At 40.5% G+C, this 57,671-nt stretch carries 44 protein-coding genes and 4 tRNA genes (1 of these 48 running past the window's edge); 35 read left to right on the forward strand and 13 right to left on the reverse strand.

What is annotated here, in order from left to right:
• The first annotated feature begins 70 nt into the window (after positions 1-70).
• Positions 71-1,048, forward strand: coding sequence for an AI-2E family transporter (locus tag ABD985_RS01525; RefSeq protein ID WP_345368654.1), 978 nt, complete (start codon positions 71-73; stop codon positions 1,046-1,048).
• 175 nt (positions 1,049-1,223) lie between these two features.
• Here the strand turns inward: ABD985_RS01525 and ABD985_RS01530 are convergent, their stop codons facing one another.
• Entirely contained in the window at positions 1,224-1,679 is a 456-nt protein-coding gene (locus ABD985_RS01530; protein WP_345368655.1) for a DUF4199 domain-containing protein, read from the reverse strand.
• 149 nt (positions 1,680-1,828) lie between these two features.
• On the opposite strand from ABD985_RS01530, the gene ABD985_RS01535 reads away from it, so the two are divergent.
• From ABD985_RS01535 to ABD985_RS01545, 3 genes are all read left to right on the forward strand, one after another.
• A complete protein-coding gene (locus tag ABD985_RS01535; RefSeq protein WP_345368656.1) occupies positions 1,829-2,293 on the forward strand; it encodes an MFS transporter in 465 nt (154 codons plus the stop codon).
• A complete protein-coding gene (locus ABD985_RS01540) occupies positions 2,230-3,102 on the forward strand; it encodes an MFS transporter (RefSeq protein ID WP_345368657.1) in 873 nt (290 codons plus the stop codon). Before ABD985_RS01535 ends, ABD985_RS01540 begins: the two co-directional genes overlap by 64 nt.
• A gap of 149 nt (positions 3,103-3,251) precedes the next feature.
• Positions 3,252-4,307, forward strand: coding sequence for an alkane 1-monooxygenase (locus tag ABD985_RS01545; protein WP_345368658.1), 1,056 nt, complete (start codon positions 3,252-3,254; stop codon positions 4,305-4,307).
• Positions 4,308-4,549: 242 nt separating this feature from the next.
• On the opposite strand, the gene ABD985_RS01550 is transcribed toward ABD985_RS01545, so the two are convergent.
• Complete coding sequence (locus ABD985_RS01550; RefSeq protein WP_345368659.1) at positions 4,550-5,947, reverse strand: OmpA family protein; 1,398 nt, start codon at positions 5,945-5,947, stop codon at positions 4,550-4,552.
• Positions 5,948-6,343: 396 nt separating this feature from the next.
• Between ABD985_RS01550 and ABD985_RS01555 the strand changes: the two genes are divergently transcribed.
• The 9 genes from ABD985_RS01555 (at position 6,344) to ABD985_RS01595 (ending at position 21,370) form a co-directional block, all read left to right on the forward strand.
• The gene (locus tag ABD985_RS01555) at positions 6,344-10,201 is read left to right on the forward strand and encodes a DUF4961 domain-containing protein (RefSeq protein ID WP_345368660.1); all 3,858 of its coding nucleotides are present in this window, start codon (positions 6,344-6,346) and stop codon (positions 10,199-10,201) included.
• A gap of 403 nt (positions 10,202-10,604) precedes the next feature.
• Positions 10,605-11,720, forward strand: coding sequence for a cytochrome-c peroxidase (locus ABD985_RS01560; RefSeq protein WP_345368661.1), 1,116 nt, complete (start codon positions 10,605-10,607; stop codon positions 11,718-11,720).
• Positions 11,717-12,460, forward strand: coding sequence for an MbnP family protein (locus ABD985_RS01565; RefSeq protein ID WP_345368662.1), 744 nt, complete (start codon positions 11,717-11,719; stop codon positions 12,458-12,460). Before ABD985_RS01560 ends, ABD985_RS01565 begins: the two co-directional genes overlap by 4 nt.
• Positions 12,461-12,656: 196 nt before the next feature.
• Positions 12,657-13,598 carry a cytochrome-c peroxidase gene (locus tag ABD985_RS01570; protein WP_345368663.1) on the forward strand — a complete coding sequence of 314 codons (942 nt, stop codon included), beginning with the start codon at positions 12,657-12,659 and terminating at the stop codon, positions 13,596-13,598.
• Positions 13,599-14,257: 659 nt separating this feature from the next.
• Complete coding sequence (locus ABD985_RS01575) at positions 14,258-15,379, forward strand: BamA/TamA family outer membrane protein (RefSeq protein ID WP_345368664.1); 1,122 nt, start codon at positions 14,258-14,260, stop codon at positions 15,377-15,379.
• A 189-nt stretch (positions 15,380-15,568) separates the two neighbouring features.
• Complete coding sequence (locus ABD985_RS01580) at positions 15,569-16,363, forward strand: M57 family metalloprotease (RefSeq protein WP_345368665.1); 795 nt, start codon at positions 15,569-15,571, stop codon at positions 16,361-16,363.
• A gap of 244 nt (positions 16,364-16,607) precedes the next feature.
• Positions 16,608-17,333 (forward strand): head GIN domain-containing protein, encoded by a 726-nt coding sequence (locus tag ABD985_RS01585; protein WP_345368666.1) that lies wholly within the window; start codon positions 16,608-16,610, stop codon positions 17,331-17,333.
• 216 nt (positions 17,334-17,549) lie between these two features.
• The gene (gene leuS, locus ABD985_RS01590; RefSeq protein ID WP_345368667.1) at positions 17,550-20,327 is read left to right on the forward strand and encodes a leucine--tRNA ligase; all 2,778 of its coding nucleotides are present in this window, start codon (positions 17,550-17,552) and stop codon (positions 20,325-20,327) included.
• Between the two features lie 701 nt (positions 20,328-21,028).
• A complete protein-coding gene (locus ABD985_RS01595) occupies positions 21,029-21,370 on the forward strand; it encodes a hypothetical protein (protein WP_345368668.1) in 342 nt (113 codons plus the stop codon).
• Here the strand turns inward: ABD985_RS01595 and ABD985_RS01600 are convergent.
• Positions 21,354-22,298: an RluA family pseudouridine synthase gene (locus ABD985_RS01600; RefSeq protein ID WP_345368669.1), complete on the reverse strand. Its 945-nt coding sequence runs from the start codon at positions 22,296-22,298 to the stop codon at positions 21,354-21,356. The genes ABD985_RS01595 and ABD985_RS01600 overlap by 17 nt on opposite strands.
• A gap of 166 nt (positions 22,299-22,464) precedes the next feature.
• Entirely contained in the window at positions 22,465-23,115 is a 651-nt protein-coding gene (gene nth / locus ABD985_RS01605) for an endonuclease III (RefSeq protein ID WP_345368670.1), read from the reverse strand.
• A 232-nt stretch (positions 23,116-23,347) separates the two neighbouring features.
• On the opposite strand from nth, the gene ABD985_RS01610 reads away from it, so the two are divergent.
• Together ABD985_RS01610 and ABD985_RS01615 are read left to right on the forward strand one after the other, a co-directional pair.
• Complete coding sequence (locus ABD985_RS01610; protein ID WP_345368671.1) at positions 23,348-24,007, forward strand: RNA polymerase sigma-70 factor; 660 nt, start codon at positions 23,348-23,350, stop codon at positions 24,005-24,007.
• Between the two features lie 73 nt (positions 24,008-24,080).
• Entirely contained in the window at positions 24,081-25,328 is a 1,248-nt protein-coding gene (locus ABD985_RS01615) for a FecR family protein (RefSeq protein ID WP_345368673.1), read from the forward strand.
• A gap of 236 nt (positions 25,329-25,564) precedes the next feature.
• On the opposite strand, the gene ABD985_RS01620 is transcribed toward ABD985_RS01615, so the two are convergent.
• Both ABD985_RS01620 and ABD985_RS01625 read right to left on the reverse strand, forming a co-directional pair.
• Positions 25,565-27,766: a 7TM diverse intracellular signaling domain-containing protein gene (locus ABD985_RS01620; protein ID WP_345368674.1), complete on the reverse strand. Its 2,202-nt coding sequence runs from the start codon at positions 27,764-27,766 to the stop codon at positions 25,565-25,567.
• Between the two features lie 138 nt (positions 27,767-27,904).
• Positions 27,905-28,816, reverse strand: coding sequence for a glutamate--tRNA ligase family protein (locus ABD985_RS01625; RefSeq protein ID WP_345368675.1), 912 nt, complete (start codon positions 28,814-28,816; stop codon positions 27,905-27,907).
• Between the two features lie 181 nt (positions 28,817-28,997).
• On the opposite strand from ABD985_RS01625, the gene ABD985_RS01630 reads away from it, so the two are divergent.
• Positions 28,998-29,543 (forward strand): DUF4178 domain-containing protein, encoded by a 546-nt coding sequence (locus ABD985_RS01630; protein WP_345368676.1) that lies wholly within the window; start codon positions 28,998-29,000, stop codon positions 29,541-29,543.
• Between the two features lie 47 nt (positions 29,544-29,590).
• Positions 29,591-30,454 (forward strand): hypothetical protein, encoded by an 864-nt coding sequence (locus ABD985_RS01635; protein WP_345368677.1) that lies wholly within the window; start codon positions 29,591-29,593, stop codon positions 30,452-30,454.
• Between the two features lie 83 nt (positions 30,455-30,537).
• Here the strand turns inward: ABD985_RS01635 and ABD985_RS21270 are convergent, their stop codons facing one another.
• The gene (locus ABD985_RS21270; RefSeq protein WP_425550429.1) at positions 30,538-30,966 is read right to left on the reverse strand and encodes a DUF3592 domain-containing protein; all 429 of its coding nucleotides are present in this window, start codon (positions 30,964-30,966) and stop codon (positions 30,538-30,540) included.
• Positions 30,967-31,164: 198 nt separating this feature from the next.
• On the opposite strand from ABD985_RS21270, the gene ABD985_RS01640 reads away from it, so the two are divergent.
• The 6 genes from ABD985_RS01640 to ABD985_RS01665 all read left to right on the forward strand — a co-directional run bounded on the left by ABD985_RS01640 (position 31,165) and on the right by ABD985_RS01665 (position 41,146).
• Positions 31,165-31,956, forward strand: coding sequence for an alpha/beta hydrolase (locus tag ABD985_RS01640; protein ID WP_345368678.1), 792 nt, complete (start codon positions 31,165-31,167; stop codon positions 31,954-31,956).
• Between the two features lie 134 nt (positions 31,957-32,090).
• Positions 32,091-33,671 carry a polyamine aminopropyltransferase gene (locus ABD985_RS01645; protein WP_345368679.1) on the forward strand — a complete coding sequence of 527 codons (1,581 nt, stop codon included), beginning with the start codon at positions 32,091-32,093 and terminating at the stop codon, positions 33,669-33,671.
• A 271-nt stretch (positions 33,672-33,942) separates the two neighbouring features.
• On the forward strand, positions 33,943-35,547 hold the full coding sequence (locus tag ABD985_RS01650) for a SulP family inorganic anion transporter (RefSeq protein WP_345368680.1): 1,605 nt from the start codon (positions 33,943-33,945) through the stop codon (positions 35,545-35,547).
• 179 nt (positions 35,548-35,726) lie between these two features.
• Positions 35,727-36,353: a peroxiredoxin-like family protein gene (locus ABD985_RS01655; protein WP_345368681.1), complete on the forward strand. Its 627-nt coding sequence runs from the start codon at positions 35,727-35,729 to the stop codon at positions 36,351-36,353.
• A gap of 452 nt (positions 36,354-36,805) precedes the next feature.
• The gene (locus ABD985_RS01660) at positions 36,806-38,977 is read left to right on the forward strand and encodes a PP2C family protein-serine/threonine phosphatase (RefSeq protein ID WP_345368682.1); all 2,172 of its coding nucleotides are present in this window, start codon (positions 36,806-36,808) and stop codon (positions 38,975-38,977) included.
• A 51-nt stretch (positions 38,978-39,028) separates the two neighbouring features.
• Positions 39,029-41,146 (forward strand): 7TM diverse intracellular signaling domain-containing protein, encoded by a 2,118-nt coding sequence (locus ABD985_RS01665; RefSeq protein ID WP_345368683.1) that lies wholly within the window; start codon positions 39,029-39,031, stop codon positions 41,144-41,146.
• Between the two features lie 263 nt (positions 41,147-41,409).
• On the opposite strand, the gene ABD985_RS01670 is transcribed toward ABD985_RS01665, so the two are convergent.
• On the reverse strand, positions 41,410-42,081 hold the full coding sequence (locus ABD985_RS01670) for a hypothetical protein (protein WP_345368684.1): 672 nt from the start codon (positions 42,079-42,081) through the stop codon (positions 41,410-41,412).
• Positions 42,082-42,614: 533 nt separating this feature from the next.
• Here ABD985_RS01670 and ABD985_RS01675 point away from each other — a divergent pair.
• The 4 genes from ABD985_RS01675 to ABD985_RS01690 all read left to right on the forward strand — a co-directional run bounded on the left by ABD985_RS01675 (position 42,615) and on the right by ABD985_RS01690 (position 42,993).
• Positions 42,615-42,688, forward strand: a tRNA-His gene (locus ABD985_RS01675).
• Between the two features lie 27 nt (positions 42,689-42,715).
• Positions 42,716-42,789, forward strand: a tRNA-His gene (locus tag ABD985_RS01680).
• A 28-nt stretch (positions 42,790-42,817) separates the two neighbouring features.
• Positions 42,818-42,891, forward strand: a tRNA-His gene (locus ABD985_RS01685).
• Positions 42,892-42,919: 28 nt separating this feature from the next.
• Positions 42,920-42,993 (forward strand) — tRNA-His (locus ABD985_RS01690).
• Positions 42,994-43,059: 66 nt separating this feature from the next.
• Here ABD985_RS01690 and ABD985_RS01695 read toward each other — a convergent pair.
• Positions 43,060-43,968 carry an alpha/beta fold hydrolase gene (locus ABD985_RS01695; protein WP_345368685.1) on the reverse strand — a complete coding sequence of 303 codons (909 nt, stop codon included), beginning with the start codon at positions 43,966-43,968 and terminating at the stop codon, positions 43,060-43,062.
• 148 nt (positions 43,969-44,116) lie between these two features.
• The gene (locus tag ABD985_RS01700) at positions 44,117-44,515 is read right to left on the reverse strand and encodes a (deoxy)nucleoside triphosphate pyrophosphohydrolase (RefSeq protein ID WP_345368686.1); all 399 of its coding nucleotides are present in this window, start codon (positions 44,513-44,515) and stop codon (positions 44,117-44,119) included.
• 550 nt (positions 44,516-45,065) lie between these two features.
• Between ABD985_RS01700 and ABD985_RS01705 the strand changes: the two genes are divergently transcribed.
• Positions 45,066-47,576 (forward strand): DUF5686 and carboxypeptidase-like regulatory domain-containing protein, encoded by a 2,511-nt coding sequence (locus ABD985_RS01705; protein ID WP_345368687.1) that lies wholly within the window; start codon positions 45,066-45,068, stop codon positions 47,574-47,576.
• Between the two features lie 219 nt (positions 47,577-47,795).
• Here the strand turns inward: ABD985_RS01705 and ABD985_RS01710 are convergent, their stop codons facing one another.
• Entirely contained in the window at positions 47,796-48,161 is a 366-nt protein-coding gene (locus ABD985_RS01710; protein ID WP_345368688.1) for a hypothetical protein, read from the reverse strand.
• A 244-nt stretch (positions 48,162-48,405) separates the two neighbouring features.
• On the opposite strand from ABD985_RS01710, the gene ABD985_RS01715 reads away from it, so the two are divergent.
• Complete coding sequence (locus ABD985_RS01715) at positions 48,406-50,295, forward strand: glycoside hydrolase family 13 protein (protein WP_345368689.1); 1,890 nt, start codon at positions 48,406-48,408, stop codon at positions 50,293-50,295.
• A gap of 184 nt (positions 50,296-50,479) precedes the next feature.
• Here ABD985_RS01715 and ABD985_RS01720 read toward each other — a convergent pair whose 3' ends face one another.
• Complete coding sequence (locus ABD985_RS01720) at positions 50,480-50,917, reverse strand: NUDIX hydrolase (protein ID WP_345368690.1); 438 nt, start codon at positions 50,915-50,917, stop codon at positions 50,480-50,482.
• A gap of 162 nt (positions 50,918-51,079) precedes the next feature.
• Entirely contained in the window at positions 51,080-51,895 is an 816-nt protein-coding gene (locus ABD985_RS01725) for an MOSC domain-containing protein (protein WP_345368691.1), read from the reverse strand.
• 522 nt (positions 51,896-52,417) lie between these two features.
• Between ABD985_RS01725 and ABD985_RS01730 the strand changes: the two genes are divergently transcribed.
• The 6 genes from ABD985_RS01730 to ABD985_RS01755 form a co-directional block, all read left to right on the forward strand.
• Positions 52,418-53,215, forward strand: coding sequence for a sulfite exporter TauE/SafE family protein (locus ABD985_RS01730; protein ID WP_345368692.1), 798 nt, complete (start codon positions 52,418-52,420; stop codon positions 53,213-53,215).
• A 128-nt stretch (positions 53,216-53,343) separates the two neighbouring features.
• Positions 53,344-54,750, forward strand: coding sequence for an MBL fold metallo-hydrolase (locus ABD985_RS01735; RefSeq protein WP_345368693.1), 1,407 nt, complete (start codon positions 53,344-53,346; stop codon positions 54,748-54,750).
• A gap of 228 nt (positions 54,751-54,978) precedes the next feature.
• Positions 54,979-55,542, forward strand: coding sequence for a YeeE/YedE family protein (locus ABD985_RS01740; protein ID WP_345368694.1), 564 nt, complete (start codon positions 54,979-54,981; stop codon positions 55,540-55,542).
• A 4-nt stretch (positions 55,543-55,546) separates the two neighbouring features.
• Positions 55,547-56,953, forward strand: a complete 1,407-nt coding sequence (locus ABD985_RS01745) for an OprD family outer membrane porin (protein ID WP_345368695.1) — start codon at positions 55,547-55,549, stop codon at positions 56,951-56,953.
• A complete protein-coding gene (locus ABD985_RS01750; RefSeq protein WP_345368696.1) occupies positions 56,953-57,375 on the forward strand; it encodes a DUF6691 family protein in 423 nt (140 codons plus the stop codon). The genes ABD985_RS01745 and ABD985_RS01750 overlap by 1 nt, the downstream gene beginning before the upstream one ends.
• 161 nt (positions 57,376-57,536) lie before the next feature.
• On the forward strand, positions 57,537-57,671 hold the beginning of the coding sequence (locus ABD985_RS01755; protein WP_345368697.1) for a rhodanese-like domain-containing protein. 291 nt of this gene lie beyond the right edge of the window; 135 of the gene's 426 nt are visible here — the first part of the coding sequence; its start codon is at positions 57,537-57,539; its stop codon lies off the right edge, out of view.

The following is a 57,671-nucleotide window of genomic DNA, read 5'->3' on the forward strand; positions in this document are numbered from 1 at the left end:
TTTATTGATTGCATCTTCATTGCAATAGTAAAAACTGTAGCTCAGCAAAACGTTATAATCAGGTATTTTATTGTTTAGGCCATTTATGATCCCCATGCTGTGGGGTGGGATCATTGCCATAGCATTATATCCTTTATTTGATCAGTTAAGAAATAAACTGGGAGGGAGTGTCAAGTGGGCGACAGTTTTATGGGCAGTATTGTTATTGATGCTTTTTATATTTCCTTCTACTTTTTTTGTGGAATCTATGATGGCTTCTGGGAAAGTTATTGCGGAAGAAATCAGAAAAGATGCGATTGCATTACCTCCCCCTCCTCAAGAAGCGAAGGAAATTCCTTTGGTAGGAGGAATCATCTATGACTTATGGAAAGAGGCCTCGGGGAATCTAGTGAGAACCTTAAACAAGTTTCCGGAGCAGGTGAAGCAAGCTAGTACTTGGTTGTTAAAAATTACTGCATCTATTGTGGTGACAGCCTTTCAGACATTATTGGCAATTATTATTTCTATAGTTTTTATGGTTTATGCGGCACAGATTTATAGCTTATCCATTAAGGCATTACAAAAAATTATAGGAACCAAGGGAGTGGAGTTTGTACATACCGTAAGAAATATTGTGCGAAGTGTTGCTCAGGGAGTGATATTAGTGGCCTTAACTCAAGGACTTATGGCGGGTATAGGTTTTTGGTTGGTTGGGTTACCTGCAGCGGGTTTATGGACGTTATTAGTTGTCATGCTATCGATCATGCAGCTGCCTACAGTTTTGGTGATTTTACCGATTATTATTTATGTGAGCTCTCATGAGCCGACAGCTGTAGCGATAATTTTTACGATATGGGAAGTATTGGTGACCTTAGTGGACAATGTGTTACGACCTATGCTTATTGGAAAAGGGGCTAATATCCCTATCCTGATTATTTTTATTGGAGCCGTAGGAGGAATGGCTTTGATGGGAGTGATAGGATTGTTCACAGGGCCTGTGATCTTGGTGTTGGGATATAAGCTGTTCTTTATGTGGGTAGCGGAAGGAGGGGTAGCTAATGAAGAATGAGGAATGAAGAATGAGGAATGAAGAATGAGGAATGAAGAATGAAAAAGTATTTTGTGGGAAACTAGACAATAGGAAAAAGTAAAAATAATAGGAGAAAGGTATAAGGGAGTGTAATTTTTCTCCTTTCTCCTTTCTCCTTTCTCCTTTCTCCTTTCTCCTTTCTCCTTTCTCCTTCTTAGGAGTGATTTTCATGCTGGTGATAGCCAATATGTGCCTTGATGTATTGCATAATGGTATAGGTAGCGAGCAAGCCAGAGGCTGTGCCCTCTATAAAGATAACAAATGCAGCATTGAAGGAAGTGAGGTAATGTCCCATAATCTCCTGTTCTCTGATTTGCTGCATAAAGGCAGGGTCAATAAACTCTAAATAGATAAAGATAAATAGAGCGAAAGGAATTACTCCCATAAGTCCTGCTCCAGCTCCTGAAATAAGGCCGTCAAAGTAATTGAAACCTTTGCCCCAATGCTTTTGCTCCCATTTAATGGCAAATAATATTCCTCCAATAAGGAAAAGTAAGTTGAGTGCCCTTAGCTCAACAACATGGATTAATCCAAGCGATTTCATCAGAAAAAAATACAGTACTAATCCGACAAAGGCGACCAGACCTCCTAATAATGAACTCTGTCTCATAATATTTTATCGTGGGTTTTAAGTGAATGTCCTAGAAGCAAGAGTGTTAACTCTCGTAAATTATTTAAACTATATAAAACTGTAACAACTCCTTGAAGGCGAATGTTCGCTTTGAGGAAATTGGATTTTTATCGGAAATACAAAATAACATGAATCAACAAGTACAATCTTCCCCATCGAAAAGCATAAAGCCCCTTATTGGTATGTTATTACTGATTATGACAGGGGAAGGAATTTTTTTCCTTCCCTTCGTAATGGTACGCATATTTCGTTCCACAATTTTGGACTTATTTCAGCTGAGTAATTTTCAACTAGGGACGGCTTTCTCTATCTATGGTGTCACGGCTATGCTATCCTATTTTTTTGGAGGATTATTGGCTGACCGTTATGCTCCTCGTCGTTTAATCTCCATAGCATTGATTATGACGGCCGTTGGAGGTATTGTCATGTCTTATTATCCCTCTTTTCAAGTGATCTGCTTAGTATATGGTTTTTGGGGAATTACAACGATATTGTTGTTTTGGGCAGCCCTGATTCGTGCCACTCGACAATGGGGAGATACGGATGCTCAAGGAAAGGCTTTTGGCTTTTTGGATGGGGGAGAGGACTGGTAGCTGCCCTGATGAGTACAGGAGGGGTCTTCTTATTTTCATTTTTACTCCCAGTAGAAACATCAGAGGCAACATTGGAAGTAAGGCAACAGGCATTTAGAATGGTGATCTTGGGAGCAGTAGCGATTGTTGCTTTATTAGGCATACTGTCTTGGTGGGTATTGCCTAATACAAAAGAAAGTACGTTATCCTCCTCAACCACTGAGGAATGGAAAGGGGTACGGACATTATTACAATTGCCTCAGGTATGGTTATTAGCCATTATTATTGTCTGTGCTTATGTGGGGTATAAGGTCACTGATGACTTCTCATTATTTGCTAGAGAGGTATTAGATTTCAATGAAATTAATTCAGCGTATATAGGAACTATGACCATGTGGGTAAGGCCAATCGTGGCAATACTGACGGGAATCTTGGCAGACCGGTTACGTCCATCTCGCTTGATCCTTTGGGGCTTTTTGTTACTTTCTATTGTTGGAGGGAGTATAGGTACAGGTGTCATTCCATTAACTTGGGAGTATACTTATTTACTCCTATTATTATTGGGGGCAATGGGAGTATATGCCTTGAGGAGTATTTATTTTTCTGTGATGGAGGAGGCTAAGATTCCTTTAGCCTTTACAGGGGCTGCTGTAGGCTTAATGTCTGTGATAGGCTATACGCCTGATATTTTTATGGGACCTTTAATGGGGTATTATCTAGATCATTACCCAGAGGAGAAAGGCCACCAATATGTATTTCTAATCTTGATGGGATTTAGTATAGTTGGGTTAATTGCTACTTTTTTATTAAAAAGAATAAAAACACCATAAAATAAGCGCTAAGGAATACCCCTGAGCAGTTTACGTAAAAAAGGCCCCCTCCAACTTCCTTAAGTTTTTCGTATATTTATAGTCGAGTGATAGTATTCAAATGACTTTCAATAACACTTCTACGGTATTAACACATAACCTTAAACTAAATGGCAACAAGAGACTTTAAATACCTGATCGCTTATTTGCTTCCTATTTCTGCTTTGACAGGGTTATACCTTCAGGGATATTGGGTGTGGCTCAATCCTATATTGGTCTTTATACTGGTTCCTTTATTGGAAAGTATACTACCCGTAGATCAAAAAAATGTTAGCCCTGAAAAAGCCAAAGAAAAATCAGGAGTGAAATTCTTTGATTTCTTACTGTATTTGAATGTAGTGTTGGTTTATGCCACTGTATTTTTATTGCTACAGCAATTGGTCTCTCAGGAGTTGTCAACTGCTGAGCTTGTAGGGAGTATTCTTTCGACCGGAATAGTTTTAGGAGCCTCGGGTATCAATGTAGCACATGAGTTGGGACATCGCTCAGGCACCTTTGATTATATTATGGCACAGTTGCTATTAATACCTTCCCTTTACAGCCATTTTACATTAGAACACAATCGTGGACACCATAAAAATGTAGCTACTCCACTGGATCCGGCAACTTCCCGCAAAGGAGAATGGGTATATGGGTTTTGGGTAAGGTCGGTAGTGCTTTCTTACCTGTCGGCTTGGAGAATTCAATTGAACTTATTATCAACACACCAACGGTCTTTTTGGAGTTTTCACAATCGTTTATTGTGGGGGCAGTTGTCACAGTTAGCGCTCTTTGGAGGGGTTGGATATTATTACGGCCTTATGCCTTTACTATGGTTGCTTTGTGGAAGTATTATTGGATTTCTACTATTGGAAACCATCAATTATATAGAGCATTATGGACTAATGAGAACGCTAAATAAACAAGGAAGGTATGAACGGGTGATGCCACATCACTCTTGGAATGCTAACTATGAAGTAGGACGTATCTTACTCTATGAGCTTACCCGACATTCAGATCATCATTACTTGGCTAGTAAGAAATATCAGGTTTTGGACCATCACGAAGAAGCTCCTTTGCTTCCTTTTGGATATCCTACGGCTATCTTGATTGCCTTGTTTCCTCCTTTGTGGTTTGCCATCATGGATAAGCGTTTACCTAATACGACTTATGTTCATAATGTTTAATTGAGCTTCGCTCGTTCATAGTGTTTAGTTGAGTATTAGATTTTATTATGGTCAATTGTTTATCAGCAGGGAAAATGAGTGAATTGCTTCAAGGTGTAAAGATTTCAAGTACCAAAATCAAACAACTAAACATCATGAACGAGCGAAGCTCAATTAAACATCATGAACAAAAGAAAGTGGAAGTACAATGGTACTCCCACTTTCACTTTTCACACACAAAAACACAAGATTAAACAGTGTCTTTATTCACCTAAAGCGGTGTCGATCACAATGTCAATGCGACGATTGTCTTGACGACCTTCTTCTGTTTCATTACTAGATATTGGCTTACTTTCTCCGTATCCTTTAGCCTCTATATTCATACCGCCATTGGTCATATTGGCTTGTAAGTATTGTTTTACAGCCTCTGCACGTTTTTCAGAAAGCTCCTGATTGAGTTCCTCCCCACCTGTTGCATCAGTATGTCCCTCTACAATAATCTTTTCATTTGGGAAGATATTAACGGCTTCCTGTACTTGTGTCAGTAACTCGTAATTGTCAGTACCGATTTCGGCACTACCTACATCAAAGTTGAACCCTTTCATACGGAGAATGAACTTTCCTTTTTGCTCGAATACCTCTACCTTATCTTCATCAAACATATTGAAGATTTGATTAAGTTTAGCTTTGGTCTCTTCGATACGAGCTCTCATGGCGGCTTCACTATCTGCGGAAGCAGCATTCATAGATTCTATTTCTCCTCTTAAGGAAGTGACCTCACCTTGTACCAGCGTGATCTCATCTTTTAGCTGCTGTAAGGCAGCTTCTCGACCATTATCAAATTTTAGTTCTGTGCCTAGAACATCAGCGATAGATTGTAAATCTTCCTCTTCCTTGAGCAATATGTCTTCATAAGACATCTTTTCTTCCTCAATTTGATTAATACTGTTGGTCAAAGCGATGGCATGGTTCGCTTGATAGGCGGCATCTTCTGCGAGTTGTTGTGCTTTTTGATTATCGTAACGCTCATTACTGAGCGACTCTAATCCTTCTTCTACTTTGTTCTCTGCATCTTCATAGGTTTTCTCCGCTTTTTTATCGGCTTTCATGTCATCACCTTCTTCCAAGGTTTGTTGTATGTCGCCGTAGGTGTTGTTACAGATGGCTTCCAGCTCGGCTTCACGGTACTGTTCAGTAGCTTTTTCGGCTTGTCTTTTCGCTTTTTCAGACTTACCTTTTTCTAGCCTTTTACCGGCATCTTGCATGTCGTCTTCGGCATCTTGCCAGAGGTCTTCTGCGGCAGTTGCTGCACCTGCACTGCTGGCATCTGTACGGGCTTCCAAGGCCTCTTCAAACATTACGTCTGCAACTCTGGAGGTCTCAATACATTCATTGAAGGCTTCTTCAGCTTTAGCCAACTCACTTTTGATCTTGGAGATTTCTCCTCCTTTGTCGTAAACTTTTTCCGCTTTTTCCAAGTGTTTTACTCCATCTTCAAAAGTCTTAGGAGATACGACATCCCCTTTCTGGGCCTTGGCCTCTGCTTCCAGTGATTTTACTTGTTGGAATACATCGGCTCGAGTCTGCTGTGCCCAAGCCTCTGGTGGAGAGATGATAAAGAACATCCCCACCGCGAGCAATAATGAGAATAATTTATTCATAGCGTTTTCCGGTTAGTTTTATGTAGTAACACTAAAAAGTACAATAAAGATTGTCTATAAAAAGTGATATTATTCATCAGGGATAATTGAACTTTTCCGTGGTAAATTCTCACATAATCAAGAAGTAAGGAATCTTTGTCCTTAAGGATTTTTTTATTGTACTATTTAAAGAATTTTCATTATTCAGTGATGAAATAGAAGGACTTATGCAATCGGTTGAAAGGAAGGAAGAGGGAAGAAAAATAAAAAAAAGTAGAAAAACTCTTGGGATCTATTAATTGTATCCCTGACAATTATTATTGAAAAAGTCATAATCTATCTGCTATTTATACCGTAAGTAAACTTACTAAAGGCAGATTTTAATCTAGTTTTACACGATTTAAAAAGATGAGATATATGCACCGTAAAATCTACTATTTATTCTTATTGATTCCATTACTCGCCTTTGTGCTGCCCGGAGTGCAGGCACAAACACTAACAACAGATCCAGCAACTTTTGGTCCAAATGACGAAGTAACGTTTACATTTGATGTTTCCGGTAATTCAACACTGGAAGGGCTTTCGGAAGCATGGGTATGGGTATGGAAGGAAGCTCCTGCGACTCCAGAAGCCACAGTTCCAACGAATGTGAATCCCGCCGATGCCAATGCTGATGGCGCCAAGTTGACCAAAGGAGATAACAATACTTGGACAATTACATTTACTCCTGCTGAGTTTATGACTATCCCGGACGGTAAGCTGGATAAAATGGGAATCCTAATGAAAGGAAAGGATTGGTCCAATGGACAAACCAGTGACTTTATTTTAGAAGTGGTACAGGAAGGACAGCTTTCTGTGAGTATTACCGCTCCTGTAGAGGGAAGTATTCTGGAAGAAGGAGAGCAAATCACAATCGAAGCAACGTCTTCTCTTGAAGCGGACCTGTCCTTGTGGGTCAATGATGCAGAAGTCAAGCAGAGCCAAGCTACTACAACGATTAGCTATACCCATACAGTAACTTCTTCGGGTACGGTAAAGGTAGAAGTAAAGGCTGTTGCAGGAGAGCAGAGTGTTGTAGATCAAAAGGTATATACAGTAAAGCCTACGGTAGAGGTTGCTGCACGACCTGCAGGGTTGCACCTAGGAGTAAACTACGATGCACAAGATCCAACCAAAGCTACATTAGTCTTACAAGATCCTGTCAAGAAAAAAGAGTTCGTTTACTTGATTGGCGACTTTAATGACTGGGAAGCATCAGAGGAGTATGTGATGAAGAAATCAGAGGAAGCGGATGCTAACTACTTTTGGTTGGAGATCACAGGACTAGAGTCTGGGAAAGAATACATTTACCAATACCTTATAGATGGTAATATCCGTATTGCCGATCCTTATACTGAGAAAGTATCGGACCCATTTGATGATAAGTATATCAATAGTGGTATCATTCGATATCCGAACCTTATTGCTTATCCGGAAGGAAAAACAACTTATAGAGCATCAGTTCTACAAACTAATCAGGAAGCATACACTTGGCAGGTCACTGACTTTGTGCGTCCAGCGAAAGAGGAGCTGGTAGTTTATGAAATGCATATCCGTGATTTTACGGATGAGGATACTTATAAGGCGGCAATGGCTAGGCTGGATCATATTGATGAGCTAGGAGCCAACGCTATTCACCTGATGCCTATCAATGAGTTTGAAGGAAACGATAGCTGGGGATATAACCCGAACTTCTACTTTGCTCCAGATAAGTATTATGGTACAAAGAATGACCTGAAAGCCTTTATCGATGAGTGCCATAGCCGAGGAATTGCTGTCGTGATAGATATGGTACTGAATCATTCTTACCATTCTTCACCTTTCAACAGGATGTATAATGATGGAGACTTTGGAGATCCTACGGCAGACAACCCATGGTATAATACAACTTCTCCAAATACCGTATTCTCTTGGGGAGTAGACTTTGACCATGAGAGTGTGTATACACAAGCTTTGTTAGACTCTGTGAATGCGCACTGGGTAAAGGAATACCATATCGACGGATACCGTTTTGACTTCACCAAAGGTTTTACCAATACGCCTGGGGATGGAGGGGCTTATGATGCCAAGCGTATTGAGCTGTTGAAGCGTATGGCTGATGAACTATGGAAAGTTGACCAGGAGTCTTATGTCATTCTAGAGCACTTTGCACCATTGGAGGAAGAAGAGGAACTGACAGACCATGGCATGATGGTATGGGGAAATATCAATCATGATTTCCGTGATACCGGAAAAGGAGGATCTGCAAGCTTGGATTGGCAGTATTATGCGAATCGTGGCATGAACGAAAAAGGCTTAATGTCTTATATGGAGAGCCATGATGAGGAGCGTATGATGTATGATGCCTTGAACTATGGATTGCAGCAGGGAACGTATGATGTGCAAGAGAAAGTAACAGCGCTGGAACGCATGAAATTGAATGCCGCTTTCTTCTTCCCGATTCCTGGACCGAAGATGATCTGGCAGTTTGGTGAGCTGGGGTATGACGTATCCATTAATCAGGTAGCATTGGGAGGAACGGTTGATGAAGGAAACAGAACAGGACGTAAGCCTGTGCTTTGGGAGTATAAGGACGATGCCGATCGCTTAAAATTATATCAAGTATACCAGGCATTGATTGGTCTTAGAGCTGAGAAAGGATTATCAGACTTGGCCCCTGAGGATGTAACCCTCGATATGGGAGCAGGAAAGTCTATTAAAACCTATGCCCTGGATAATGGAGATTTCGGCATGAGAACCATTGGTAACTTTGGCCTTTCTCCTATGAGTGTTGCTTATGACTATAGTGGCAAGTCTGCCGTTTGGTATAATTTCTTTGATGGAGGAAATGAGGTGGAAGCTAAGGGGTCTTTGATATTGGGTCCTGGAGAGTTTGTGGTATTGGTAAACCAGCAGGTGGCATTCCCTCAGGCAGGGCTTACAGCTCAGCAGGGAGCAGCAGTTGCTGTAGAGCCTGCTCGCTTTAAGAAAGAGACACCAATCAAAGTGGTATTTGACGCGAACTTTGGAGATGCTACGTTGGCAGACGCTTCAGAGATATATATGGTTGCAGGTGTAGTCACTGAGGCTCCAGATAGCGAGACCTTGGTAAGCATCGTGGATGATAATACTAAAGGGAAAATGACCAAGAATGCGGATGGGCTTTGGGAATTGTCCTTAACGCCTTCTGAGTATTTCGCACTGGATGCCAACGTATTCCCATTCCGTATGGGCGTAACGTTCCGTAATGCTGACGGTAGTGTGACAGTGAATGATCAAGGTAAGCCATTCTTCTTTGCAGTAGAGAGCTTCCCAGAGGAGCTATACTTGGTAGGTTCTATGGTGGATTGGGATTTGGCTCAGGCACTTCCAATGACCAATGTATCTCCAGGTATTTATGAAGTAGAAGTAAGTATCACTACCACCGACGACTTCAAGTTGATTGATGCATTGTCATGGGATGTAGGGAACGAATATGGTTCGGAAGATGGGACTAATATTATTGAAGCGGATGGCTTCGGGGGAGAAATTAGCTTGCCTGCAGGACTATCTAGTGGACGTTATAAGTTAACCGCAGACTTCTTGACATTAACATTGTCTTATCAGCTACTAGGAGAAATAGACATTACGTTACCAGAAGAACTGACATTCAATCCAGAAAACTGGGCTGCAGACAAGACGTTGACGATTACCTTTGATGCGACAGGAACTCCGGTAGAGGGAGTAAGTGATCTATACCTATGGTCATGGGTTGATGACGGATCAGAGGAACAGCCTGGAGATCAGAATAACGGGGAGTGGGCGGCTTCATCGGATGCTGCTAAATGGACCAACAATAATGACGGAACATACTCTATTACGATGGTGCCAACGGAGTACTATGCGACGACCAAAGAGGTGATTGATACTTATGGAATCAGCTTCTTGTTGAAGTCCAAAGATGGTAGTAGTAAAACATCGGATTATGGTCCATTTAAGCCAAATACGATTTCTTCGGTAGCTCCTGAGTTTAAGACTGTGCCGTTGCGTCTGGCACCTAACCCAGCTTCTACCCAAGTGAATGTATTGACGGATAATCACGTACAAATTGAGCGTATTAGCATTATTAGCTTGAGTGGAGCGGAGATCAAACGTTATACTCCTCAAACCAAAGGAAAGGCAACCGTTGATGCATCCTTATTGAAAGATGGACTCTACATTATGCAGGTAGAGACCAATGAGGGGATCAGGGCTTTGAGGTTGTTTATTAGACACTAAAGAAAATTAATGAGAGTTTTATAGTATATGGAGAGAGGTCGTTTGATAAATGGCCTCTCTTTTTTAGTGAGCAGTGAGCAGTGAGCAGTGAGCAGTGAGCAGTGAGCAGTGAGCATACCTGACTTATTCTTTAATTTTTTTATAAACAGACCTTCTTACAAGTAGTTAAATAGCTACGAATATTTTATCAAAAGTATATGGGAATGAATAACGATTAACCTCTATATTATTTCGTATATTTTGACCAAAAGTAATTTTCTATTGTCTTTATGATAATGGTTTTTTATTTACTGTCTTGATATTGAGTTGTTTAATTATTTGAGAGAATTGTCGAAGAACTAAAGGTATCTCTTAGCTTCCCAATAAATGGATGACGTGATGCTCAACTATGATAAACTAGCCAATGAAACACTTCGCCCCTTTTAGCCTATTCTTTTCTATAATCCTCCTATGGAGTTGTGACCCAGATGAGCCTTCACCTGTCAATAGCCCCTATGAGTTAAGTATTCCCCCTCACTTCAGTCAGCAATATATATTGCCAGAAAATAATTCTTTGACGACAGAGGGAGTGAAGTTGGGAAGAATGCTTTTTTATGAGAAGGGATTATCAAGAGATGGATCACAATCCTGCGCGAGTTGCCATCAGCAGGAGTTTGGTTTCTCAGATCCTCGTCCGCTCAGTATAGGAGTACGGGGATTGACAGGAAGACGCCATGCGATGGCCCTTTCCAATTTGATGTGGGAGCGACGGTTCTTTTGGGATGGAAGAGCTGAGACGCTGGAAGCGCAGGCGCTTTTACCTATTCAAGACCCTTTGGAGATGGACCATACGTTGGAGGGAGCAGTGGCTTTTTTACAGGGTGAAGAGAAGTATACCAAGCAATTTGAAAAAGCCTTTGGAACGGCAGGAGTGACCTCAGAGCGTATTGCCTTCGCTTTGGCGCAATTTCAACGTACCTTAATATCAGATAATTCTCCTTACGATCGCTACCTGAGAGGGGAGTACGAACCCACTGACTTGGAGCTGAAAGGTATAGCGTTATTTGAGACACATCCTATACCGGGTGTGGTGAGAGGTGGGAATTGTGGGGACTGTCATTTGGGAACTTTGAAAAATGGGGATCCGATAGGATGGAAAGCTTTTCGGAATAATGGTCTGGATACCGATGCCAACCGTACGGATGACGGTTTGATGGAAGTGACCGGCAATGATTTTGACCGAGGCAAGTTCAAGGTGCCTTCCTTACGAAACATTGCAGTAACTGCTCCTTATATGCATGATGGTCGTTTTCAAACGTTGGAAGAAGTATTGGACCATTACAATGAACATATACAGTACAGTCAAACGTTAGATCCCCTGATATTAGAGGCGAGCAATCAGCCTATTTTCTCGGAGGATACCACGATTCAGTTGTATCTTAGAGAAGACGAAAAACAAGCGATTCTGGCATTCCTTCATATGTTAACGGATACCACATTCTTAACGAATCCTTCATTTACTAACCCCCATACCCCATGAAAAAATATTGGCTATTGTTATTACTTCCTTTTGTTGGCTTCTCTTGTGACCAGGAAGTAAAGGAAACGGTTCCTATGACGCTCAATTTTGAGTTTCTGTATGATAATGAACCTTTGGTGCTGGAAGCACAAACTTATACCAACGCATTGGGGCAATCCATCACGATCAGCGATTTTCGCTTTTATCTCTCTAACTTAAGGTTGGAGGGGGAAGAGATGTTCACAGAAAAAGAGAGTTATCACCTTCTAGCTTATGATTTAAGTGCTGAGGATTCTATTGTGATAGAAGCGGTTCCTAAAGAGCGTTATACCCAATTGACTTTTGCCGTAGGGATTGACCCTGAACGCAACTTATCGACTGATAATGTAGGTGATCTGGACCCTAACAATGGGATGGCCTGGGACTGGAATACTGGTTATAAATTTCTTCTGTTAGAAGGAAGATATCTAAAGGAAGGCACACAAGAGGAGGGAATGAACTACCATATTGGAGGAAATGATAACTACAGAGTCGTCACTTTACCTATTACGTTGGAAGAGGCAGATACTTACCAATTGAAGGTCAAGGTGCATGTTGATAAAATCTTTGGTGATAAAGCAGAGGTGGGGGTAACGGAAGCAGAACGACAGACCTTCTTTATAGACTTTGAACGGAATTCTCCTGAGGATACCATGTTTGGTCCTTATAGCCAGAACGTGGCGAATAATTATGCCTTGATGTTTTCAGTGGTTAATGATTAATTATCACGGTTTACTTCTTAGGAGTAGAAAATACATTCCTTGTGGGCCGTAGGTGTAGAGGTGTAGAAGCGTAGAAGTGTAAAGTTTCAGGCTTTACACTTTTACACCTCTACACTTCTACACTCTGAATCAGTTCAGTGCTTTTCCTTCTTGTAAATAATTCACTGTGATAAATTCTATTGAAAATTAAAAACTCATGCGTTTCATTCTTTATGCGATCTTCGCTGTGATATGTATCGCCTGTACAAATGGCAACTTTTCCAATAATCAAGAGAGAAAGGAGCATAATCCTAGCACGTTAGCAGGGGAGCAATTGGGGGCGCGTTTGTTCTTTGACCCAGCCTTGTCTGTTAATGGGAAGGTATCTTGTGCGAGTTGTCACCAGCCCCAACATGGGTTTGCCGATACTGTGGCTTTTTCCAAAGGGGTAACGGGAAAGTCTTTATTAAGGCATACTCCTTCCTTGTGGAATGCAAAAAAGCAGCAAGCCTTGTTTTGGGATGGTGGGGCAAGAAACTTGGAATCGGCGGCTTTTGGTCCTTTACGACATGTAGATGAGATGGGGAATCAGGATTTGAACCTTTTGTTGTCACGCTTAAAAAATAAAGGCGATTATCCGGTACTGTTTAAGGAAGCCTTTGGCAGTGATACCATTACGTCGGCAGCTCTTGTAAGGGCATTGGCACAATATCAACGAATAATTTTACCTCCCAAGAGTCGCTATGATAGTGTTCTGCAGGGTACCCTTGTGTTTTCTGAAGTAGAAACCAAAGGGAAAAAGCTTTTTGAAAGATATTGCACTTCTTGTCATACGACTCCTGATTTCACAGATTATGCTTACCATAATAATGGTTTAGACTCCCAGTTTTCATCAGATAAAGAAGGAGTGTATCAGGGACGTTATCGGATTACATTAGATTCTTTGGATATGGGGAAATTCAAAACTCCTTCCCTGATAGGAGTCAGTAAAACTGCTCCCTATATGCACGATGGCCGATTTAAAACACTCAATGAGGTACTGGAGCATTATCGGTATGCTATAAAAAAATCAAAGACGCTATCTCCTCTCTTAAACAATGGTATCCCATTGTCCGATGAAGAGCAGCAAGCCTTAAAAAGTTTTTTAGAAACCCTGTAGTTTTAGTATAAGCAGAAAACTCTGAGCTTTTGAAATAGGTTAGTGGTACGCTATAGCTTTTCTAATTTTCAATGATCAATGATTAATTTTCAATAATTAATACGATCTAGAACTAGTTCAGCGGCCTTTAGGAGTGATTCATTTTAATTAAAAACTGAAAATTGATCATCGAAACTCAATACACTCTACAAGCAGTTCGGTGGGCTTTTTTACTCATAGACAATTAAGCGTGATAAACTTTAATGTTAGCTTCTTAACAGCCAATAATTGGTCATCAGTGAAAATTGAAAATTAATCATTGAAAATTAAAAAGGGTAGGGTGTAAGCCTTTTTGCTTGTAACAATTTATAACAGTAAATCACAATTTTTAAAAAAATATGTTATAATTGTCTTTCTATAAGTCTGTAATATCGGGCTTTAATTGTGACAGCAAACATTTTTTTTACAAAATGATATGAATGATGACAGCTAAAAAAGGGTTGCCATTTGCTATAGCATTATTTTTAGGGTTGTGCATGTTCCAATGTTCTAGAAAGGATACGCAAATGCTCGATCAATCGCCTAAAAAGGCAGCAATATCGAGGCTATCTGTAACAGGGGAGTGAGACACACCTATACGATTACCACCTGTTAAACAATAACTGAATTAACTAAACAAGATGAAAAAGACTTTACTACTTGTCGTGGGGATGTTGGTTGCGGGCATGTCTTTTGCCCAGGAAGCAACACCAGATTCTACGGCTACGGCAAACGATACGTATAAAACGAAATATACTTTTTTGCCTTACGCTATCTATGCTCCTGAAACCAGTGTAGAGGGAGGGGTGTTAATCCTGAGACAGTTCAAGCCTAAAGGTGCAGGCGCAGACACACGTCCGTCTAATATTGAGTTTAATCCTGCTTATACACTGAATAATCAGTGGAAGATTAACTTGAAGCATACGTATATTGCTCCGGGAGAAAAGTGGATCACGACAGGTCGATTTACCTTGCGTAAATTCCCTGAGAAATATTTCGGTATAGGAAATAATACATCCGATGCACAGGAAAGAAGGGTAGACTGGACAGCTGCCATGTTCACAGGAGACTGGGCAAAGCAAGTGAAGCCGGGTATGTTTGCCGGAGTACAGGTGAAATATAACCGTTATATGAATGTTATGTTTGAGGACTGTCTTGAATGTAATGATGAGCAATTGGGAGAGGTGATTCCTGGCGAAGAAGGAGGAACTGCTGCTGGTATTGGTTTGATCTACAAATGGGATCTTCGTAACTCGGTGATGACACCGGTAAGAGGACATTACCTGGAAGTTTCTACTTTACACCATGGGAAAGCAACTTTGAGTGACTATGGTTTTTCGTCTCTAAAGTTGGATGCTCGTAAATACTTTGACTTCTCTTCTGCTCAGAATGGAGGAAGTGTATTGGCGATGCAAGCGATGGGACAGTTTACATTTGGTGATGCGCCATTTAGAGAATTGGCAATGTTAGGAGGTGATGGACAAATGAGAGGGTATTACTTTGGACGTTACAGAGATGATCACTACGTAACAGCACAAGTAGAGTACCGTCAGGATTTGTTCTGGAGATTTGGAGCGACAGCATTTGCTACGGTAGGTAATGTTGGAAACTCTGTGGAAAATATGATGGAAAATATCAAAGGAACAGTAGGTGCTGGCCTTCGTTTGAATATGAATAAAAAAGACAGAGCACACTTGAGACTGGACTATGCTGTAGGAAATGGAACTAGCGGTTTGTACATGACGTTTGGAGAGGCATTCTAGTAGAAGAAAGAGCTATAGATAAAACAACATTTTTATAGATAAGAAACACCTTTTATAAATTTAAAAGGTGTTTTTTTTATGAATATTAAAATAATGTTTTGTGTTATAAGGTAATACGTTTATATTGTTTTAGTCAAATAACCCAATGCACCAATTCAATTATTATTTACAGAAACAGTATTACTAAGAATGAAAAACTCAATTAGACTAATAGTGCTATTGTCTTTATTGGCATTTAGTGCTTGTACAGAAGAACAAACTACCCAACCAGAAAATGAGATCACTGCAGAGATGATCGAAAAACTGAATGAACTTGGCTTCAATACCGACAATTTCTACCCTGTACAGTTTGGTGAAACAGTTGTGGTAGAGCAAGATATACGCCTTACGGTAAGCCAGATCAATGAGATGCTGGAGGAAGGCATCTTACCAAAAGAAGAGCATTATTCGACCACCAACCTTGTTAGTGCACCAAGAGTGATTTCGGTGTACGTATCTCTTCCTCAGAATTATGTTGATGCAACAGACCAGGCGATTGCCCGCTATAATGCAGAAAATCTAACCTTGACATTCCAGAGAGTAACTTCTGCGTCAGCGGCAGATATTACGATTGTAGCTTCTCCTTGGTACTATGGATTCTTTGGTATTCTGGGGTCTGCAGGTTTCCCGACGGCTACAGGAGATCCTCATAATGAAATCCAAATGACTCGTTCTTATTATGATGGGGTAACAGGTGGTGCTTTAGTGACGACTATTGCACATGAAATGGGCCACTGTATTGGGTTCCGTCATACAGACTATATGGATCGTAGTTATAGCTGTGGAGGCGCAACAGACGATGAGGGTGCTTCTGATGTAGGTGCTAACCACATCCCAGGCACACCAACGACGCCATCAGTCGCATCATGGATGTTGGCTTGTTCAGATGGTACAGATCGTCCGTTTACGGCGGATGATAAAACGGCTTTGGATTATCTATACTAGAGAAAACCCGAAGTACTTTTAAATTTAGGTATTGGGTTAATGACTTTTCATCTCATGAAAATGAGAATTTCTTATAAAATGCCAAGCGTTGAAGGATTTTGAAGTCCCTTAACTCTTGGCATTTTTTTTGATTAATTATTGATTTATTCGGAAGGTACACTGTTATGATGCGAATAGGTCGTGAAGTGCATCTTCCTAATAAGCGATGAAAAATTGATTGATGAACTTTTTGAGAAAAACAGAGATGAAAAAATTAATGTTGGCAGCACTTTGTGGCAGTATGGGAATGTACAGTTGTAGTGAGGATATTGATTTGATTGGAATACAAGGAGTAGGAGCTGTGGAAAGCCGCGTATTGGAATTGGAAACTCCTGTGACTGCCATAGAAATGGATGTAGCAGCAAATATCTACATTACCCAAACACAAGGAAATCAATCCATAGAGGTATATGGGCAGCCTAATATATTAGATGTTTTGGAAACTGATGTGGAGTATGGAAGATGGGAGATTGACTTCAATAATACAGTAGGAAACTATAAACCACTGGAAATCCATATCAAGGTTCAGAACCTTAACGAAGTAGAGATCGATGCAAGTGGAGAGGTGAAGTTGATGACACCGTTTCAGTCCAATAACTTTAGTTTAGAACTAGAAGGTTCAGGAAGCTTTGAGGGAGAGTTATACTCAGAATCTATTACGGTAGAAGTACCAGGCTCTGGAGATATCTATCTTTCAGGAGTGGCAGATACTATTTCGTATGATGTTTCTGGTTCCGGAAGTATCATGAGTGAGACCCTGAAAGGGAAGAGAGGAGATGTAAATGTGTCTGGCTCCGGAGATGTGTATGTAACCATTGAGGAAGGAACGTTAGATGCAGAAATCTCTGGCTCTGGTAATATATATTATTTCGGTGCTCCTGAGGTGAGTAGCCGTATCACAGGTTCCGGACAAGTGATCTCCAATAATTAATTTGTTGAACCGTTGAACCGTTGAATTGAGCTTCGCTCAATTCAACGGTTCAACGGTTCAACGGATTTCTTACCTTTTACTTTTTGCCTCTTACCTTTCCCCTTTCTTCCTATCTTATCTAAAATATATTACATTTGTGTGCCTTATCATATATATACATGATAAGGCTTTTGTTATCGAAAAAATATTATCTAAAAATAGAGGTGCTTTAAACTTATGTCAGAGTATAACCACAAAGAGTTTGAGCCGAAATGGCAACAGTATTGGAACGAGAATAACCTTTATAAGGTCACGGTAGACCCGAATAAGCCTAAATACTATGTACTGGACATGTTCCCTTATCCATCGGGAGCAGGACTGCACGTAGGTCACCCACTAGGCTATATCGCATCGGATATCGTAAGCCGTTACAAGCGATTGAAAGGGTTTAATGTATTGCACCCTATGGGATTCGACTCTTTTGGTTTGCCTGCGGAGCAATATGCCATTGAAACAGGGCAACACCCAGCAGTAACGACAGAGGCCAATATTGGGACTTTCAAGGGCCAGTTAAACAAGATTGGTTTCTCTTATGACTGGGATCGTGAGGTAAGAACTTCTGACCCTTCTTTCTACAAGTGGACACAGTGGATTTTCCAGCAATTGTTCCAGGCGTGGTATGATGTAGATGCTGATAAAGCACGCCCTATTGCGGAGTTGATTGAGATCTTTGAAACAAAAGGATCGGCAGGAGTAAATGCCGTATGTGCAGCAGAAACAGTAGCATTTACTGCTGAAGAATGGAAAGGGTTCAATAAGGAGCGTCAGGAGGAAATCCTATTGGATTACCGTTTGACATACCTGGATGAAGCAGTGGTCAACTGGTGTCCGGCATTGGGTACGGTATTGGCAAATGACGAGGTGAAAGATGGTCTTTCTGAAAGAGGGGGACATCCGGTAGAGCGTCGTAAGATGAAGCAGTGGATGATGCGTATCACCGCTTATGCTGATCGTCTGATCCGTAACCTGGAAGGCTTGGATTGGTCTGATGCCGTAAAAGAAATGCAACGTAACTGGATTGGTAAGTCCAGAGGATGTGAGTTGGATTTCCAGGTAAAAGGATCGGATATCAAGCTAACTGCTTTCACTACTCGCCCTGATACCATCTTTGGGGTGACTTATGTTGTATTGGCTCCAGAGCACGAGTTGATCAGCGAGTTGGTGACTGAAGAGCAAAAAGCGGCAGTAGACGAGTATATTGAAGTAGCGAAGAACCGTTCTGAGCGTGAAAGACAAGCAGATGTGAAGCACGTTTCAGGGGTATTCACAGGAGCGTACGTGGTGAATCCTTTGACAGGTGAAGAAGTACCATTGTGGGTAGCCGATTATGTATTGGCAGGCTATGGTACAGGGGTTGTGATGGCCGTACCATCTTCAGATGATCGTGACTTCCGTTTTGCGAATCACTTTGACTTACCAATCGTTCGTGTGATCGAAGGAACGGAGGAGATGGAAGATCCAACAGAAGTGAAGAAAGGAAAAATGATCAATTCAGGATTCCTTGATGGGTTGACTTCTGATGAAGCGATCAAAGTAGCGATCGACAAAGCGGTTGAACTAGGCGTTGGAGAAGCGAAAGTAAACTATAGAATCAGAGATGCGGTATTTAGCCGCCAGAGATATTGGGGTGAGCCAGTACCGGTATATTACTCGGAAGAAGGGATCCCTCACTTAGTAGAGGCAGAACAGATGCCACTGGAACTTCCTGCAGTGGATGAGTACTTGCCTACGGCAGACGGAGATCCTCCATTGGGAAGAGCCACAGACTGGAAATATGACGGCAAGTATGCTTATGAGTTGACTACTATGCCAGGATGGGCAGGGTCAAGCTGGTACTTCCTGAGATACATGGATCCTAAGAACGAGGAAGCGTTTGTAGGAAAAGAGGCGGTAGCATACTGGAATCAGGTAGATTTCTACCTTGGTGGGACAGAGCACGCAACAGGACACTTGTTGTACTCTCGTTTCTGGAACATGTTCCTTTATGATATGGGATTCATTGGTCATGAGGAGCCTTTCAAGAAATTAGTAAACCAAGGGATGATTCAGGGACGTTCAAGCCTTATTTATAAGGTGAAAGATACGAACCAGTACGTTTCTCACGGCTTGAAAGACCAGTATGAAGTGCAAACCAAACATATCGATATCAAGTTGGTGAACGCCAATGACGAATTGGATATTGAAGGATTGAAAGCCTGGAGAGCAGATTACGCAGATGCAGAGTTTATCCTTGAGGATGGCGCATACAAGTGTGGCTACGTGGTTGAGAAGATGTCTAAGTCCAAGTACAATGTGGTGAACCCAGATGAGGTAGTAGAGAAGTACGGAGCAGACACGCTTCGCCTTTACGAAATGTTCTTGGGACCATTGGAGCAATCTAAGCCATGGAATATCCAAGGTATTGACGGGGTAGCAAAGTTCCTTCGTAAGTTATGGAAGCTATTCATCGATGATAATGGAAAGGTGTTGGTGAATGATAAAGAGCCAAATGATAAGGAGTTGAAATCATTGCACAAGACCATCAAGAAGGCAGGAGAAGATGTGGAGAATCTTTCATTCAACACTTCTGTTCCGGCATTTATGGTTTGTGTGAATGAGTTGGCTGCCTTGAAGTGTTCTAAGAGGGCGATTCTGGAAGACTTGTTGGTAATCATCTCTCCATATGCTCCTCACATTACAGAAGAGCTGTGGCATGTGGCATTGGGTAAGGAAGATAGCATTGTGAATGCAACATACCCTACGCATGAGGAGAAATACTTGGTAGAGTCATCACACGAATATCCAGTTTCTATTAACGGTAAGATGAGAACCAAGATCAGCTACCCATTGGATATGCCTAAGGGAGATATCGAGGTAGACGTATTGAAGGATGAAGTGGTACAGAAATGGACAGAAGGCAAGACGCCTAAGAAGATCATTGTCGTGCCAGGAAGAATCATCAATATTGTTGTTTAAGGGGATATAGTGGCTGGTGATTGGTGGTTAGTGATTAGAGTAATTATAGTTGTAATGTCAATTTAATAATCACCAACCACCAATAAAAAAGTAGAAGCATGAGTCATTCCATATTAATATTTAAGGGGTGACTCATATTTTTTTCTTTAAAAAGGGCCTTTATATATTTAAAAACGGCCTTGAAGAATTGCCGTTAAAATTTTTAATCGTAAAAGCGTTAAGAAAATTCCATTGTTTGAGCGTAGCGAGTTTGGAATTTTTAGCTTTTGCGATTAGAAATTAGGCAAATTCTTCAAAGCCTTGATTTTTTTGCTTCGTTTTTTCATCAAGGAAAAAATGAAGAAGCTCATAAAGGGCTTGTGAGATAGTTGTAAAGTGATGAATTCTCAGAGAGCTAAGCCATTTGTTAATATGGAATGAATCATTTTTTGCATGTTTAAAACCCATTAACAATTTTGTTGGAATTTTTTTTATCATCAAAAGTCACCAAAAACTTGCACCCTTCTGTACAAAGGTTGTGTTCATTCTGATATAAGGATAGGATAATACAGAGTGTTGTGTAAATACATGTAAATAGAAGGAAGTAGTAGTCAGTAGGTGAAAAGTGAAGGCAGAACGATTTTTTTTAGGGGGATGTTCTTGTGGCATAAACCATTATAGATCAAAGCCCACATTTAAAATTGATATAAATGTCTTCACCAATGATAGATTACATTAAAGATTTTGTAGCCTGGCACGATAAAGTGTTTTTCAGGAGTTTTGAGGAAGTCTATGATTTGTATTTTGTAGTGAAATATCCTTTTATCCAAAATAAGCGAGGTCGCTTTGTTTGTGTAAAGGAGAATGGTCGCCCAAATAATACGTATTTTGTGAATTTCTCAGAGATGGAAGAGACATTGTTGCTCCCTTCTGACGGTGTTCGCCTTTTGTTTTTGGCGTTTCTCCGGGAGCAACATTGTGATGAAGGGTTTGATATGGAAATGCAAAGAAGTTATTTCCGTGAACGTATTGAGTTACAGAAATACCTTACTCCGAAAGATTGAGTAAGCCTTGCATATCTTCTGGTATGGGAGTGGAGAAGACTTTCCATAGGCCAGTAGAGGGTTCCTCGAATCCTAACATGTGGGCGTGCAAGGCGTGTCTTTCCAAGATGCTATTGTCAAAATCAGGTCTTTTTATAAAGTATCGTGAGTCTCCCACTAAGGGATGGCCGATATGTTTCATATGCAGTCTTATTTGATGTGTTCTGCCAGTTTCGAGCACACATCGAACGAGACTGTATTTTTTATGGTGTTCTACCAATTCATAATGGGTCACTCCAAGCTTACCAAACCGTCTGTCCTCAGAGATTTCTATAGAGCGTTGGTTCAGTGGGTTTCTTCCCATAAAATGCCTTAAGGTAGCGACATGCTGTATTGGAATTCCCCATACAATAGCCAGATAAACTCTTTCGGTTGTTTTTTGCTGAAACTGAATTTCCAAGGCATGGAAGGCTTCCTTGGTTTTTGGGACTACAACAATCCCAGAGGTATTTTTATCAATCCGATGCACCAGACAGTCTTTTACAAGGTTATCATGCTCCCCTTTTTGCTCATAATAGTATTTTAGGGCATTGACCAAGGTGTTGTCATAGTTCCCTAATCCTGGGTGCATAGGCATACCAGCCTTCTTATTGATCACAATAAGTTCGTCGGTCTCATAAACAACATCCAGCTCTACAGCCAAGGGAGTGATATCATTCATTTTTCCGTAAGATTCGTACCACTCAATCAGGTCTCCTGGTTTTACCTTATAGTTACTACGTGAAGGCTTTCCATTGACCCATACCTTTTGCTCCTTAATTTTACGCTGTATCATATTGCGAGATTTATTTCGCATACGATTGCCTAAATATTGATCCAATCGGGTACTAGGGTGGATGTTTTCCACTTTAATTGACTCGTGTAACTGTAAATTACCTTTCTCTTCCATACTCAATTATACTAACCTTCTTTTGTCTCGTATGGGTCGGGTCGACCACAAGGGTCGCCTTATATAAACATACGTTATTCTTGTATGAGTCGGGTCGACCACAAGGGTCGCCTTATGTAAATATACGTTATTCTTGTATGGGTCGGGTCGACCACAAGGGTCGCCCTTACCTCTTACCTTTTACTTTAAACAACGTTTTTCTGCCATGTTTTTGACAAATAGGGCAATCATTGGGGTTGTGTCTTTGTGCTGGACAATACTCCCTTCCAAAGTAAATGATTTGTAGATGCAGGTCATTCCATAGTTCTTCCGGGAATAGTCTTTTGGCATCTTTTTCTGTCTGGACAACATTTTTTCCTGTGGTCAATCCCCAGCGATACATTAAGCGATGAATATGGGTGTCTACAGGAAAAGCAGGAATATTAAAAGCCTGACTCATGACCACTGAGGCAGTTTTATGTCCAACCGCAGGAAGGGCTTCTAACGCCTCAAAATCGGCAGGGACTTCACCATTATACTTATCGATCAGAATTTGAGATAACCCATAAATACCTTTAGATTTCATAGGGGATAAGCCACAAGGACGGATGATTTCCTTGATTTCCTCCACGCTCATTTTAACCATGTCGTAAGGGTTGTCGGCTTGCGCAAACAATAAGGGTGTAATTTTGTTTACACGTTCGTCAGTACATTGGGCAGATAGTAATACGGCGATCAATAGGGTATAAGGATCCTTATGATTTAGAGGAACTGGAGGCTCAGGATATAACCTTTGCAAAGTCTGTATAATATCTTCTACTTTTTCTTTTTTTGTCATCTTGATCGAATTTTACTAAAATTAGGGTAAAGATATTAATATATCAGGAATTTGTGTAAAGTGACCGTGGGAGATAGTCTGAGGAAATGCTTGAATTGTCTTGTTTTAGAGATAAGATGGAGAAGGAAATACCTTGTGTTTGTTTCGGCATGTTGACTTGAGAAAAAGAGGGGAGGAATAAAGGTTCCTTTTGTATTAGATAAATTTTTGTGGATTATAAAAGCTTTATACGTTGGCACAGAACAGTTACGACTCGTTAGATGATATTGCCCTGATTGAATATGTCAGAGGGGGGGATGTAAAAGCATGGGAGTTTATCTTTAAGAAGCATTATGTCGCTTTATTGAATTATGTATCTGGTAAATATTGGGATTCTCTGGACCGAGAGGCAGCGGAGGATTTGACCAATGAAGTTTTTGCGAAATTCTGGGAAAAGAGAGAAACACTTGAAATCAGAAGTTCTGTCAAAGGCTACTTATATATGATGGCCAGAAATCATACACTGAACTATTTAAAGAGAGAGGCTTACATCCGAGACTATAATAACAACGAAGGAAAAACCAAGGAATGGCATAAGAATGAAACCGAAGATGCTTACCATTTTTCTGAGTTGGAGAAAAAACTTTATGAGGCGATTGATGACCTACCAGAAGAGCGCAAGGAAATTTTTCGTTTGAGTAGGTTTGAGGATTTAACGTACAAAGAGATCGCTGAGACCCTAGGGGTGAGTGCTCGTAATGTACACTATCAAATAGGGTTGGCCCTCAAGGAGTTAAGGGAGAAATTGAAGGGGTATGCCGATCCTCAATACCTTAAGGCTGTGGCCTTGTGGGGAGCTGCCTTGACCGCGACACTTTTATCTGATATTTTTTTTGACAGCTGGAGCAGTTAAACTGTCATTATAGTGAGGAAAAACCTTATTCACCAAAGTGGTACAACCCACTTTGATATCAAAAGCCATTAGAATGAAAAATATAATAAATTGGACATTACTGGCGGAATACTTGGGAAAGAGTATTAGCCACGAAGACCAAAAGGCTTTGGAAGAGCAGCTGGAGACAGATGCTTCTTTTAAAGCACTATTGGAAGAAGTGTCAGGGCTTTGGCATTCTTCGAGTATCATAGGACAAAAAATGCGCTTGTCCTTGACTGATGAACAACTGCAAGAAAAGCTACAGGAAGTTAAAAAGCGTATAGAAGCGCTAGATTCAGAGGAAGCAAAAATATCCAGAAAATTACATGGAGAATCTATAGAGGATGATACTATAGATGCTGAGCTTTCAGGTTTTGAGCAATTGTGGAAGGATGCCAGCACATTACAGCCCTCCTCCAATATTGAGTTGAGTGAGGAAGAAGTGCTCAGTAGAATGGAAGCGGTCAAAAAGAGGTATGCCATTACGGCTCCTGCAGAAGATGCGACAGCGGCGGCTGTAGACGAAGGAGAAGCATCTCCTCGTATGGTTCGTTTTCCGTATATGAAAGTGGCTGTCGCAGCAGCAGTGGTTATGGTATCTGTATTGGGCGTTTTCCGATTGATGCCGGACCAGCAGCCAGCCACGGAAATGATATCCAGAAGTCTTCAGTTGGAAGAAAGTACTTCAACTTATGCTAAGGCGATTACGACGTTACAACTGGAAGATGGTACACAGGTATGGTTAGACGAAGGAAGCTCATTGACTTATCCAGCTTCTTTTGATGGAGCCTCAGAGAGGAGAGTAGCTCTTAAGGGGATCGCCTTTTTTGAGGTGAATAGAAACCCTGATAAACCTTTTGTGATTGAAACTACACATACAGAAACAGAAGTACTGGGTACCTCTTTCTTATTGAAGGATAGTGCTGGTGTTGCGGAAGTGACCGTTGTCTCGGGAAAAGTGGCGTATGAAGCTACAGAGCGTCATGAAGAGGTTGTTCTTGTCGCAAAGGAAAAGGCAATTCTATCGGAGGAAGGGTTGAAAACTCAAAAAGTCGATAGCTATGAGGATGTTGCGGCGTTGATGCAAGGAGCATTAGAGTTTAGAGGAAGTACGCTTTCTGAAGTAGCTGTAATTATAGGACAAGCTTACAACAAAGAAATTGAAGTGGATGAAGCATTTGCTGACCGTAAATTCACAGGTAAGTTCAAGAAGAAACCGTTCAATAGAGTGATCAAGACCATTTCTTTGGTGATGGGATGTGAGACGAAGGAGGAAGACGGAAAGGTATACTTCTATTAAATTATTTGAGCGTCCACGCTCACGCTTATAAAATGGGAGCGAAGATACTCCATTATGCTTTGGTCTTTGCGAGGAGGCAAAGACCAGTTTCTACCTTTGTCACATGAATAAGAAATCCCCCTTGAAGTTCAACGGAACATCAAGGGGGATTTTATATGCTTGCTTGATTCTGAAAAAGCTGAATCAACAACTAAACAATATGAACGAGCGAAGCTCAATTAAACAACCTGAATAAATTAGCATGTCTTGAAGCCAATCACCAAAAGGTCATCAATTTGGCTATAAGGAGGAACCTTGCTATTCACCCATTTGTTGTGGAAACTTTCTACGACTTTTACTTGCTGATCCATAGGTTTTTCATGAATCATATAAAGCATGTTTTGAAGGTTTCTGCTCATGAGCTTGCGTCCTTCAGGTCCTCCAAACTGGTCTGCATATCCATCGGAGAAGATATAGAAGGTAGAATCCGGAGTAGTTGTAATGGTGTTAGTGCTGTATTGGAAGTCAATAGGGGCACTACCAATAGAGAACTTATCTGGCTTTATTTTGTATAGTTTATTGTTCTCAACATATACCAGTGGATTCTTGGCTCCAGCATATTTTAAGGTGTTGGAAGTTTTGTTCCATGTACAGATGGCGATATCCATTCCATCTCGCATACTGGAGTCTTTATGCAAGAAGTTAATAACCTGTTGATTCAACAATGTCAAGATAGCTCCTGGCTCAGTAACTTCTTGTGATTGTATAATCTGCTTGAGACTACTATCTCCCAACATGGACATCATAGCACCAGGAACGCCATGTCCTGTACAGTCTACCGCTGCAATAATAATGGTATCCCCTACTTCTTCGATCCAGTAAAAATCACCACTGACAATATCTTTAGGCTTGTAAAATACAAAAGACTCGGTTAATAGTCGTTGACGCTTCTCTTCGGAAGGAAGAATGGCACTCTGTATTCTTAAAGCATAATTGATACTGGAAGTAATCTTCTTATTTTTCTCTTCAATCAGCCTGCTATTTTGCTCTACCATATCTCGCTGTGCCGCAATCTCTTCATTCTGCTGCTCTAGCTCCTGATTTTTCTCAAATACCTCCAGGTTGATGTGTTGTAACTTTTCTGCTTGGGCCTCGATTTCCTCGTTGCGCAGTGCTAGTTCTTCAGTACGCTCCTTTACTTTGACCTCCAATGTTTCCTTGGCCGATTTCTCCATCGCAATCAAAGCTTGTGTTGCCTGCTTACTTTCTTCCTTATAAATGTTATGTCGATCACCTAAAGCAATAGAGTGAAAGGCTACTTGAATTACCTGTCCTAGTACCAAAGCATTATCCGTGATGAAGTTGGAAGGGACTACGTTGGAAATAACCAGTACGTAACCTACACCACCAGCCATAGAGAAAACCCAGGCTACAGAGAAGAAACGTGCATAACGGTGACCTTTACTCCAGGCATATACCGATGTGCCTAACAACAGGGCGATGGATGTAAACCAAGAAAATTGGATGATATATACCGATTGTCTATAGCTCACAAAGAATGTACTGATAAAGGTAAGCGCTCCTAATACGATCACGGCAATCAGGATATACCCAGTAGAAGGGGCGTACTTTTTAGGATTCAGGAAGCGATAGGAAAACCAACCTGAAGTCACAATCCAAATACTTAAGATAGAGATAGTGACATGATTAGAGGCTTCTGGATAATCCCTGAGTAAAAACTGAAAAACATGCCCTTGTAAAGAGTAATAATACAAGGTAAAGGAGATGACCGGTAAGGTATAGATCAGATGGCTTGCATCCCTTTCTGATAAGTATAAAAAGGCGTTATAGATACATAGTAGTAATAGCATTCCAAAGAACAACCCATGTCCTATAGAATCTGTGGTACTACGTTCAATATAGGATTTATGCTGGTACAAACGGATCGGAATATTGATGGGTCCGTTAGAGCGAATCTTCAAGAAAATAGTATGGTGCCCCTGCTTATTGAAACTAAGGGGGAATAAAAATAGAGGGTGCTCAATGACACGGCTACTGAAAACTTCTCGGTCTCCTGTTTTGATGCGTTCTACTTTTTCTTGTCCAGGTTGAAGTAAGTAGTATTCTACATGGTCCAAGGAAGGATACCCTAATTCTAATAACCAATTGGTAAAGATTTTGTCTTCATAAAGTAAATCTACTTTAACCCAATAGGTAGAAGATGAAAAGCCTTCATTGAGAATGCGTGTTTTTTGACTTGGACGAAATCCCGTAAATGAGGGCGCACTGACATCTTCAATAGTATATTGATGCGACTCATCGATAAAGATCTCTACTTTAGCGGTAGGGTCAATATCTGTGCTATTTTTATTCAATCGGATTAGCTCTCTCGCTTGTGTGTATTGAACTTGTGCTAAAAAAGTAAAGAACAATAAAAAAATGAATCTGATATTCGTCATGCTTTTAATTCGACTACTGAACGAAAAATATGTACTTATTAGAATAACGACATTCTAACTTTAAAAAGTACATTTAACAATGATAAACTATTTAAAAGAGTTTTAGTAGTAATTTTTTATAAAACTTTCATTGTGTGCTTATTGAAGAAGTCGCTCTTGGGCACTATTCAGTAAGTCTTCTAAGGTTTCAATACCGTGTGATTCCCATTTCATATGCTGGGCAACTAGTTGATACACCTTACTAGGTGAATGATATTGCCGTAACTCTTTGATAGAAGCAGCTCCTTTGGACTTGGAGAGTTTGTGTTGCCCATTTTTGTCCATAATAAGGGAGTGATGAATAAAGGAAGCATTCTGAAAGCTTGATAACCCTAGTTCTTTAGCTAGCAAAAGTTGGGCCGCACTACAACTCAAAAGATCCTCTCCCCGCACAATAAGGTTAATATTGGCCTTGATATCTTCAATCAATGAAACTATTTGGTAGGCAATAATGCCTTCTTTCCTGCGAACGACAAAGTCACGCATGGTCTGAAAAAGGTTGAGTGAGATAGGTCCCTTTAATAGGTCGTGAATTAGAATATCTTGGTTGGGGGTAATAATTCGCCAAGCTGTTTGTGGGGCTTCCCATGCACGCTCAGAGGTTCGACAATGCATAGGGTATTGCCCGTCCGTACTGTGCTTTTTAATTTCGGAACGAGAGCAATTGCAGGTAAATAGTTTTTGCTTTTCCTTAAGCTTGTTCAAGTAATATTGATATTCCTCTATGCGTAGCTGCTGGGAGTGATTTTTCTTGAAATCCTTAACATTTTCAGGCCCTTTATCGTATGTAATATTTAACCAGTCTAGCGTATGAAAGATATCGTCCAAGTAAGCATCCTTAATACGGGGACTGTCAATGTCGTCGATTCTTAAAAAAAGCTCACCGCCTTGTATTTGGGTAATAATCCATGTGAGCAAGAAAGAATAAGCGTTGCCTATATGCAGGTAACCACTCGGAGTAGGGGCTATACGCGTTTTGATAGGCTGGGGAGGAAAATTAAAAGGAAGCATTCGTTTGTGAATATTTTGCTTTATCTTTATGTGTTAAGATAATATAAGCAAAGCAAAAAAAACGCCGTTTTTCTTACCGTTTTTAATTGCTGTGAAGTTTCATTTTAGTTTTGAGTGACAAAAATACAAAATATTCTTCAAGATAGGTAAGAAGAGGTGATGACAATAATTGATTAGAAATATGCCATTTGGTTTTTTTAAAAAGAAGAAAGAGGAAGAACCTCATTATGACCCTACCGATATCAAGGTAATGGATATCAGGAAAGGGTTTATATTGGATTACGACCTGAAAACATGGGAAGTAACAGAAGAGTATGAATATGACTGGGGTAACGATTACTTTACCTATGAGTTTAAGCTAACTTGTGCTGATGATACGCTTTATTTGGGCGTGGAAGAGGATGATGAAGTAGAGTGTACGGTAACCCGAAAGCTAAGTTGGGGACGTATGGATGAGGAAGTGGAGCAAGCACTTGTGCAGAGAGGGAAGCCGCCAAGACAAATTATTTTTGATGGAAAAGTCTATTACCGAGATGAAGAGTCTGAGGGATACTTCCGAAATATCAAGGATACTCGTTTTGAGCCTTTTATTTCCTGGGATTATTATGACGATACAGAACGTCACTACCTATCCATAGAACAATGGGGTAAAGAATCCTTTGAAGCAGCTGTAGGGGTGGTAGAGCCGGAGTCCGCTTTCAGTAATATTCTTCCTATAAGCAAATAATTAGAAATTAATATCAACCATAATTTTTAGTTCATTATAAAAGAAAGATGAAAAGATATAAACATGTACCATTTTTGTTGATGACTTTTTTCTTCATGGTTGGCTGTAGTAGTGAGCCAGAATTTACCAAGTTACCCTTGGATGAAATTGTCAAGCAAAAAGGACGTACACAAGATTATACAATTGTATTGGATGATATGGATTTGGAAGAGAACTTATTTTCCAGCGACCACTATAAGCATCGTTACAAAGTCATTACCATGGAAAAGGCTGCAGGGGATACAATAGCTACGCCAAAGGAGCACCTTACGGATTGGTATGACGTACCGAGAGCTTATTTTGATAACCACGTCAATGATATGGGAATGGAATTGGCAACCATGACCGACGGCAAGTTAAGTAAGCAAGTAGGACCTGCTGGCTACTCTCAATTTGTGGGGAATCCTCAATATGGACAGTGGAAAACAGGAAGTAATGGCAGTTCTTTCTGGGAGTTCTATGGAAAGTATGCTATGATGCGCTCTTTGTTTGCATGGACATTCTATCAACCAGTATATCGTAGTTATTACAACGATTACTCTCGTTATAGAAGCACTGGTAGACCTTACTATGGTACGACATCGACGAGTGCTCCTAGAAAATATGGGACATTCTCACCAGCAGCCAAGGAAGGACCGAAGAATGAACGTTCAACTTCATCTTCGACTGCCCGTAGGGGAAGTCGTACATTTACCTCTAAAATGGCTAATAATAATTCTTACCGTCGTTCGGTAACCTCTAGTGCAGGGAGAAGTGCTTATGGGCCTGCAGGTTCCCGTTCAAGCAGTAGCAGATCTAGAACGAGCAGTAGTTCTGGGCGTTATGGAAGCTCTTCCAGAAGCCGTTCAGGAGGATCTTACGGAGGGAAATAAAATCCTTACCGAAGACATAATAAAAATGGCGGATAAATCATTTTATCCGCCATTTTTATATCATGAAGTGTGTATAGGTGATTTTAGAAAATCAAAAAATAGAGGCAAGCACATAGTAGAACAACTCCTAAGGAAATTTGCTCTATGCATTTGGTTTGTACACCCCGGTAGACCATCGATTCAGAGGGTCTTTCAGGATTGTAATACACCTTTATAACATCACCTTTATGATAATTGTTTGCAACATATTCTATAACAAAGCTTCCATATTCAAAATGATTGCCCATTTGGTACCTATACTGTATACAAGATTTTAGATTGTTGGATACTAAGATTTCTCCATCAGTAGCCTGAATGCTTTTTTTACTCTTAACATCTGATATGGTAGCATTAATAGGAAGCCATGATTTACTGCTTACTCCCTTCATAAAGCTAGAAGTACCCTTGAATAAGGAAACTAATCCGAAAACTAGTATAGAAAGGGTCAATGCGTTAGTAATAAGCGTAGTCATGAGGTTATCAGATAGTGTACAATGAAAAATCTTTTGATCGTTTTTTGGGATCGTTATTAGTCTTTGTTTATGGAGAGGAGTAGATCACCTCATTTTTATACTATGAAACCCATGTGCTTGCATGGGTAGTAAATGGCTGTACAAACAACTCTTAAAATATGATATTTTCAAGTTAATTGGTAATAATCTAACAGATATATGGCTATTTTTAAGATAATGCAAAACTCTGTGCCTAAGGCGATCATTGTTTTGGTGCATGGATTGAATAATCGCCCTGCGAATATGGAGCCTTTAGGGAGGCAGTTCTTAATGTCTCAATGTCATGTGGTAATGGTTTCTTTAAAGGGGCACGAGGAGGGAAGTAATTTTGAGCAGACGAAGGATGTACAAGTAGAAGATTGGCTATCGGATCTAACCGAAGGATTAGAGACGGCCAAGCAATTGAGAGGGAAAAGTAATCTCCCGATTCATTTTGTAGGGTTCTCGTTAGGAGCATTGACCTATTTGTGTATGCAATCTTTATTACCTCAGGGAATTACTTATGTAGATAGAGTCGTATTGATGGCGCCTGCAGCGTTTACTTATATACAATCAGGAATGTTTAGGCCCTTGGCTAGCTTGCCGATGCAAATGCCTATTCCTAGTTTTGCCCCCTCACATTTAAAGGTACACGACGTTTTGCCTTTACAGTTTTATAAAAATCTCTTTCGTATGCAGGAAATCATTAGGGAAAAGCAATTTAGGCGTTGTAACCTGCCTTGTTTGTTGATTATGAACCCTAAGGATGAACTAATCAGCTTACGACAGTTACAGATGGATATGAAAAAATATCGCTTGAGTGAATGGGAGGTGCACAAGGTCTCTGTGGAGGAAAAGATTGGACGTAGAAAGTGGCAGCATTTGATAGCACTTAGAGAAAGCCTGGGGGGGAAGGAGTACTATGGAATGATTGATAAGATGCAGATATTTCTGAACCTTGTGAGTAATTGAGTTATAAGAGCTTGTTTGGGATTTTCTATCGGAAGACGTCTTCCAAATAAGGTCTCATATAAGTACCATGATTTTTTATAAGAGTATCGTTGATGTATGCTCATATTTTTGATTGAAAGAACATTTTAACCAGCATGATTTTTAAGTTTTTTACGAAGTCAAATACCCTGAAGTTAGCACTTTTTGCAACGGGACTGTCAGGGATTGTCGCAGAATATATCCTGTCTACTTTGGCGACTTATTTTCTAGGAAACTCAGTACTACAATGGACGCTGATTCTATCCTTTATGTTGTTTGCTATGGGATTGGGGAGTCGATTGAGTAAGTACATGGAGAAGCAGTTACTGGAACGTTTTATCATTGTAGAGTATGTGCTGTCTGTATTAGTAGCTTTTTCTTCTTTGCTCGCCTATGGTGCAGCCTCTTACGCTAGTTTTAATGATGCATTGAGTATATACACATTTCCGTTGGAGGGGGTGTTGATTTATGCATTAAGTATTCTGATAGGCTTACTGATTGGTTTGGAAATACCTTTGGTCACTCGATTGAATGAGGAGTTTGAGTCTTTAAGGGTCAATATTTCAGCGGTGATGGAGAAGGATTACTTTGGTAGCTTGATTGGAGGGTTATTCTTTGCCTTTGTAGGGTTGCCGTACTTGGGATTAACTTATACGCCTTTTGTATTGGGTGCTGTCAATTTACTAGTAGCCATGATGTTATTCTTTCGCTTGAGGGGGATGCTACAGCCTTTTTATAGAAAAGTATTATTGCTGACAGGGGGATTGGTAAGTATCGTGATTTTTACGGGAGGATTTTGGGCAAAAGATATTATCAATTATGGAGAGCAACAGCGTTATAAGGACAAGGTCGTTTTGCAAAAACAAACACCTTATCAACGTTTGGTGGTTACGAAGTTAAAGGAAGATTATTGGTTTTATATCAATAGTAATCTACAGCTGAGTACTTTTGATGAGCACCTATATCATGAACCAATGGCTCATCCAGTCATGAAGCTTCAGGAGCATCCACAAGATATATTGATATTGGGGGGAGGAGATGGTTGCCTGGCTCGTGAGGTACTAAAGTATCCTTCTGTTAAAAGTATAACCTTGGTTGATTTGGATCCTGAGGTTACAGCGCTTGCTAAAACACATCCGATCTTTACGGATATGAATAAAGGTGCTTTGACACACGAAAAAGTAAAGGTGATCAATCAAGATGCTTTTACGTTTATGGAAGAAAACCAAGCATTCTACGATGTAGTGATGGTGGACTTCCCAGATCCTAAGAGTATCGAGCTGGGGAGGCTATATGCTTATGAGATGTATCGTATGATTTATAATCGTTTACGTCCTAGAGGAGTGATGATCGTACAGGCAGGAAGTCCATACTATGCCACAAAGGCATTCCGTTGTATTGAAAAGACGATGCAAAAAGCAGACTTTAATACTTTGCCTATGCACAATCAAGTGCTTACGTTAGGAGAGTGGGGGTGGATCGTAGGGGCCAAGGAAATTCCTCAAGAAGCATTAAAGCCAACCTTGCAGCAGTTATCTTTTGAGGATGTGGATACCAAGTGGCTTACTCGGGATGCGATGATGATGATTACCTCTTTTGGAAAGGATTTGGTGCCGATAGATTCTATTGAGATTAATACGATCCACAATCCAGTGCTGCCAAGGTACTACCGAACAGGGAATTGGAGACTGTATTAGTGAACTGAACGCCAAGTAAACTTATAGTTAAGAGCTACTGTTAAGGGGTTTAAGGAAGAAGGATAAAGGAATAGGAACCTATGGATGGTAATCCTTTATCCTTCTTCCTTCCTCCTTTATCCATTTGGAAGTAGCACCTTTATTTCTATCAGAACACTTAGTGTTTAGACCACTAGTCAGTGGACTATTTTAGTGATTGGTTTTAAGGATCCTTGGGGCACAAACAACCTGACGGAATGACTATAGCCACTAATAATTATTTATTTGGATTATGGACATAAGGAACACATCATTTATTGATAAGCTGAGAAGTGACTTCTTGGCGGGGATTGTGGTCTTTTTGGTCGCTTTACCACTTTGTATGGGGATTGCCTTGGCTTCAGGGGCGCCTCCCTTTGCGGGTATTATAGCGGGAGTGGTAGGAGGACTGGTGGTTGCTTCCTTGAGTGGGTCAGCCTTGGGGGTAAGTGGTCCAGCAGCTGGACTGGCAGTGATGGTAGCCGATGCAATCATGGATCTGGGAAGTTTTGAGGTGTTTCTATTGGCAGTGATTATTACTGGAGTGGTGCAATTTATTGCAGGAGTAGCTAAGGCAGGAATTATTGGACATTACTTTCCGACAGCAGTCATTAAAGGGATGCTGGCAGGGATTGGCGTTATTATTTTTCTAAAACAAATTCCTCATGCTTTGGGCTATGACCCTTCTTGGGAAGGAGAATTGGAGTTTGTTCAACAAGATGGCCATAATACATTTGAAGAGATCTATTATGCCTTTTTATATAATAGTGAAGGGGCAATTTTGATCACCATCGTATCTTTAGCATTATTGATTTTCTGGGAGAGTAAATGGATTCAGAATATCAAGGTACTTAAGATGTTACCAGGCCCTTTATTGGTGGTGGTGTTGGGAGCTTTATTGAATGAAACCTATCAATATTGGTATCCTGAGTGGACGTTAGATAACAATGAAGAAGTCAAGCATTTAGTGAGCTTACCTGTAGCGGATAGTATAGAGGGTTTTCTGGGATTATTGACTTTCCCTGACTTCTCAGCGCTCCTTGACCCTAAAGTCTATGTAGCGGGGATGACCATTGCTGTGGTCGCTAGTTTGGAAACCCTTTTATCAGTGGAAGCAACGGATAAACTTGATCCTTATAAGCGAGTTACTTCTACCAATAGGGAGTTAAAAGCTCAAGGTATTGGCAATATGGTTTCCGGATTGGTTGGAGGGTTACCGGTTACTCAGGTCATTATTAGAAGTGCTGCAAATGTCAACTCCGGAGGAAAGACAAGAATGTCAGCCATCTTTCATGGAGGTTTTTTATTACTATGTGTGGCATTGATTCCAGTAACGTTGAATAAGATACCATTGGCCAGTCTGGCGGCGGTACTATTGATGATTGGTTATAAGTTGGCTAATCCTGCGCTATTTAGACAAATGTATCGAAAGGGATGGGCGCAGTTTATTCCCTTCACAGTGACAGTACTAGGGTTAGTGTTCACGGATATGCTTATCGGAATAGGGTTGGGAATGGCTGTAGCCATTTTTATTATTCTTAAACATAACTATCAAATCCCTTATTCTTTTCGAAAAGAGAAGCATCAGGAAGGGGACAAGGTAGTCCTTCGTTTAGCCGAGGAGGTTTCATTTTTGAACAAGGCTCAAATCAAGGTAATGCTGGAAAATTTACCTAGAAATACGAATCTACTGATTGATGGAAGTCGTTCGGTAACGATTGATCAAGATGTATTGGAAATCATAGAAGGGTTTATAGCCCATGCAAAGCTTAAGGATATCCAAGTGAAAGTAAAAGGCATAAAAGGATTGGCAATAGAGGAAAAATACTACTTGACGACAGAAGAAGGTAAGAAGTAAAAGGTAAGAGGTAAAAAGTAAGGAGACCTCTTACCTTTTACTTTTTACCTCTTACCTCTATAACCTTTTTAAACAAAATAGATCTTGTGAGGTTAGCTAAGGGTGTGTTAGGAACCTATAGCTTAATAGTGTTTTTAAATACATAACAATGAACATTAAATAAAAATAGTATTTAGAAAATGAAAAAGACCTTACTAATCACTTTAGCCTTTACATTTTGGACAGCCTTGGGAACGGCACAGGAAACAAATGTTCCCATGAAAGCGGAAGATGTTTCTCCCTTATTGATTTCTGAGGAAGTTCCTGATAAGCAATTAAAAGATATAGAAGGAAATACAGTGTCCTTGAAGCAATTGGTGAAAGGAGAAAATACAATTATAGTATTTTACAGAGGAGGCTGGTGCCCGTATTGTAACAGACAATTGTCTGGGTTGGGAGCTATTTCTTCTGATTTGATCGCTAAAGGGTATCAAATTCTTGCCATCTCTCCTGATCGTCCTGAGGAGCTACAAAAAAGTATGGAAAAGCATGATTTGAATTATACCTTACTTTCGGATGCGACAATGGAAGTAGCTCGTGCCTTTGGTATTTCGTTTAAGGTCAGTGATGGTACAGTTAAGAAGTATAAAACTTTCGGAATCAACCTGGAAGAAGCTTCTGGAGAAGCACATCACGAACTACCAGTTCCATCAGTATTTTTTGTCAATGCCAAAGGAGAAATCGGTTTTGAGTATGTGAGCCCGAATTATAAGCAACGCATCAGCCCTGAGTTATTGAAGGCTGCAGCTGAGCAGGTTTTTAATTAATTTTGGTTATCGGTTATTAGGGGCTATGTATGAAAAGCCCCCTGATATAAACAATCAATATACTTTATCACGGTTAGTTTCGTATGGGTAGAAAATATGCTCCTAGTTCAAGAGTTCAGTATTGATAGGAGGGACGACTATCAATACGCTCTTGGACTAGCGCAGTACGCATTAGACTTGACTGAGGTAGTAAACCGCTTGGTCCAAGAGCAATTCCTTACTCGTACCTCGTCCGGAATTTGAACTCTTGAACCAGTTCACTACTTTTCCCTGCTTATAAACAATTAACCGTGATAAACTCTAGTAAAAAGCATTATTTACCTCTTACCTCTTACCTCCTTCCTCAAAAATCTTCAAAACCTCCCTTTTACCTACATCTCCCCCTGTTTATTTACATTGTTATCAAATATTAACACATATTAAAGAGTTGTTTTTGTAAGGACATCTTTGGTATGAAAAAGTTTTTGATAATAATTCTTTCTTGTTTAGTCAATTTTACAGCTGTAGCAAAAACTCCTCTAGCAGTACGGGGTGTCTTGGATCTGCGAGCGGAAAATATACAGGAGGGTACATATCCTTTAGATGGAGAGTGGATGTTGGCATGGCAACAGTTACACGATACGCTGATAGAGTCAAAATTTAATTCCTTGCAGGAAGTGCCCTCTTTATGGGATGAAAAAACAGGGTATGCGACCTATGGCCTAAAAGTGTTGTTGCCACAAGAAGCTCCTGCACGATTAGCATTAAGAAATACGATTATTGGAACATCGGGGCGTATACTCATTAATGGAAAAGAGGTTTATACTGCTGGAAAAGTTGGCCGTGCGATGGAAGAGTATATTCCAGGCTATAAGCCAGAAGTAAGTGTTTTCGAGGTGAAAGGAGATACAGTCGATGTTGTGATTCAGGTAGCCAATTTTAATTATAGTAAAGGAGGAATATGGAGGAGTATTCATTTAGGGTCCTATAAGAGTATTCGTTATAAATGGTTGATGGACTTGCTGGAGGAAATGCTGTTGATAGGGAGCTTGTTGGGTATGGGCATTTATTATCTGACCTTCTTTTCTATTCGAAATAAGGACTGGTCGGCCTTGTATTATTCTCTTACCTGCTTTATGTTGCTTATTAGAGCATTGGTTTCCAATGAACATATCATCTGTTTAGTATGGCCAGAAGTGCCTTGGATTTGGCTGGTACGGACAGAGTTTATGCTATATATGATTATTGTAGCTTTTCTTGGGATGTATTACAAAAGCCTGTTTCCTAAATATTATAATCAATACCTCCTTTTAGGGGTCATGTCCTGGGCTGCCATACATACGGTTATTGTTCTAATGACTTCTCCTACCTTTTTTGCAGACCTCTTCAACTACAATCAATATATTATCCTCGGTGTAGGGGCATATACCGTGGTACAAACTATTCGGGCTGTTCTTTATAAAGAACTGGGGGCGAGGGTGTTCCTTTTAGGGGTTTTCTTGCTTTTTGTGGCAGTATGTAACGATATACTTCATATTCAGATGGTGATACAGACTGGAAGTATGATGGGTATAGGCTTTTTGGTCTTTATATTTTGTCAAGGAGCGGTATTGTCGTATCGTTATTCCCGTATGGTGACGGACAATGTGGAGCTGAATCAACAATTAAGTGAGGCAAATCATAGCTTGGAGTATAAGGTTAGGGAGCGTACAGAAGAGTTGGTTACATCCAATGAGATGTTGGCGTTGAAAAACCAACGAATTGAAGAACATCAAGCGGAAATTGAAGATAAGAACGAAGAGTTGCAGGATCAAAATGAGATGCTTACCCAAAGTATTGAATATGCTTTACGTATTCAAAGAGCATTACTTCCTTCAGATAATCATCTAAAAAGGTTATTGGGAGAGCAATACTTTATCTTCTACAGGCCCAGAAATATCGTTTCCGGTGACTTTTACTTTGTGGAAGAAGTAGACGGGAAGCTGATTATTCTGGTAGGAGATTGTACGGGGCACGGCGTACCCGGAGCTTTTATGAGTATGGTGGGGGTAGAGTTGCTGAATCAAATTGTCATCAAAAGAAAAATTACTAACCCTTCCCTGATTCTTCAGGTACTTCATAAGGAAATACGGACCAATTTACATCAGGAAGAATCAGGGAACTCAGATGGTATGGATGTGGCCGTTTGTGTGATCGATCAAAAACTGGAGTTGCTTTCTTATGCTGGAGCAAAAATGTCCTTGTGTTATATACAGGATGGGCAGCAATATGTGCTAAAAAGTGCTCATTATGGTGTTGGAGGAGAAAAAAGGGGACACAAAAGAGAGTATCCGATACACACGGTAGAAGTGAGTAGACCTTTGACGATATACTTATCTTCTGACGGCTATCAGGATCAGTTCGGAGGTACGAATAATAGAAAGTATATGAGTGTAAATTTTCGTAAATTGTTACAGAAAGTTCACCATCTACCATTACAGCAAAGAGCCACTTTTTTAGAGGAACATATTGAAAACTGGATGTTGTCGGGAAATGAAGAGCAAACGGATGACATTCTGGTTATGGGAATAGAAATTAACCTAGATAAAATCAACCCTATAGAAGGACGTTCATTGCTTGACTTATACAACGATTTGGAGCTATAGAGCAAGGAAGGTGGAAAAGGTGGCTTATTGGAAGAGTTTTTAGAGCACAACATGTTTATGAATAGGCTGCTGATTATTTTTCTATTACATATTTCTTTTTTTGGAAATGCCCAGATCGCCCAACATGGATGGATGGATTTATCATCTATCGATTGGGAGAAAGATAAGGTACGCTTGGATGGTGAGTGGCATTTTTATTGGAAAGCATTAATTCCTCCTGATAGCATTGATACGATAGAGGAGAAGAAGTGGGATAATATAATTGTCCCGGGGGTATGGAAGGCGCCTTTCACGGCGGAAGGATATGGAACGTACCATCTCAAGGTATACCTGGGAGAGAATTATCCAACATTATTGGGGGTGAAATTACAGACTTTTGCTACAGCCTATCGTCTATATGTCAATGGAAAATTATTGGATAAAGAAGGAGTACTTTCGGTAGACCCTGAAAAGTCAGAAGGAGGGTTTAATCCAAAGGCGGTGTTTTTTGCGGTCGATTCTTCTTATCTCGATATTCTGATACAAGTCTCTAATTATGATCACCGTAATGGAGGTATGTGGCGTGAGATACTGATTGGCAGTGAAGCGCAGATACAGTATTACCGTGAAAAGGCGGTCGTTAAGGATGTGCTTTTTTTTGGGATACTATTGATCATGGGCGTTTACTTTATGGTATTTCATATGATGCACCGTCAGGATAAGGCGATGCTTTATTTTTCTATGGGAAGCACTTTTTTGGCTTTAAGGGAGTTGGTCACCGATGAGTATTTACTTCAACTTTGGTGCCCGGGTATTTCTTGGTTATGGCTTTTACGCCTGGAGTATTTATCCTTCGTTGCAGTTTTTATTGCTTTTCCCCTCTTTCTAAAAGAAATATTGAGTACGTACATATCCGATAGGGTCACTCAAAGTACGGTTTATGCTGGAGGTGTCTTTGTGGTTGTATTACTATTTTTTCCCCCTAATTACTTCACGTACCTGAGTATCATTACCTATTCTGCCCTATTGGTTTTTTGGATATTTGTCATTCAAGCGAATATCAAAGCCATTAAGGATAAGATGAGGGGAGGGAGTTTACTTCTTACAGGAATGATCGTTGTGTTACTATCTTGTACCAATGATTTTCTCATTAGCTTATCATTATTCTCTACGCCTCCCATGATCACAATTTCGGTGCTGGTGTTTATGATCTTAATGGCAATCCTACTATCCTATCGTTATATAGGCGTATTTTCTAATAACCAACGATTAACTATAGCACTTAATAAAGCCAATGCAGAATTGGAGTTTAAGGTTGCAGAACGTACCCGTTTACTTTCTTTATCCAACAGTGAGCTGGAAATTAAGAACAGGGAGGTTGAATCCAACAAAAAGGTATTGGAGGCTAGAAACAAAGAGATTACTTCCAGCATTAATTATGCTAGCCGTATACAGCAAGCCACCTTGCCAACCCCCCAGAAATTAGATGAACTGATCGGAGTAGGGCGGTATACCCTACTGTATATGCCTAAAGATGTAGTCGCAGGCGATTTCTATTATGTGGAAAAGCATGCAGGGAAATTGGTCATCATTGTTGCGGATAGTACAGGTCACGGGGTTCCGGGGGCTTTGCTGAGTATGATGGGAATGGAGTTGGTCAAAGATATTGTAGAGGTACAGCAAGTGTTGGATCCTTCCCGTATTCTTTCCATGATGCACTCCAGGGTTAGAAGTATGTTGCAGCAGCGGGAATCAGGAAATTTTGATGGTATAGAGTTGGCAGTATGTGTTTTTGCTGAAGACTGGAGTAGCCTACAGTTTGCTGGAGCACACCGCCCTTTGGTATATATAAAAAATGGGGAGGTGATGCTGATTAAAGGGGAGAAGTATGGAGTAGGAGGAGTAGTGAGAGGAGTTGAAAGGATATACCCCAATCACGAGCTACGCTTGGATGAGGTTTCTGCCATTTACCTGTTCTCAGATGGCTATCCAGACCAGTTTGGGGGGCAGTACAATCGTAAGTTTACCATGAATAGGTTAAAGAATATCTTGTTGAAACAAGAGCAAGAACCTATGGAGCGGGTCGCTGAAAGATTGAGAAGAGTTCTGGAGGAATGGATACAGAAAGGGGGAGATGAGCAAATAGATGATGTACTCTTGCTAGGAGTGAGAATTTGTAATGAAGAATAGAGGTTATCACGGTTAATTGTCTATGAGTAAAAAAGCCTACTGAACTGCTTCTAGCGTGGATTAATTTTCAATGATCAATTTTCAATTTTTAATTAAAATGAATCACCAAAAAAGGCTGCTGAACTAGCCCTAGAGTGTATTAATTATTGAAAATTAATCATTGATCATTGAAAATTATAAAAGCTATAGCGTACCACTGACCTATTTTAATAGCTCAGAGTTTTCTGCTTATACTAAATAACTCTATTCTTCATTCTTCATTATCAACTCCGTCTGCTCTTCATATCATTGAGCATATTAAAGGTCGTATTGACGGCATCTTTGTCGACAATTAAGGAGAACTCATGTTTAGTGGAGATGATCTCTACTACGTTAATGTTTTCCCAGGCCAATCGTCTTAGTATATAGTAAAATACTCCAGGAACGTCTTTACTATAGGTGGTAGGCATACGCATGGTGACTGAAGCTAGATCATCAATTTTAGAGAGTAATTCTTCCTCTTCAAAAATTTGCATAACCTCTCGTTCGATCCATTTGCTGGTGACAATATTGGTCTCGTATACGCCTTTGGAGGAAGCATGAAATATATCTTTTTGCTCTTGTAACTTATTTAGAAGTTGTTGCTGCTTACCGACAAGTGTACTGGAGTTCTTAAAAGCAAAATCTACCAAGTCTGAGCGTACAATGATTTCTCCCATACTACGAAGGTATTCCTGTACATCCCCTTCTAGGTTTTGTCCCATTAGTCTGGGTTTCATTCGTTTAAGAGCCATCACGATAGCGCCATTCTGTACTTCTTTATGTAACCTTTTCTCAATCTCTGGACGAATGTTTCTGGCTAGGGCACTAAAGTTGATAATGTCGTCGGAGATCGCTTCTACAAGGAAGGGAGAGCGGGAAATGATATCTTCTACAATTTCTGGTATAGTAGTCATTTGATAGTTTATTTTTTCACTGATTCTGTGTGTAAAATCATAGATGGTTAAATATTAATACAATAGTTATAAATTTAACATTAAATAAAAAGAGTCTGTCGATTTTTTTTACTTTCTAGAAAAACAAAAAGCCTGTGTCTCGACACAGGCTTTTTCAGTTAAATCCTTCTTGCATCAACAAGAAAAATTAAAATTTAGTAGATAGTAGTAATAAGAGAATTTGAGTTATTAACTGCTTTTAATATAGTGGTTAACTTTTAATAATCCTATTATTATATAGTTAAATGTTTATTATACCGCATTAAAGTATTGTTTAAGTCAATTGCGCAATATATTATTTCATTGCGACTAATTACTCACACTAACTTAGGTTTTATAGATTACATTCTGGTATCAGAAGAGGTCTTTTCTTGATAGTTAAAAATTCCTCCTTGATAATCAGTAGTTTTATTCAAAAAGATAAAGAAATTATCTAATAGGTTTTGTGCTTATAGAAATGTCTATTACATTTGCACTCGCAAAAACAGTAAATGGCGGATATAGCTCAGTTGGTTAGAGCACCGGTTTGTGGTTCCGGGGGTCGTGGGTTCGAATCCCATTATTCGCCCAATTTATATATAGTTTTTGCAAAATGGCGGATATAGCTCAGTTGGTTAGAGCACCGGTTTGTGGTTCCGGGGGTCGTGGGTTCGAATCCCATTATTCGCCCAGTATTTATATATAGTTTTGCAAAATGGCGGATATAGCTCAGTTGGTTAGAGCACTGGTTTGTGGTTCCAGGGGCCGTGGGTTCGAATCCCATTATTCGCCCAATATTTATATATAGTTTTGCAAAACGGCGGATATAGCTCAGTTGGTTAGAGCACCGGTTTGTGGTTCCGGGGGTCGTGGGTTCGAATCCCATTATTCGCCCAAGTAATAAGTTAAAAAGCCGATCTGATGCAGATCGGCTTTTTTTTTGTTGAGGCGGCTTGCGCCTCAACATGATCGCATCCATTCTACGATTAGTGGAAAGTGATCCTGAGGTCCTTCCTTACTCGTACAAATATTGATATGGTCGTAGTCCTTTTTGAATCCATTCTCTTTAGACAATAAGATAAATTGATCTTGGGGGTTGTTGACTTCCTTCATCAAGCGTTTGACATCCATCTGGTGCCCCAGGTAATACTCCTTAAGTCCCGTAAGGTAAAGCGTAGGAGGAATATTATTGGCTTTGGCTAATGCGTCCAAATAGTCAAACCCATCCTGATTGCTTTTCCATTCATTCAAGGCATATACCCATTGTCGGCAATCTCTGTATACTGCCCGAGATTCGTTGTCGGCTCCAAATCCCCATTCCTTAGCAGGAAGATATCCTTTGACCCTTGTGAGCATTTCTCCCACAGCACTCCAGAAGACGTCCACCTCCCATAGTTTCTTGATGTTTTTTACCTTGATGCTCCTTTTAGTAGCTAAGAAGTTCATACTTTTAAACGTCTCTTGAGGATGTCGGGCTAAGTATGCCAGTAGTAATACTCCACCCCAAGAGTGTGCTACCGTATGAATAGGGGTATGTTCTGAACGAATGGCTCTGATTTTTTGGATACAGGCTGGAATTTCTTCCATAATAGTATCGTACTGCGTATTGGTAGAAGTCTTATTGACTGCAGGAGTACTTAATCCTCTTCCCCTCAAATCAACCACATAAACATCATAGCCTTCTTGCGCTAAAAAGGGTGCGAGTCCTTTGAGCTTTTTCTTGGCGTAAAAAATACTTCCATTTTCAATAGCACCATGGATCATCAAGACAGCCTCTCCGTTACTGTCTTCATTGTAAAATCGTTTGAGATGGAGTTGGTCGTTGCCTATTGGAATAAATAGGGAAGTGGTTTGTAGTGTTGTTGTCATGGTAATATTATTGTTGTTGTTTATCGCTTATCGCTTATCGCTTATCGCTTATCGCTTATCGTTTGAAAAAAGTTTGATCGATGATTGCTTGTCGTTTATAGTTCAAATACATTTCATCCTTCATCCTTCATCCTTCATCCTTCATCCTTCATCCTTTACTCCTCATAATTCCTTGAACTATCGGAATATCCGCAGCGGCCCAATCTAACCTTTCCAGTTCATTTTTTGAAAGCCATAGGCCATGGATGTGCTCCGTAAGGGTATACTCATCGTTAGCTGAAGTACATAAGTAGGCGTACATCTTGATTGTAAAATCTGGGTAGCGGTGCTCTACGGTATGTAGATGTTCTTTGACCTCAATATCCATTAAAAGTTCTTCTTGAATTTCCCTTCTTAAGGCTTGTTGGTGAGACTCCCCTTTCTCTATTTTTCCTCCCGGGAACTCATACTTGTGAGAGATATAAGGATATTTGTTGACTCCTCTTTGAACACAGAGGTACTTTTCTTTGTGACGAATGATTGCAGCGACAACCTCGATATACTTCATGATTAAAAAATAATTATAGAGGTGATGAATATTGATGTTATTGTAGTAGTCTACATTAAGTGGATCGGTTATCGCTTGAAAAGAATGTTTGCGGGCGCCATGCAATGGTTATTGTTTATCGCTTATTGCTTATCGTTTAAAAAAATATTGAAAAATACCTTTAGGGTATTGTATGTCGTTTAGGGGTAAAATAATTTTCTTAACCGATAACCGATAACCGATAACCGATAACCGATAACCGATAACCGATAACCGATAACCGATAACCGATAACCGATAACCGATAACCGATAACCGATAACCGATAACCGATAACCGATAACCATTGCATGGCGCCCGATAACCGAGTATTATTATTAGCGCATAATATAAGCAAGTCTAGAGTGACTTTTAGAGATAAAAAAAGAAATCTCCTTTGAAAGAAGGGCGTCTATGAACTATTATTAAGAATAATTCTCCATTTATTATTGAACCATGTAGCTTGTGATCAGTTAGATTTTCGTTTATTCGCGAAATTTTTTCTTACGTCTTCACTGTACGATTATTAATTATGAGAAAAGACCTTATGATAGGTTGGGTAGGGGTAGGCCTACTGTTATGTTTGCCCTTTTCGGTATTGGCACAGTCCCTTATAGGTAAGGTGGTAGATGCAGAATCAGAAGAAGGAGTGCCTTTTGCTAATATATATTATGAAGGAAGCCAAATAGGTGGAATGACGGATGCGGATGGAAATTTCTCTATTCCATTTCGCCCTGCCTATACGTATTTATTGATTTCCTATGTGGGGTATGAAAAGGGAAAAGTGGCGGTACCTCGTACGAATACTCCTTTAAAGATTACTTTGATACCCGAGAGTGGGCAAATGGAGGAGTTGGTGATTACCCGAAAGGGATATGAGAACCCAGCATGGGATATTATTCGTCATTATATTGATTATAGGGAGCAGAATGATTATGATCGTTTGGAGGCTTATGATTACCAGACCTATACCCGTAATGAGTTTTTATTGACGGAACTGAACGAAAAGCTGGAAAAGCGGAAGGTCTTTAGGGAAGTAATGGAGGCTGGAAGGGAAAAAGAGGTGTTGAGCGGAGCTAATAGTGGGTTGCCGGTATTTATCTCAGAGACGTCCTCCCGAAACTACTTTGCGAAAACACCCAAGAGACGCACAGAGCGTGTGTATGAAAGCCGTATTGCAGGAATAGGAGTGGATGACGGCTCCTTGCTCTCTCAATTTACAGGAGCGGGTTTTCAGGATTACAATTTTTACGGAAACTATGTGTCGGTGATGCAGAAGCAGTTTATCTCTCCCTTGGGAAAAAGCTGGAAGATGTATTACGACTATGAGCTGGACTTGCAAAAGATGCATGTCGTGGATGGTATTCCTTGCTATAAAATTCGCTTTTGGCCCAAGAGAGCACAAGATCTCGCTTTTTCTGGAGTGGTATACATTGCGGATGAAGACCACCGTTATGCCATGAAGAAAATAGAGGCAGGGATTGGGAAAGGTGCAAACATTAACTTTGTGGACAGTGTATACTTTGAGCAGGAATTAGTAGAGGTAGAAGCCGATCAACCTTTAATGCCTAAAAAGCAGTTGATGTTGCTAAGGGTTTCTGGTGGAAATAAGTTAGGGAAGCTACTGTACAAAAATTATATAGAGAATAAAGGGTTCGTCTTAAACGTACCTCAGGAGCCTTCTTTTTACGAGCAGGAAGTGGTAGTGCTTTCGGAAGAAGAAAAACAGTCTTCGGAGGAAGTAGCAACCAACGCATTGGATGCATTAGATGTCGCGGGAGTAGATCCACAACATCTGGCACTGATTGATTCCGTGAGTCAGATGAAAAGTGTAAAGAGAACCATGGCCTTGGCGACGATCTTGGGAACGGGATATATCAATGCCGGAGGACTAGATGTCGGCACCTATGGAGAGGTGATCGCCTACAATGATATTGAAGGGGTGCGTTTGCAAGTTGGAGGCTTGACCAATGTTGACTTGAGTAAGAAGTTTCTATTGGAAGGATATGTTGCCTATGGCACAAGGGATCAGAAAATAAAATACAGCCTGATGGGGAACTGGTTTATCAATCGAGATAAATGGCACCTTATCGGTGGGATGCATGCCAGGGATATCGGTCAGGTGGGATTAACAGATGATGAGCGACCATTGCCATTTCTGTTCCGTGCGGCCAATCGTTGGGGTACTTTGATCGCACCTTTTGAGTATAACCTTTATAAGGTATGGTGGCAATCTGACATTACCAAAGGATTGACCTCTAGGGTTGTGTTGAGACATCGACAACTCTCTCCAGTTTTTGATTTTGGCTACTATGACAACGCTGAAGAAGGACAAGATCCGGTACTGAAGGGTCAGGAAGGCTTCGATCATACCGAAGTATCAGCGGCCTTGACCTATGCGCCAGGTGTGCGTTATGTGCAAACGGCTTATAATACCCGTATGGCCATCAGCAGCGATAGTCGTCCCGTGATCTTCTTGAAGTATACGTATGGGATTCCGCAGCTATCTGTGTCAGCGTTGAGTTACCATAAGGTAGAGGGCAGTTTACAGCAACTTAAAAGAAGTCGCTTTGGACAGACTACTTATCGTTGGACAGCAGGGTTTATACCAACGCCTTTGCCTTTTCCGTTACTGGAAAACCATCTAGGCAATACAATTCCTATATTATATAATGCCGACGCTTTCAACCAGATGAATAGTCTGGAGTTTGTCAGTGATCGTTACGTCTCTTTACGACTATTACATCAATTTGAAGGCCTGTTGTTTAATCGTATTCCCTTAATGAACCGATTGCGATGGAGGGCGTTTGGAGGAGCCAACCTATTATATGGTAGCCTTTCGGAGGAGAATCAAGCCATGATGTATGGTGAGCAAGCAGAAGGATCACTGAGAACACTGGAGGAGCTGCCCTATGCAGAAGCTTACTATGGTATAGAAAATATACTAAAGGTGTTTAAGGTCTACTTTGTACATCGCTTGACCTATACGGATACTACAGCACCATTATTTAGTATAAGGATGAGTGCGGGATTCTCTTTGTAGTGATCAAGATTTTTTGGACTTACAGGATACGAATATACTGGTCGTAGCGTTCCGCACGTCATGTAATGATACGATCTAGTTTGCCCCGTATGCAAACAAATACTGGTCGTAGCGTCCACGCTACGACCCAAAAGCGTTTTCCCCGAGCGTCCACGCTCGGGTGGGTGAAAAAAATGGGTAACAAGTAACCTTCCTACTATCTAATTATTGATATAAAAACTATTTGACCACTTCAGTAATAGAATACTTACTCCATTTACCAGCTTTACTTTTCTGTAAATATACGCTGTATTCAAGAGTGTTCTTTTCTCCATGTAAAGTAATCTTGTATGAAGTGGTATCGACGTTACTAGAAGAAACCCTTGAGAAATCTATATATTCTAATTTATCCTTATAGACTTTTCCCAAAACCTCTTGAGTTTTTTGATCATTTATTAGGCTATCATAATCTTCCTCAAGAAAAGGTGGTTGACGTTTACTGCGTACATAAGAACCATATATATCCATCACAGTTACAGCCATTGCAAACGCGAAGATCGCAATTAGTGTTTTTCTATTATTTCTTATCAGTGTATTTATATCCATACAGAGGCTGTTTATAAAAATTATTTTCTATAAAATTATATAGTGTAGGCCCTCGCGTCATGTGAGGGTTCACGTAAGAATAGGGTTTTGAGTAGCTGTAACGCTTACTTTCTGTCAAGAAGTATCTTTGTGTCTTCTAACTCATCAATAAATATCATAATATTAATATCAATCATTATTTTTTCAAGATATTCGGTGTAATATGTACACGAAAAATGAAGTAGTGTCATTTAACACCTTTATAATGAATAAACTAAATATCAAAACCTTTTTGCTAGCATCAGCTATGCTAGCCGGAGGATGTGCGACACCGCCTTCTTCGGAACAAACTAATGAACAACAGGAACTAAGGGTACCCACCTGGGCAAAGGATGCCGTTTGGTACCAAATCTTTGTAGAACGCTTCCGCAATGGAGATACCGACAATGATCCTACTTTGGAGACGATCAAAGGGTCTAATACACAAGCCTATCCTGAAAACTGGGCAGTGACTCCTTGGGAACAAGACTGGTATAAGCCAGATCCTTGGGCAGATGAACTGGAAGGAGATTTTTACTCCAAGATACAGCACCGTCGTTATGGGGGTGATTTGCAAGGCGTATTGGATAAGCTGGATTACCTAGAGCAATTGGGCGTGACGGCGATTTATTTCAATCCTTTGAATGATGCTCCCTCTTTGCATAAGTACGATGTGAGAAATTACCGTCATATTGATGTGAACTTTGGGCCGGACCCGGAGGGGGATATGGAACTTATGGCGACAGAAGATCCTGAAAACCCTGAAACATGGAAGTGGACTTCGGCCGACCTATTGTTTCTGGAGCTAGTTGAGGAAGCACATAATAGAGGGATTAGAGTAGTAATGGATTACTCCTGGAACCATACCGGAACGTCTTTCTGGGCGTGGCAAGATGTGTTAGAGAAGCAACAGGAGTCTAAGTATGCCAACTGGTATATGATTGATCAGTGGGATGACCCTGCAACAGAGGAGAATGAGTTTGCTTACACCGGTTGGGCAGGGCTTTCGTCTTTGCCGGAGCTAAAGAAGATTGACGTAGTAGACCGTAAGCATGGACACCCTTATGAAGGGAATATGCTTGAAGAGGTAAAGCAACATATCTTTAATGTTTCCAAAAGATGGTTAGACCCAAAAGGCAATGGAGACCTTTCTAAAGGAATTGATGGGTATCGTTTGGATGTGGCAGACCAAATTCCAATGGGTTTCTGGAGAGACTATCGTGATTTTGTAAAAGGGGTGAATCCAGAAGCGATCTTGGTTGGAGAGATCTGGTGGGAAGAATGGCCAGACCATATGATGGATCCTCGTCCTTATGTAGAAGGGGATGTGTTTGATGCGGTGATGTTTTATCAATGGTATAAGCCCGCACGTAAGTTCTTTGCCATGGCAGAGGGCGGAGCGACTCCTTCTCAGTTTGTGAATGAGTTGGATGCAGCCATGAGAGGAATTGACTTGAGAAACCAGAAGGCAATGATGAACCTAACGGCTAGTCATGACTCCCCTCGCTTCAGTACTTCCTTCTTCAATAAGAACAAGTACAAGTACAATGCAAAACCGACGGATGATCCTACTTATAAAACAGGAAGACCCGATGCGCTTACTTTCCAGCTAATGCGAATGATGCTGATGCATCAGTATACCTTTGTGGGAGCGCCGCATATCTGGAATGGAGATGAAATGGGCATGTGGGGTGCTGATGACCCAGATGATCGTAAGCCACTGTTGTGGGATGATATTACCTTTGAGAATGAACGCTATAATATCAAAGGCGAAAAAGATCATAACGATAAGGTAAAACAGGATAAGGAGTTGATGGCCTTCTATGAGAAGCTAGGAGCGATTAGAAATGAGTATGATGCTTTGGTAGATGGAGATTTGGAGTTCTTCCTGAAGGATGACAATCGTATGCTATTGGGCTATAGCCGTTCATTGGGGGATGAAAAGATCCTATCCATTTTCAATATGTCTGATAAGCCACAAGCGGTAAGGCTGAATGAAATGGGTACGTACCATGATTTGATAACGGAGGAAAGCATACAAGTGACGGATCAAGTGCCACTAATGTTACAGCCGTTTACAGGTACTATTCTTCTTCGTGAGAACGGGCAGGAATAATGGAGGTAAAAGGTAAAAAGTAGGGGCGACCCCATGTGGTCGCCCGAGCAATAGTAAAAGGTAAAAAGTAGAGGCGACCCCATGTGGTCGCCCAAACCACAGTAAAAGGTAGAAAGTAGTAGGTAAAAGGGGGAACTTAATTTAAATTTTCTCCTTTCTCCTTTCTCCTTTCTCCTTTCTCCTATCATGCAGGCTCTACCTCACCAATATCCCCAAATTCCTTCCCTTTGCATAACTGCTCAATATAGTTCTCCAGGTTAGGGTACAGTCTTCGGCCGGCAAGTAAGGATACAGGCTCCCAGCGACAAGCATAGCCAGAAGAATGCTCAGGTTGTATCTGAGGAGCACAACCATCCAGTTGGTGTACAAGGTATACAGAGTGTTTGACAGGTTTCCCATCATTTTTTCGGTGACTGAGGGCAGTTAATAAGCATTCACTACTCACTTCTATCTCAATCCCTAATTCTTCTTCAAACTCTCTGATCAATGTTTCTTCTGCAGATTCATTCTCCTCAATGCCACCTCCTGGTATGTGCCATAGTGGATCTTCAGAAGGATAACGATATTCAATCAATAAGGCGTGCTCATCCTTGATTAGCAACCCACAAACTCTATGTTTCATACGGTAAGGATTTTGTCAATCAACAATTATTAATTTTCACTGAACAGTGAACAGTGAACAGTTAATAATGAGTAGTAAATAATTGAAAATTGAAAATTAATCATTGAAAATTAAATTCCACTACACTCGCAATCATACTCATAAAGCACCAATCTCACTGCTCTAAAAATACCCTTCTTTCTCAGTCATCACTACAACAGTATCCCCCACTCGAATCTTTCCAAAGGTAGTAGCCACTGCATTCTCTCCCACTAGAATCTTGTTTCCCAGCTTCCGGTAAGTGGATAGCGTAAGTAGAGGCTCTTTACCTTTTTCTCCATTGTCAGGATCGATCGTAGTGACCACACAGCGGGCACAAGGCTTAGGGGTTTTAAAAGCAATATCCCCTATAGTAATGTCTAGCCATAGATCTTCCTCAAACGCTTGTTCCGTGTCTATGATAATGTTGGGGCGAAAGCGTTCTGCCTGAATACTTTGTGATGGGATTCTTTGATCGAGATCTTTGATGGATGCACTGCCTAAGATAAGGTAGGGGAACCCATCGGCAAAGCTTACCGTAGTATCTTCCTTGATATGATCATTTTCTTCCAAAGGGCGATGAGACGTCTGATCCATATAGACCAATTGTACTTTTTTCTTCAGTTGCTGGGAGAACCATTGGTCTACTTCTTTAGATACTAGGCTTCCCATCACTTCTTCTCCCCAAATGTTGACAGGGATCTGCTCTTCCAAGGGCTGTATTGGAATATGAATAGTTTGTTGATCTCTACGATCGGTGACGGAAATTCCTTCATCTGAAAGATTAGGAATAAAGTGGCATAGATCGACGAGCTCTCTTTGTGTCTGAAATTTTCCTTTTTCGTCGACGAGCATCCAACGCCTGTCATATTCAAATCCTCTTTCTTGTGTATTGGCTGAGGAGACCGCAATACCTCCTAAAGATTTGATAGGGTATATATAGAGTGCTTTGACTTTCATGTTTGAGATGATTTATAGGATTGTGGATGTTATAAAAGTAGGGGAGACCCCACGTGGTCGCCCCAAGCAAGATAAAAGGTAAAAAGTAAAAAGTAAAAGGTATAAAGTATAAGGAAGAGTGCCCCTTGTGGTCACTCCCAATACCTATATGGTTGTAGAAGGTAAAAGGAAGGATACTATTTGTGCTCACCCGAATAAAAGAGTAGTGGTGGAAGTCCTTCTTTGGGTACTTATAACTATTACTTTTAATTCTAAAATGATGTGTCCTAATAATTAGATATGATTTTAGAATTAAAACCCTATAAACCCTATTTATTCAATAGAGATATAGGGGTTGTTTGATTTTATTTACAAGGAGGCTTTTACGATGGTTGATGTTCTTAATGGTGCTGAAAATCATCAATTTGTATTCTTGTGTGACTTTTGTCCGGAAAATCAACACATGAAGATTTGTACATATGAAATTTACTTGATATGTTTGCAGTGTAATCAGAAATAAAAAGCTATAAAAAGAAGTCATTTATGGAAATCGTAGGCTACGCAGGTTCAATATTGATCGGAGTGTCGCTCGGATTAATTGGAGGAGGGGGATCAATTTTGACTGTTCCGGTACTGGTGTATTTAATGGGAGTGAATCCCGTATTGGCGACAGCATATTCCTTATTCGTTGTAGGATTGTCAGCACTGGTAGGATCTTTTAACAATATGAAGAAAGGCTTGGTAAGTTATAAGACGGCGATTGTTTTCGGTATCCCGTCAATGTTATCGGTCTTTTTGACTCGAAAGTATCTGGTGCCAGCGATCCCAGATCAGATAGCGACTATTGGAGGATTGGAGGTTACAAAGTCTATGGGAATGATGTTACTGTTTGCAGTAATGATGCTTTTGGCTTCCATTTCCATGATTAAGGGAAGAAAGAACGCATTGGATGGAGAAGAAGAAGAGATCAAGTTTAACTATCCAATGATTGTATTGGAAGGTCTTGTAGTTGGCTCCCTTACCGGTTTGGTCGGCGCAGGTGGAGGATTCTTGATTATTCCGGCCTTGGTTGTATTGGCTCGATTGCCGATGAAGTTAGCGGTAGGTACGTCTTTATTGATTATTGCCGTGAAATCACTGGTAGGGTTCCTTGGGGATATCAGCAGTCAGCCGATTGAGTGGATGTTCTTATTGATCTTTACAGCATTGGCAGTGAGTGGAATCTTTGTAGGTTCATGGATGTCTAACTATATCCCAGGACACAAGTTGAAAAAAGGTTTTGGTTGGTTCGTTGTGGTGATGGGGTGTTGGGTACTAACCAAAGAAATTATTCTAAGATAATATTAGTACAAGGTAACACCTTGCAAGTACAGGGCATCGCCCAACTAGCACAGAGTATTGCCCAACTGGCACAGGGCATCGCCCTGTGACATTAAAAAGATTAAACATAATTAAACACTATATAAGCGATGAGTAACGTAGTAGAACAATTGTACACAGGATGTTTGGCACAAGGTGCTTATTACATCGAGTCAAATGGTGAGGCAGCGGTAATCGATCCGCTTAGAGAAACTGCACCATATGTAAAAATGGCAGAGGAAAGAGGTGCGAAGATCAAGTATATCTTCGAGACACACTTTCACGCAGATTTCGTTTCAGGGCACGTAGACTTGGCCAAGAAAACAGGAGCAACAATTGTTTACGGCCCAACCGCAGATCCATCTTATGATGTGCATGTGGCAACAGATAATGAGGAGTTCAAATTGGGTGATTATGTAATCCGTGTATTGCATACGCCAGGACATACGATGGAATCTTCAACTTTCTTGTTACTGAAAGGTGGAAAAGAGGAAGCGATCTTTACAGGAGATACACTATTCCTGGGTGATGTAGGACGTCCAGACTTGGCTGTGAAAACAGACTTGACGAGAGAAGACCTAGCGGCACACCTGTACGACTCTCTTCGTAATAAAATTATGACGTTGCCAGACGATGTCACTATCTACCCTGGTCACGGAGCAGGTTCTGCTTGTGGTAAGAATATGAGTAAAGAGACCGTAGGGAAACTTGGAGAGCAAAAAGAAACAAACTATGCACTTCAGGATATGACGAAAGAAGAGTTCATCAAACAGGTGACTTCTGGAATCTTACCTCCTCCTCAGTATTTCCCTAAGAATGCGATGATGAACAAGTTCGGGTACGAGGACTTTGATGAAGTGCTTTCTCACGGGTTGACAGCCATGGAGCCAGCAGCATTTGCAGAAGCAATGAAGCAGGAAGGGGTTGTTGTATTGGATACAAGAGCACCACAAACCTTTAAGGATGGTTTTGTACATGGAGCAATGAATATTGGTTTGAGTGGTAAGTTTGCGCCTTGGGTAGGTGCATTGATCACGGATATCAAAGCACCAATCTTATTGATCACAGATGAAGGTGGTGAGGAAGAGGCCGTAACAAGACTATCTCGTGTAGGCTATGACAATACAATTGGTTTCTTGAAAGGCGGAATGGTCGCTTGGGAAGCTGCAGGGTTAAATGTAGAAACAATTACCTCTATTCCTGCGACAGAGCTAGAGGCTAAGATGGAAGAAGGTACAGTGGATATCATTGATGTTCGTGGACCAAACGAGTACATCTCTCAGCATATCAAAGGAGCGGAGTCATTCCCATTAGATTATATCAACGATCATCTGAATGATCTGGATAAGGACAAGAAGTACTACCTACACTGTGCAGGTGGTTACCGTTCAATGATTGCAACGTCGATCTTGCGTGCAAATGGATATAATAATATTATCGATGTAGCAGGTGGTTTCGGAGCAATCAAAGAAACAGGAATTATGTTGACGGAGTATGTATGTCCTTCGACATTATAATAAGAAAGCTATAAATCAGGCAGATATCCTTTGTGGATATCTGCCCTTCTGATAAAGGGAGGACAAAATAATGAAGCCAAACTCCCTTTGTTAGATAGACTTATTGTAAATGACTTCAAACGGAAGAACATATTCCATCAGTTATTAGTTATAATATATGTTGGTATATTCATATGAAGAATATAGGTTTAGGGTTTGAATTAACAAATTAAACTGAAGTAAAAAGAAATGGAGTGGATTTTACAACCTTGGCCATGGTATGTGTCAGGACCATTGATTACACTGACAATGGCACTATTGCTATTTGCAGGTAAGTCGTTCGGTGTATCGGCGAACTTGCGTGTGATCTGTTCAGCTTGTGGAGCAGGAAAGAAGAATGACTTCTTTAATTTCAACTGGAAAGCACAACGCTGGAACTTACTATTTGTTATTGGGGCCGTTATTGGAGGGTTTATCTCTGCAAACTTTATGAACGGTATGGAAACACCGGAAATAGCAGAGTCTACTAAGGCTTCATTAGCACAAATGGGGGTACAAGCAGATGAGACAGGTCTACTGCCTCAGGAGTTGTTCGGTACGGAAGCACTATTTACCTTAAAAGGTTTTCTAATTCTTGTAATTGGAGGCTTTTTGGTAGGGTTTGGAGCACGTTATGCAGGCGGTTGTACATCAGGTCATGCGATCAGTGGTTTATCTAACTTGCAGTTACCATCATTGATTGCCGTGGTAGGGTTCTTTATTGGAGGCTTACTAATGACGCATATCCTTTTACCGTTAATTCTATCTTTCTAGAGAGATGAAACGACTGGGAAAGGTTCTGAGAGGACTAACGATACTGATGATGTTGCCTTGGTTTGTTGAAGCACAGCATCATGCCATGCCAGAGGGGCATGCCAAGAAATCGGAAGAAGTACATTCCATTCGTGAATTCTTCTCTGAGGGCCATTTCCACGGACATATACGCTTAAACTCTATGGCAACAATTAATAGTGGTGCGTTGACCGACTATTATGCCAATGGGTTGGGAGGAGTATTGGAATACCAGACCGCTAACTTCAAGGGTTTTGAGCTGGGATTAAGTGGGTTTTATGCTTTTAATCTGGGTTCTTCTGATTTTTCAGAACTAGATCCGATAGCGGAGCGTCCTGCATGGTATGAATGGCAGTTGTTTGACTTACATGATCCAGAAAATAAATATGATCTGGACCGTTTAGAGCAATTGTACCTGCGATATCGCTTTGCCGATCGCTCTTACGTACAGATAGGACGTATGGGGATTCATACTCCTTTGATGAATACGCAAGATACACGTATGAAGCCTTATGTGGTACAAGGAGCCTGGTCGCAATGGGAAGCGGTAAAATCACTGACCCTGCACGCGGGATTCTTTACGCATGCATCCCCTCGTTCTACATTGGAATGGTATCCTATGGGTGAAGTGCTTGGCATGTATGAACACGCACTTTGGGGACATGGACATGAGGTGCCTGCTGTACAAGATACCGAAGGAGTAGCTATTCTAGGGATTAACTACCAAGGGAAAAAACCTTGGTCCATTGATGTTTGGAACTATACCATTGAAAATATTTCCAACACATTTTTCGGGCAATGGTTATATAAAAGAAAAGTAAGTCAGTGGCATGCGGTGATGGGGTTGCAATATATCTATCAGCATCAAATAGGTACCGGAGGACATGAGGAAGCTGAGCTGGCTTTTATGGAAGAGGGGCAGCAAATCAATATCCTTTCGGGAAAGTTAGGAATAGAGGAAAAAGCATGGGAGGTATCCATGAACTATACCTGGGCAAGTGATCAAGGAAGGTATACTTTTCCCAGAGAGTGGGGAAGGGAACATCTCTTTACTTCCATTCTTAGAAATAGAATGGATGGATTGGGGAATTTTCAGGTCTTGGTGCTGAAATCAGCATGGAAACCCTCTGATCACTTAACATTCAAATTGGAGGGAGGACGCTTCTGGCTTCCATCTCATGAGGATAAGGCCATGAATCATTATGGGGACTTATCCCATAATCAGCTCAACGTAGAGACTGATTACGATTTCAGTAAGTTTTTTGAAGGATTGCATTTACAGCTTTTGTATGTCTGGAAGGGCAATACAGAAGAGTTATATGGAGAGATAGAGCCGTTGTTCTATAATGCAGACCTACATCATTTTAGTTTAATTGCAAACATAGAGTTCTAATGAAAAAATCAATTGGTATCCGCTATATTTTTATGGGAATGTTGTTTGGTATTGTAATGACCAAATCACAGGCCGTTTCTTGGTTCAGAATTCAGGAGATGTTCTTCTTTGATAATTTCCATATGTACGGAATTATAGGCTCAGCGGTTATTCTGGGGGTAATTCTGGTAGCATTGGTAAAGAAGTTTGGTTTGAAAGACCTTAATGGAAACCCTATTGTATTCTCTGATAAGGATATGAGTATTCCAAGATACCTAATTGGAGGAACAATCTTTGGTTTAGGGTGGGCGTTGACAGGAGCATGTCCGGGGCCTATGTTTACGCTAGTGGGACACGGTGCTTTGACGATGTTATTGGTTATTGTGAGTGCACTTTTGGGGACATTTGCGTATGGTCTTCTTCGCAATAAACTACCTCACTAAGAAGTGGATTTCAATATTGATATTAGGAGAAAAAATAGTAACTTTAGGCTGTTACAACCAATCTTATATTCCCGCAATTCATCGTAGTTGCGGGATTGTTTTTTTACATTAACTTCTTGGAGGGTGTGTTTTTAAGCATGCTCAAAACTAACGATTTAAAGATGAAAAAGATTTTATTATTAGTGGTGCTGTTATCTTCAATAGGAGCCTACTGGTATTTTGAAGCTAAAGGAAAACATAGTACAGAGATATCTGCTACCTCAAAAGTAGAGGTGGTCAATGCAGAGGAGTTTTCG

It is taken from the genome of Algivirga pacifica, from assembly GCF_039543525.1.
GTDB lineage: Bacteria > Bacteroidota > Bacteroidia > Cytophagales > Flammeovirgaceae > Algivirga > Algivirga pacifica.

Coding starts and splice junctions, on each gene's coding strand:
- ABD985_RS01530 (WP_345368655.1), bottom strand. CDS start 1,679: ATGAGACAGAGTTCATTATTAGGAGGTCTGGTCGCCTTTGTCGGATTA.
- ABD985_RS01535 (WP_345368656.1), top strand. CDS start 1,829: ATGAATCAACAAGTACAATCTTCCCCATCGAAAAGCATAAAGCCCCTT.
- ABD985_RS01540 (WP_345368657.1), top strand. CDS start 2,230: ATGGGGAGATACGGATGCTCAAGGAAAGGCTTTTGGCTTTTTGGATGG.
- ABD985_RS01545 (WP_345368658.1), top strand. CDS start 3,252: ATGGCAACAAGAGACTTTAAATACCTGATCGCTTATTTGCTTCCTATT.
- ABD985_RS01550 (WP_345368659.1), bottom strand. CDS start 5,947: ATGAATAAATTATTCTCATTATTGCTCGCGGTGGGGATGTTCTTTATC.
- ABD985_RS01555 (WP_345368660.1), top strand. CDS start 6,344: ATGCACCGTAAAATCTACTATTTATTCTTATTGATTCCATTACTCGCC.
- ABD985_RS01560 (WP_345368661.1), top strand. CDS start 10,605: ATGAAACACTTCGCCCCTTTTAGCCTATTCTTTTCTATAATCCTCCTA.
- ABD985_RS01565 (WP_345368662.1), top strand. CDS start 11,717: ATGAAAAAATATTGGCTATTGTTATTACTTCCTTTTGTTGGCTTCTCT.
- ABD985_RS01570 (WP_345368663.1), top strand. CDS start 12,657: ATGCGTTTCATTCTTTATGCGATCTTCGCTGTGATATGTATCGCCTGT.
- ABD985_RS01575 (WP_345368664.1), top strand. CDS start 14,258: ATGAAAAAGACTTTACTACTTGTCGTGGGGATGTTGGTTGCGGGCATG.
- ABD985_RS01580 (WP_345368665.1), top strand. CDS start 15,569: ATGAAAAACTCAATTAGACTAATAGTGCTATTGTCTTTATTGGCATTT.
- ABD985_RS01585 (WP_345368666.1), top strand. CDS start 16,608: ATGAAAAAATTAATGTTGGCAGCACTTTGTGGCAGTATGGGAATGTAC.
- leuS (WP_345368667.1), top strand. CDS start 17,550: ATGTCAGAGTATAACCACAAAGAGTTTGAGCCGAAATGGCAACAGTAT.
- ABD985_RS01595 (WP_345368668.1), top strand. CDS start 21,029: ATGATAGATTACATTAAAGATTTTGTAGCCTGGCACGATAAAGTGTTT.
- ABD985_RS01600 (WP_345368669.1), bottom strand. CDS start 22,298: ATGGAAGAGAAAGGTAATTTACAGTTACACGAGTCAATTAAAGTGGAA.
- nth (WP_345368670.1), bottom strand. CDS start 23,115: ATGACAAAAAAAGAAAAAGTAGAAGATATTATACAGACTTTGCAAAGG.
- ABD985_RS01615 (WP_345368673.1), top strand. CDS start 24,081: ATGAAAAATATAATAAATTGGACATTACTGGCGGAATACTTGGGAAAG.
- ABD985_RS01620 (WP_345368674.1), bottom strand. CDS start 27,766: ATGACGAATATCAGATTCATTTTTTTATTGTTCTTTACTTTTTTAGCA.
- ABD985_RS01625 (WP_345368675.1), bottom strand. CDS start 28,816: ATGCTTCCTTTTAATTTTCCTCCCCAGCCTATCAAAACGCGTATAGCC.
- ABD985_RS01630 (WP_345368676.1), top strand. CDS start 28,998: ATGCCATTTGGTTTTTTTAAAAAGAAGAAAGAGGAAGAACCTCATTAT.
- ABD985_RS01635 (WP_345368677.1), top strand. CDS start 29,591: ATGAAAAGATATAAACATGTACCATTTTTGTTGATGACTTTTTTCTTC.
- ABD985_RS21270 (WP_425550429.1), bottom strand. CDS start 30,966: ATGACTACGCTTATTACTAACGCATTGACCCTTTCTATACTAGTTTTC.
- ABD985_RS01640 (WP_345368678.1), top strand. CDS start 31,165: ATGGCTATTTTTAAGATAATGCAAAACTCTGTGCCTAAGGCGATCATT.
- ABD985_RS01645 (WP_345368679.1), top strand. CDS start 32,091: ATGATTTTTAAGTTTTTTACGAAGTCAAATACCCTGAAGTTAGCACTT.
- ABD985_RS01650 (WP_345368680.1), top strand. CDS start 33,943: ATGGACATAAGGAACACATCATTTATTGATAAGCTGAGAAGTGACTTC.
- ABD985_RS01655 (WP_345368681.1), top strand. CDS start 35,727: ATGAAAAAGACCTTACTAATCACTTTAGCCTTTACATTTTGGACAGCC.
- ABD985_RS01660 (WP_345368682.1), top strand. CDS start 36,806: ATGAAAAAGTTTTTGATAATAATTCTTTCTTGTTTAGTCAATTTTACA.
- ABD985_RS01665 (WP_345368683.1), top strand. CDS start 39,029: ATGTTTATGAATAGGCTGCTGATTATTTTTCTATTACATATTTCTTTT.
- ABD985_RS01670 (WP_345368684.1), bottom strand. CDS start 42,081: ATGACTACTATACCAGAAATTGTAGAAGATATCATTTCCCGCTCTCCC.
- ABD985_RS01695 (WP_345368685.1), bottom strand. CDS start 43,968: ATGACAACAACACTACAAACCACTTCCCTATTTATTCCAATAGGCAAC.
- ABD985_RS01700 (WP_345368686.1), bottom strand. CDS start 44,515: ATGAAGTATATCGAGGTTGTCGCTGCAATCATTCGTCACAAAGAAAAG.
- ABD985_RS01705 (WP_345368687.1), top strand. CDS start 45,066: ATGAGAAAAGACCTTATGATAGGTTGGGTAGGGGTAGGCCTACTGTTA.
- ABD985_RS01710 (WP_345368688.1), bottom strand. CDS start 48,161: ATGGATATAAATACACTGATAAGAAATAATAGAAAAACACTAATTGCG.
- ABD985_RS01715 (WP_345368689.1), top strand. CDS start 48,406: ATGAATAAACTAAATATCAAAACCTTTTTGCTAGCATCAGCTATGCTA.
- ABD985_RS01720 (WP_345368690.1), bottom strand. CDS start 50,917: ATGAAACATAGAGTTTGTGGGTTGCTAATCAAGGATGAGCACGCCTTA.
- ABD985_RS01725 (WP_345368691.1), bottom strand. CDS start 51,895: ATGAAAGTCAAAGCACTCTATATATACCCTATCAAATCTTTAGGAGGT.
- ABD985_RS01730 (WP_345368692.1), top strand. CDS start 52,418: ATGGAAATCGTAGGCTACGCAGGTTCAATATTGATCGGAGTGTCGCTC.
- ABD985_RS01735 (WP_345368693.1), top strand. CDS start 53,344: ATGAGTAACGTAGTAGAACAATTGTACACAGGATGTTTGGCACAAGGT.
- ABD985_RS01740 (WP_345368694.1), top strand. CDS start 54,979: ATGGAGTGGATTTTACAACCTTGGCCATGGTATGTGTCAGGACCATTG.
- ABD985_RS01745 (WP_345368695.1), top strand. CDS start 55,547: ATGAAACGACTGGGAAAGGTTCTGAGAGGACTAACGATACTGATGATG.
- ABD985_RS01750 (WP_345368696.1), top strand. CDS start 56,953: ATGAAAAAATCAATTGGTATCCGCTATATTTTTATGGGAATGTTGTTT.